The sequence below is a fragment of the Tessaracoccus coleopterorum genome, assembly GCF_011174705.1.
Taxonomy (GTDB): domain Bacteria; phylum Actinomycetota; class Actinomycetes; order Propionibacteriales; family Propionibacteriaceae; genus Arachnia; species Arachnia coleopterorum.
Map to the genome: position 1 here is coordinate 444,898 of NZ_JAANIJ010000001.1, position 54,983 is coordinate 499,880.

At 69.8% G+C, this 54,983-nt stretch carries 57 protein-coding genes, 1 tRNA gene and 19 pseudogenes (2 of these 77 only partly in view); 24 read left to right on the forward strand and 53 right to left on the reverse strand.

What is annotated here, in order from left to right; genetic code table 11:
• The 10 genes and pseudogenes from G7085_RS02805 to G7085_RS31895 all read left to right on the forward strand — a co-directional run.
• On the forward strand, window positions 1-138 hold the 3' portion of the coding sequence (locus tag G7085_RS02805; protein WP_197509894.1) for an ABC transporter substrate-binding protein. 1,161 nt of this gene lie to the left of the window's left edge; the window shows 138 of its 1,299 coding nt (coding positions 1,162-1,299); its start codon lies off the left edge, out of view; its stop codon occupies window positions 136-138.
• Window positions 135-1,040, forward strand: a complete 906-nt coding sequence (locus G7085_RS02810) for a carbohydrate ABC transporter permease (RefSeq protein ID WP_197509895.1) — start codon at window positions 135-137, stop codon at window positions 1,038-1,040. The genes G7085_RS02805 and G7085_RS02810 overlap by 4 nt, the downstream gene beginning before the upstream one ends.
• Window positions 1,040-1,693 carry a carbohydrate ABC transporter permease gene (locus tag G7085_RS02815; protein ID WP_197509896.1) on the forward strand — a complete coding sequence of 218 codons (654 nt, stop codon included), beginning with the start codon at window positions 1,040-1,042 and terminating at the stop codon, window positions 1,691-1,693. The genes G7085_RS02810 and G7085_RS02815 overlap by 1 nt, the downstream gene beginning before the upstream one ends.
• Complete coding sequence (locus G7085_RS02820; protein ID WP_197509897.1) at window positions 1,647-1,898, forward strand: ABC transporter permease family protein; 252 nt, start codon at window positions 1,647-1,649, stop codon at window positions 1,896-1,898. The genes G7085_RS02815 and G7085_RS02820 overlap by 47 nt, the downstream gene beginning before the upstream one ends.
• Window positions 1,899-1,941: 43 nt before the next feature.
• Window positions 1,942-2,310, forward strand: a pseudogene (locus G7085_RS29230) (alpha-amylase family glycosyl hydrolase); the annotation flags it as partial.
• Between the two features lie 92 nt (window positions 2,311-2,402).
• Window positions 2,403-2,900 (forward strand): annotated as a pseudogene (locus tag G7085_RS31885) (alpha-amylase family glycosyl hydrolase); the annotation flags it as partial.
• Between the two features lie 14 nt (window positions 2,901-2,914).
• On the forward strand, window positions 2,915-3,607 hold the full coding sequence (locus G7085_RS31890; protein WP_331716049.1) for an alpha-amylase family glycosyl hydrolase: 693 nt from the start codon (window positions 2,915-2,917) through the stop codon (window positions 3,605-3,607).
• 1,286 nt (window positions 3,608-4,893) lie between these two features.
• Window positions 4,894-5,049, forward strand: coding sequence for a hypothetical protein (locus G7085_RS02830; protein WP_197509898.1), 156 nt, complete (start codon window positions 4,894-4,896; stop codon window positions 5,047-5,049).
• An 11-nt stretch (window positions 5,050-5,060) separates the two neighbouring features.
• Window positions 5,061-5,636, forward strand: coding sequence for a class I SAM-dependent methyltransferase (locus G7085_RS02835; RefSeq protein WP_197509899.1), 576 nt, complete (start codon window positions 5,061-5,063; stop codon window positions 5,634-5,636).
• Window positions 5,637-5,792: 156 nt separating this feature from the next.
• Window positions 5,793-6,092 (forward strand): annotated as a pseudogene (locus tag G7085_RS31895) (dihydrofolate reductase family protein); the annotation flags it as partial.
• Between the two features lie 176 nt (window positions 6,093-6,268).
• Here the strand turns inward: G7085_RS31895 and G7085_RS31900 are convergent.
• Window positions 6,269-7,189 (reverse strand): MFS transporter, encoded by a 921-nt coding sequence (locus G7085_RS31900; protein WP_331715433.1) that lies wholly within the window; start codon window positions 7,187-7,189, stop codon window positions 6,269-6,271.
• Window positions 7,129-7,698, reverse strand: coding sequence for an MFS transporter (locus G7085_RS23595; protein WP_231979164.1), 570 nt, complete (start codon window positions 7,696-7,698; stop codon window positions 7,129-7,131). The genes G7085_RS31900 and G7085_RS23595 overlap by 61 nt, the downstream gene beginning before the upstream one ends.
• 529 nt (window positions 7,699-8,227) lie before the next feature.
• Between G7085_RS23595 and G7085_RS29240 the strand changes: the two are divergent.
• Both G7085_RS29240 and G7085_RS02855 read left to right on the forward strand, forming a co-directional pair.
• Window positions 8,228-8,320: pseudogene (locus tag G7085_RS29240) on the forward strand (TetR/AcrR family transcriptional regulator); the annotation flags it as partial.
• Window positions 8,321-8,405: 85 nt separating this feature from the next.
• Window positions 8,406-8,759, forward strand: a complete 354-nt coding sequence (locus G7085_RS02855; RefSeq protein ID WP_197509900.1) for a hypothetical protein — start codon at window positions 8,406-8,408, stop codon at window positions 8,757-8,759.
• A gap of 296 nt (window positions 8,760-9,055) precedes the next feature.
• Here G7085_RS02855 and coaE read toward each other — a convergent pair whose 3' ends face one another.
• The 5 genes and pseudogenes from coaE to G7085_RS31905 all read right to left on the reverse strand — a co-directional run.
• Window positions 9,056-9,655, reverse strand: coding sequence for a dephospho-CoA kinase (gene coaE, locus G7085_RS02860; RefSeq protein WP_197509901.1), 600 nt, complete (start codon window positions 9,653-9,655; stop codon window positions 9,056-9,058).
• 107 nt (window positions 9,656-9,762) lie between these two features.
• Window positions 9,763-10,188: a threonine/serine exporter family protein gene (locus G7085_RS02865; protein ID WP_197509902.1), complete on the reverse strand. Its 426-nt coding sequence runs from the start codon at window positions 10,186-10,188 to the stop codon at window positions 9,763-9,765.
• On the reverse strand, window positions 10,161-10,349 hold the full coding sequence (locus G7085_RS02870; protein ID WP_197509903.1) for a threonine/serine exporter family protein: 189 nt from the start codon (window positions 10,347-10,349) through the stop codon (window positions 10,161-10,163). The genes G7085_RS02865 and G7085_RS02870 overlap by 28 nt, the downstream gene beginning before the upstream one ends.
• 11 nt (window positions 10,350-10,360) lie before the next feature.
• Entirely contained in the window at window positions 10,361-10,744 is a 384-nt protein-coding gene (locus tag G7085_RS29245; protein ID WP_331715434.1) for a threonine/serine exporter family protein, read from the reverse strand.
• Window positions 10,738-11,475, reverse strand: a pseudogene (locus G7085_RS31905) (threonine/serine exporter family protein); the annotation flags it as partial. The gene G7085_RS29245 and the pseudogene G7085_RS31905, both read right to left, overlap by 7 nt.
• A gap of 68 nt (window positions 11,476-11,543) precedes the next feature.
• On the opposite strand from G7085_RS31905, the gene G7085_RS02880 reads away from it, so the two are divergent.
• From G7085_RS02880 to G7085_RS02890, 3 genes are all read left to right on the forward strand, one after another.
• Window positions 11,544-11,741: a hypothetical protein gene (locus tag G7085_RS02880; protein WP_197509905.1), complete on the forward strand. Its 198-nt coding sequence runs from the start codon at window positions 11,544-11,546 to the stop codon at window positions 11,739-11,741.
• 95 nt (window positions 11,742-11,836) lie between these two features.
• The gene (locus G7085_RS02885; RefSeq protein ID WP_197509906.1) at window positions 11,837-12,109 is read left to right on the forward strand and encodes a hypothetical protein; all 273 of its coding nucleotides are present in this window, start codon (window positions 11,837-11,839) and stop codon (window positions 12,107-12,109) included.
• Window positions 12,106-12,723, forward strand: a complete 618-nt coding sequence (locus tag G7085_RS02890) for a multicopper oxidase domain-containing protein (RefSeq protein ID WP_197509907.1) — start codon at window positions 12,106-12,108, stop codon at window positions 12,721-12,723. Before G7085_RS02885 ends, G7085_RS02890 begins: the two co-directional genes overlap by 4 nt.
• Before the next feature lie 11 nt (window positions 12,724-12,734).
• Here G7085_RS02890 and G7085_RS23605 read toward each other — a convergent pair whose 3' ends face one another.
• The 12 genes from G7085_RS23605 to G7085_RS02940 form a co-directional block, all read right to left on the reverse strand.
• Complete coding sequence (locus tag G7085_RS23605; RefSeq protein ID WP_231979165.1) at window positions 12,735-12,959, reverse strand: helix-turn-helix domain-containing protein; 225 nt, start codon at window positions 12,957-12,959, stop codon at window positions 12,735-12,737.
• Window positions 12,917-13,372, reverse strand: a complete 456-nt coding sequence (locus G7085_RS02895) for a response regulator (RefSeq protein ID WP_231979166.1) — start codon at window positions 13,370-13,372, stop codon at window positions 12,917-12,919. Before G7085_RS02895 ends, G7085_RS23605 begins: the two co-directional genes overlap by 43 nt.
• On the reverse strand, window positions 13,369-13,650 hold the full coding sequence (locus tag G7085_RS02900) for an ATP-binding protein (protein ID WP_197509908.1): 282 nt from the start codon (window positions 13,648-13,650) through the stop codon (window positions 13,369-13,371). The genes G7085_RS02895 and G7085_RS02900 overlap by 4 nt, the downstream gene beginning before the upstream one ends.
• On the reverse strand, window positions 13,557-14,861 hold the full coding sequence (locus G7085_RS31910) for a histidine kinase (RefSeq protein ID WP_197509909.1): 1,305 nt from the start codon (window positions 14,859-14,861) through the stop codon (window positions 13,557-13,559). Before G7085_RS31910 ends, G7085_RS02900 begins: the two co-directional genes overlap by 94 nt.
• On the reverse strand, window positions 14,789-15,451 hold the full coding sequence (locus G7085_RS02910) for a hypothetical protein (RefSeq protein WP_197509910.1): 663 nt from the start codon (window positions 15,449-15,451) through the stop codon (window positions 14,789-14,791). The genes G7085_RS31910 and G7085_RS02910 overlap by 73 nt, the downstream gene beginning before the upstream one ends.
• A 102-nt stretch (window positions 15,452-15,553) precedes the next feature.
• Window positions 15,554-16,174, reverse strand: a complete 621-nt coding sequence (locus G7085_RS02915; RefSeq protein ID WP_197509911.1) for a hemerythrin domain-containing protein — start codon at window positions 16,172-16,174, stop codon at window positions 15,554-15,556.
• A 133-nt stretch (window positions 16,175-16,307) separates the two neighbouring features.
• Entirely contained in the window at window positions 16,308-16,541 is a 234-nt protein-coding gene (locus G7085_RS02920) for a hypothetical protein (protein WP_197509912.1), read from the reverse strand.
• Window positions 16,514-16,891: a hypothetical protein gene (locus G7085_RS02925; RefSeq protein ID WP_197509913.1), complete on the reverse strand. Its 378-nt coding sequence runs from the start codon at window positions 16,889-16,891 to the stop codon at window positions 16,514-16,516. The genes G7085_RS02920 and G7085_RS02925 overlap by 28 nt, the downstream gene beginning before the upstream one ends.
• Complete coding sequence (locus G7085_RS02930; RefSeq protein WP_197513024.1) at window positions 16,891-17,046, reverse strand: hypothetical protein; 156 nt, start codon at window positions 17,044-17,046, stop codon at window positions 16,891-16,893. Before G7085_RS02930 ends, G7085_RS02925 begins: the two co-directional genes overlap by 1 nt.
• Window positions 17,028-17,216 (reverse strand): RNA polymerase sigma factor, encoded by a 189-nt coding sequence (locus G7085_RS33940; protein WP_408647167.1) that lies wholly within the window; start codon window positions 17,214-17,216, stop codon window positions 17,028-17,030. Before G7085_RS33940 ends, G7085_RS02930 begins: the two co-directional genes overlap by 19 nt.
• Complete coding sequence (locus G7085_RS23615) at window positions 17,192-17,602, reverse strand: RNA polymerase sigma factor (RefSeq protein ID WP_231979167.1); 411 nt, start codon at window positions 17,600-17,602, stop codon at window positions 17,192-17,194. The genes G7085_RS33940 and G7085_RS23615 overlap by 25 nt, the downstream gene beginning before the upstream one ends.
• A 74-nt stretch (window positions 17,603-17,676) precedes the next feature.
• Window positions 17,677-18,213, reverse strand: coding sequence for a DUF1697 domain-containing protein (locus tag G7085_RS02940; RefSeq protein ID WP_197509915.1), 537 nt, complete (start codon window positions 18,211-18,213; stop codon window positions 17,677-17,679).
• Window positions 18,214-18,535: 322 nt separating this feature from the next.
• Here G7085_RS02940 and G7085_RS02945 point away from each other — a divergent pair, with 322 nt between their 5' ends.
• A complete protein-coding gene (locus G7085_RS02945) occupies window positions 18,536-18,937 on the forward strand; it encodes a phosphoglycerate mutase family protein (RefSeq protein ID WP_331715913.1) in 402 nt (133 codons plus the stop codon).
• Window positions 18,934-19,134: a histidine phosphatase family protein gene (locus tag G7085_RS02950; RefSeq protein WP_197509917.1), complete on the forward strand. Its 201-nt coding sequence runs from the start codon at window positions 18,934-18,936 to the stop codon at window positions 19,132-19,134. The genes G7085_RS02945 and G7085_RS02950 overlap by 4 nt, the downstream gene beginning before the upstream one ends.
• A 428-nt stretch (window positions 19,135-19,562) precedes the next feature.
• Here G7085_RS02950 and G7085_RS02955 read toward each other — a convergent pair whose 3' ends face one another.
• The 7 genes from G7085_RS02955 to rpsA all read right to left on the reverse strand — a co-directional run bounded on the left by G7085_RS02955 (window position 19,563) and on the right by rpsA (window position 27,135).
• Window positions 19,563-20,231: an HNH endonuclease signature motif containing protein gene (locus tag G7085_RS02955; RefSeq protein WP_197509918.1), complete on the reverse strand. Its 669-nt coding sequence runs from the start codon at window positions 20,229-20,231 to the stop codon at window positions 19,563-19,565.
• A 193-nt stretch (window positions 20,232-20,424) separates the two neighbouring features.
• On the reverse strand, window positions 20,425-20,808 hold the full coding sequence (locus G7085_RS23620; protein ID WP_231979168.1) for a DUF222 domain-containing protein: 384 nt from the start codon (window positions 20,806-20,808) through the stop codon (window positions 20,425-20,427).
• The gene (locus G7085_RS02965) at window positions 20,802-21,092 is read right to left on the reverse strand and encodes a hypothetical protein (protein WP_197509919.1); all 291 of its coding nucleotides are present in this window, start codon (window positions 21,090-21,092) and stop codon (window positions 20,802-20,804) included. Before G7085_RS02965 ends, G7085_RS23620 begins: the two co-directional genes overlap by 7 nt.
• Before the next feature lie 1,185 nt (window positions 21,093-22,277).
• On the reverse strand, window positions 22,278-23,468 hold the full coding sequence (locus G7085_RS02970; RefSeq protein WP_197509920.1) for a hypothetical protein: 1,191 nt from the start codon (window positions 23,466-23,468) through the stop codon (window positions 22,278-22,280).
• A 36-nt stretch (window positions 23,469-23,504) separates the two neighbouring features.
• The gene (locus G7085_RS29260; protein ID WP_269451754.1) at window positions 23,505-23,627 is read right to left on the reverse strand and encodes a hypothetical protein; all 123 of its coding nucleotides are present in this window, start codon (window positions 23,625-23,627) and stop codon (window positions 23,505-23,507) included.
• A gap of 532 nt (window positions 23,628-24,159) precedes the next feature.
• Window positions 24,160-24,519 (reverse strand): hypothetical protein, encoded by a 360-nt coding sequence (locus G7085_RS02975; protein WP_197509921.1) that lies wholly within the window; start codon window positions 24,517-24,519, stop codon window positions 24,160-24,162.
• 1,107 nt (window positions 24,520-25,626) lie between these two features.
• Window positions 25,627-27,135 carry a 30S ribosomal protein S1 gene (gene rpsA / locus G7085_RS02980; RefSeq protein ID WP_456300387.1) on the reverse strand — a complete coding sequence of 503 codons (1,509 nt, stop codon included), beginning with the start codon at window positions 27,133-27,135 and terminating at the stop codon, window positions 25,627-25,629.
• A gap of 186 nt (window positions 27,136-27,321) precedes the next feature.
• Here rpsA and G7085_RS02985 point away from each other — a divergent pair, with 186 nt between their 5' ends.
• On the forward strand, window positions 27,322-28,071 hold the full coding sequence (locus G7085_RS02985; protein WP_197509922.1) for a class F sortase: 750 nt from the start codon (window positions 27,322-27,324) through the stop codon (window positions 28,069-28,071).
• A 7-nt stretch (window positions 28,072-28,078) separates the two neighbouring features.
• Here the strand turns inward: G7085_RS02985 and polA are convergent.
• A pseudogene (gene polA / locus G7085_RS02990) lies at window positions 28,079-30,799 on the reverse strand (DNA polymerase I).
• Here polA and G7085_RS02995 point away from each other — a divergent pair.
• On the forward strand, window positions 30,798-31,193 hold the full coding sequence (locus G7085_RS02995; RefSeq protein WP_197509923.1) for a PaaI family thioesterase: 396 nt from the start codon (window positions 30,798-30,800) through the stop codon (window positions 31,191-31,193). The pseudogene polA and the gene G7085_RS02995 overlap by 2 nt on opposite strands.
• 3 nt (window positions 31,194-31,196) lie before the next feature.
• Here G7085_RS02995 and G7085_RS03000 read toward each other — a convergent pair whose 3' ends face one another.
• Window positions 31,197-31,775 carry an ANTAR domain-containing response regulator gene (locus tag G7085_RS03000; RefSeq protein WP_197509924.1) on the reverse strand — a complete coding sequence of 193 codons (579 nt, stop codon included), beginning with the start codon at window positions 31,773-31,775 and terminating at the stop codon, window positions 31,197-31,199.
• A 134-nt stretch (window positions 31,776-31,909) separates the two neighbouring features.
• On the opposite strand from G7085_RS03000, the gene G7085_RS03005 reads away from it, so the two are divergent.
• A tRNA-Leu gene (locus tag G7085_RS03005) sits at window positions 31,910-31,991 on the forward strand.
• A 45-nt stretch (window positions 31,992-32,036) separates the two neighbouring features.
• Here G7085_RS03005 and pyk read toward each other — a convergent pair.
• From pyk to mraZ, 25 genes and pseudogenes are all read right to left on the reverse strand, one after another.
• Window positions 32,037-33,462: pseudogene (gene pyk, locus G7085_RS29265) on the reverse strand (pyruvate kinase).
• A gap of 61 nt (window positions 33,463-33,523) precedes the next feature.
• Window positions 33,524-34,439, reverse strand: a pseudogene (locus G7085_RS03015) (RluA family pseudouridine synthase).
• Window positions 34,436-34,813, reverse strand: a complete 378-nt coding sequence (locus G7085_RS03020; RefSeq protein WP_197509925.1) for a signal peptidase II — start codon at window positions 34,811-34,813, stop codon at window positions 34,436-34,438. The pseudogene G7085_RS03015 and the gene G7085_RS03020 overlap by 4 nt, the downstream one beginning before the upstream one ends.
• Window positions 34,789-34,941, reverse strand: coding sequence for a hypothetical protein (locus G7085_RS03025; RefSeq protein ID WP_197509926.1), 153 nt, complete (start codon window positions 34,939-34,941; stop codon window positions 34,789-34,791). The genes G7085_RS03020 and G7085_RS03025 overlap by 25 nt, the downstream gene beginning before the upstream one ends.
• Window positions 34,925-35,080: a TraR/DksA family transcriptional regulator gene (locus G7085_RS31915; RefSeq protein ID WP_331715435.1), complete on the reverse strand. Its 156-nt coding sequence runs from the start codon at window positions 35,078-35,080 to the stop codon at window positions 34,925-34,927. Before G7085_RS31915 ends, G7085_RS03025 begins: the two co-directional genes overlap by 17 nt.
• Window positions 35,081-35,178: 98 nt before the next feature.
• Window positions 35,179-36,462, reverse strand: coding sequence for a DivIVA domain-containing protein (locus tag G7085_RS31920; protein ID WP_331715436.1), 1,284 nt, complete (start codon window positions 36,460-36,462; stop codon window positions 35,179-35,181).
• Between the two features lie 114 nt (window positions 36,463-36,576).
• Window positions 36,577-37,034, reverse strand: a pseudogene (locus G7085_RS23640) (cell division protein SepF).
• A gap of 310 nt (window positions 37,035-37,344) precedes the next feature.
• Window positions 37,345-38,289 (reverse strand): annotated as a pseudogene (gene ftsZ / locus G7085_RS03045) (cell division protein FtsZ); the annotation flags it as partial.
• Between the two features lie 105 nt (window positions 38,290-38,394).
• A complete protein-coding gene (locus tag G7085_RS03050; protein ID WP_197509929.1) occupies window positions 38,395-39,120 on the reverse strand; it encodes an FtsQ-type POTRA domain-containing protein in 726 nt (241 codons plus the stop codon).
• Window positions 39,117-40,562, reverse strand: a pseudogene (murC, locus tag G7085_RS03055) (UDP-N-acetylmuramate--L-alanine ligase). Before murC ends, G7085_RS03050 begins: the two are co-directional and overlap by 4 nt.
• Window positions 40,563-41,651 (reverse strand): annotated as a pseudogene (gene murG / locus G7085_RS03060) (undecaprenyldiphospho-muramoylpentapeptide beta-N-acetylglucosaminyltransferase).
• Window positions 41,652-41,688: 37 nt separating this feature from the next.
• A complete protein-coding gene (locus G7085_RS29275; protein ID WP_331715437.1) occupies window positions 41,689-42,282 on the reverse strand; it encodes an FtsW/RodA/SpoVE family cell cycle protein in 594 nt (197 codons plus the stop codon).
• Between the two features lie 8 nt (window positions 42,283-42,290).
• Window positions 42,291-42,818 (reverse strand): annotated as a pseudogene (locus tag G7085_RS29280) (FtsW/RodA/SpoVE family cell cycle protein); the annotation flags it as partial.
• An 86-nt stretch (window positions 42,819-42,904) separates the two neighbouring features.
• Window positions 42,905-44,366, reverse strand: a pseudogene (gene murD / locus G7085_RS29285) (UDP-N-acetylmuramoyl-L-alanine--D-glutamate ligase).
• Window positions 44,348-45,451, reverse strand: a pseudogene (gene mraY / locus G7085_RS03080) (phospho-N-acetylmuramoyl-pentapeptide-transferase). Before mraY ends, murD begins: the two co-directional pseudogenes overlap by 19 nt.
• A pseudogene (locus tag G7085_RS03085) lies at window positions 45,411-46,838 on the reverse strand (UDP-N-acetylmuramoyl-tripeptide--D-alanyl-D-alanine ligase). The pseudogenes mraY and G7085_RS03085 overlap by 41 nt, the downstream one beginning before the upstream one ends.
• Window positions 46,839-48,014, reverse strand: a complete 1,176-nt coding sequence (locus G7085_RS03090) for a Mur ligase family protein (protein WP_197509931.1) — start codon at window positions 48,012-48,014, stop codon at window positions 46,839-46,841. It lies immediately after the preceding pseudogene.
• A gap of 2 nt (window positions 48,015-48,016) precedes the next feature.
• Window positions 48,017-48,313: a Mur ligase domain-containing protein gene (locus G7085_RS03095; RefSeq protein WP_197509932.1), complete on the reverse strand. Its 297-nt coding sequence runs from the start codon at window positions 48,311-48,313 to the stop codon at window positions 48,017-48,019.
• A gap of 125 nt (window positions 48,314-48,438) precedes the next feature.
• Window positions 48,439-48,783 carry a penicillin-binding transpeptidase domain-containing protein gene (locus tag G7085_RS33945; RefSeq protein ID WP_408647168.1) on the reverse strand — a complete coding sequence of 115 codons (345 nt, stop codon included), beginning with the start codon at window positions 48,781-48,783 and terminating at the stop codon, window positions 48,439-48,441.
• Window positions 48,714-49,910 carry a peptidoglycan D,D-transpeptidase FtsI family protein gene (locus tag G7085_RS03100; protein WP_408647028.1) on the reverse strand — a complete coding sequence of 399 codons (1,197 nt, stop codon included), beginning with the start codon at window positions 49,908-49,910 and terminating at the stop codon, window positions 48,714-48,716. Before G7085_RS03100 ends, G7085_RS33945 begins: the two co-directional genes overlap by 70 nt.
• Complete coding sequence (locus G7085_RS33950) at window positions 49,874-50,137, reverse strand: hypothetical protein (protein ID WP_231979173.1); 264 nt, start codon at window positions 50,135-50,137, stop codon at window positions 49,874-49,876. Before G7085_RS33950 ends, G7085_RS03100 begins: the two co-directional genes overlap by 37 nt.
• A gap of 317 nt (window positions 50,138-50,454) precedes the next feature.
• Window positions 50,455-50,598, reverse strand: coding sequence for a hypothetical protein (locus tag G7085_RS03105; RefSeq protein WP_197509933.1), 144 nt, complete (start codon window positions 50,596-50,598; stop codon window positions 50,455-50,457).
• Entirely contained in the window at window positions 50,586-50,882 is a 297-nt protein-coding gene (locus tag G7085_RS03110) for a hypothetical protein (protein ID WP_197509934.1), read from the reverse strand. Before G7085_RS03110 ends, G7085_RS03105 begins: the two co-directional genes overlap by 13 nt.
• A gap of 100 nt (window positions 50,883-50,982) precedes the next feature.
• Window positions 50,983-51,936: pseudogene (gene rsmH, locus G7085_RS03115) on the reverse strand (16S rRNA (cytosine(1402)-N(4))-methyltransferase RsmH).
• A 123-nt stretch (window positions 51,937-52,059) separates the two neighbouring features.
• A pseudogene (mraZ, locus tag G7085_RS03120) lies at window positions 52,060-52,494 on the reverse strand (division/cell wall cluster transcriptional repressor MraZ).
• A 242-nt stretch (window positions 52,495-52,736) separates the two neighbouring features.
• Here mraZ and G7085_RS03125 point away from each other — a divergent pair.
• The 4 genes and pseudogenes from G7085_RS03125 to G7085_RS03140 form a co-directional block, all read left to right on the forward strand.
• Window positions 52,737-53,630, forward strand: a pseudogene (locus G7085_RS03125) (AAA family ATPase).
• 5 nt (window positions 53,631-53,635) lie between these two features.
• Complete coding sequence (locus G7085_RS03130; protein ID WP_197509935.1) at window positions 53,636-53,839, forward strand: hypothetical protein; 204 nt, start codon at window positions 53,636-53,638, stop codon at window positions 53,837-53,839.
• Between the two features lie 118 nt (window positions 53,840-53,957).
• Window positions 53,958-54,857, forward strand: coding sequence for a DUF58 domain-containing protein (locus G7085_RS03135; protein ID WP_197509936.1), 900 nt, complete (start codon window positions 53,958-53,960; stop codon window positions 54,855-54,857).
• Window positions 54,854-54,983, forward strand: the beginning of a protein-coding gene (locus G7085_RS03140; RefSeq protein WP_197509937.1) for a hypothetical protein. Its footprint extends 212 nt past the window's final position; 130 of the gene's 342 nt are visible here — the first part of the coding sequence; the start codon lies at window positions 54,854-54,856; its stop codon lies beyond the right edge, outside the window. The genes G7085_RS03135 and G7085_RS03140 overlap by 4 nt, the downstream gene beginning before the upstream one ends.

Here is a 54,983-nt window from a genome sequence, read left to right on the forward strand (position 1 = left end):
CCCAAGACGATCCCGGTCTTCAACTACGCACAGGCGATGGCGCTCGGCTCCGACCGCTCCCAGATGCTGGCCACCATGGACGCCGACTGGGCCCGCCTGGCCTTCCGCGCCCCCGTCTCGAAGGAGGACGGACGATGAGCGCACAGACCACGTCCAGCACCGGCCAGAAGCTGCGGCACCGCCGCCGGCGCGTCGAGCCGATCTACTACGCCTTCCTCCTGCCTACCCTGCTCCTGTTCACCCTGGCCATCACCCTGCCCGGCGTGATCGGCATCTTCTTCAGCTTCACCGACTCCATCGGCATCGGTGAGTGGAGCTTCAACGGGTTGACGAACTACATCGCCGCCTTCGGAGACCCGGCGATCCTGCAGAGCTACCTGTTCACGTTCGGCTTCTCGCTCGCCACCGTGATCGTGGTCAACGTGGCCGCGTTCCTGCTCGCGGTCGGCCTCACCGCCCGGGTCCGGTTCAAGACGGCGCTCCGCACGATCTTCGTCATCCCCATGGTGATCTCGGGCATCATCATCGCCTACGTCTTCAACTTCCTGTTCTCCAACTCGCTGCCCTCCCTCGGCGCCTCGACGGGCATCGGGTGGTTGAGCTCCAGCCTGCTGGCCAACCCGGATCTGGCCTGGGTCGCGATCGTCATCGTGACCGCGTGGCAGGCCATCCCGGGCACGCTGCTGATCTACATCGCCGGCCTGCTGTCGGTGCCCGGCGACGTGTACGAGGCGGCCAGCATCGACGGCGCCTCCAAGGCCCAGCAGCTGGTGCGGGTCACCCTCCCGCTGGTGGCCGGTTACGTGGTGATCAACGTGATCCTCGGCTTCAAGGGTTTCCTCAACGCCTACGACATCATCGTCGGGCTCACCAACGGCGGCCCAGGCACCGCAACGAGGAGCGTCGCCATGACGATCATCGCCGGCTTCAACGGCGGCGATTACGCCTACCAGATGGCCAACGCGACCATCTTCTTCATCGTCGCCATCCTCATCTCCATCCTGCAGCTCTCGCTGACCCGCGGAAGGAACGCACTGTGATGACCGCCCCCACCACCACCCGCCGGCCGCGGATCCGCATGGAGCGCGTCAACTGGTCTGCCACCATCATCCTGCTCCTGTGCACCGTCACGGTGCTGCTGCCGCTGTATGTCACCATCTCGATGGCCTTCAAGACCACCGGCCAGGCCGTCGACGGCAACGCGTTCTCGCTGCCCGCCCCGTTCAGCATCGACGGCTTCGTCGAGGCGTGGACGCTCACGAAGTTCCCGGTGGGCGCTGGCATCTCGCTGCTGGTGACGGCCTGCACCGTCGTGCTGACGATTCTGCTCGCCGCGTTCGCCTCCTACGCCATCGTCCGCAACTGGGACCGACGGTTGTTCCGCTGGTCGTTCTTCTACCTGCTTGCCGCCATGTTCATCCCGTTCCCGGTGGTGGCGCTCCCCCAGATCCAGCTGACCGGCCGCGTCGGCCTCGACAACCCGTTCGGCGTGATCCTGCTCGCCACCATGTTCCAGCTCAGCTTCAGCGTGCTGCTGTTCACCGCGTTCCTGCGCTCCATCCCCTCGAGCTCGAGGAGAGCGCCCGCATGGACGGCGCGACGACATGGCAGACTTTCTGGAAGCTCATCTTCCCGCTGCTCGCCCCATGAGCGCAACCGTCGGCATCTTCGCCTTCCTGTACGCCTGGAATGACTTCATGATGCCGTCGCTGATCATCTCCGACCCGGCCCTGCAGACCCTCCCTGTGCGGCAGAACCTGTTCCAGAACCAGTTCAGCAACAACTACAACGTCGCCTTCGCCTCCTACCTGATGGCGATGGCACCGGCCATCATCGTCTACCTCTTCACTCAGCGATGGGTGATGGAGGGCGTCACCCAGGGCGCCGTCAAGGGCTGACCCGAACCACCTACCCGAGAAACAAGCGAGGAGTTCCACACACATGTCCAGCACCCTTCCCACCGCGGTCGACGCCGACTGGTGGCGCACCGCCGTCGTCTACCAGGTGTACCCGCGGAGCTTCTCCGACACCAACGGTGACGGGATCGGCGACATCCGCGGCGTCGCCGAGAAGGCCGACTACCTGGCGGGGCTCGGCGTCGACGCCGTCTGGCTCAGCCCGTTCTACCCCTCCGAGCTCGCGGACGGCGGCTACGACGTCGCCGACTACCGCAACGTCGATCCCCGGCTCGGCACCCTGGAGGACTTCGACGCGATGGTCGCGGCGCTGCACGCCCACGACATCCGCGTGATCGTCGATATCGTGCCCAACCACTCCTCCGACCAGCACGTGCTGTTCAAGGCGGCACTCGCCGCGGGCAAGGGGTCGCCGGAGCGCGAGCTGTACATCTTCCGCGACGGGCTCGGCGAGAACAACGAGCTTCCCCTGCCGACTGGAAGTCGGTGTTCGGCGGCCCCGCGTGGGAGCCCGTCGGTGACGGCCAGTGGTACTACCACTTCTTCGCCACCGAGCAGCCCGACTTCAACTGGGACCACCCGGCCGTGCACGCCGAGTTCCTGGAGACCCTCAGGTTCTGGTCCGACCGAGGGGTTGACGGCTACCGCATCGACGTCGCACACGGCCTCAGCAAGGACCTCCCCGAGGTGCTGCCCAGCCAGGCCGAGTTGGACGCGCTTCCCAACGACGACGGCACGCACCCGTTGTGGGACCGCGACGCCGTCCACGACATCTACGCGGAGTGGCGCCAGCTGTTCAACCGGTACGACCCGCCGCGGATCGCCGTCGCGGAGGCGTGGGTGGCCAACGCCGAGCGGCGCGCGAAGTACGCCAGCCAGGAGGGCCTCGGCCAGGCGTTCAACTTCGACCTGCTGGTGGCCGACTTCGACGCGGCCCAGTTCCGCGACATCGTGACGACCAACCTGGAGGAAAGCGAGGCGACCGGGTCGTCGTCGACGTGGGTGCTCTCCAACCACGACGTGGTGCGTCACGCCACCCGCTACGGCCTGGAGCCGCTCAACGGCCGGTTGGTCAAGCAGGGCTCCGCCTGGATCATCGACGGCGCCCCGCCGACCAGCTCGACCGCGAGGGCGGCTCCCGCAAGGCCCGCGCCGCCACGCTGTTCATGCTCGGGCTGCCCGGCAGCTGCTACATCTACCAGGGCGAGGAGCTTGGCCTGCACGAGGTGGGAGACATCGCCGACGCCGACCGCCAGGATCCGGCATTCTTCCGGGGCGCCGATCCCGAGGCGGACGGCCTGGGCCGCGACGGCTGCCGGGTGCCGCTCCCGTGGACCGGTGAGGGCAGCTCGTTCGGGTTCGGCAGCCAGGGCGCACACATCCCGCAGCCGGCCTGGTTCGCGCAGTACGCCGTCGACGTGGAGGAGGCCGACCCTGCCTCGTCGCTGCACCTGTACCGCTCCGCGCTGCACCTGCGCCGCGCGCTGCAGACCGAGGGTCCGCTCGAGTGGGTCGAGACCGGCCGCGACGACGTGCTCCGGTTCCGCCGCGACGGCGGCTGGGAGGTGGTGACCAACTTCGGCACCGGGCCGTTCGCGTTCGGTGAGGGCGAGGTGCTGCTGGCCAGCTCGCCCGTGAAGGACGGGGTGCTCCCGGGCGCCACCACCGTGTGGCTGCGCGTCCAGAACTGATGTGAGGGCGGGCCCCGGATCGCCGATCCGGGGCCCGCCCACATCGCCCGACGACCCGCAGACCAACCGGCCGGCACCCCGCGGGCGACTTTGCCGACCCCATCGCCGGTTGAGCCGGGCCGGCGGCGAGGAACGAGACGCCGCCCGTGTCGAAACCACCCCAACGAGTTGCAGGCACCCGACCATCGCTCCTACCCCAGGCTGTGCCTGGGTACCTGCACCGGGCCGGGAGGGATCGTCGGGGACGACCAGAAGCAGTCGGTTGAGCCGGGCCCGCGGCGAGGAACGAGTCGCCGCCCGTGTCGAAACCACCCCCAACGAGTTGCAGGCACTCAACCACAAGCAGGTCAGCTCTACTCAGGTCTCCGCACCGAGTCGGGAGGCATCGTCGGGGACGACCAGAAGCAGTCGGTTGAGCCGGGCCGGCGGCGAGGTACGAGCCGCCGCCCGTGTCGAAACCACTCCAGACGATGAGCAGGCACCCGACCACAGAAACCTGGGCTCTGCTCGGCCCGGGATCCCGCACCGAGTCGGGAGGCATCGTCGGGACGACCACCAGCAGTCGGTTGAGCCGGGCCGGCGGCGAGGAACGAGACGCCGCCCGTGTCGAAACCACCCCAACGAGTTGCAGGCACTCAACCACAAGCAGGTCAGCTCTACTCAGGTCTCCGCACCAAGTCGGGAGTAGTTTCGACACGGCCCGGCGCTCCGCGCGGGGCCGGCTCAACCGACTGCTGGGGCCGGGCCTCCTACTGTGGTCAGGTCTCCGCACCTAGTCGGGAGTGGTTTCGACACGGCCCGGCGCTCCGCGCGGGGCCGGCTCAACCGACTGCCGGGGCCGGGTTCCTAACTGTGGTCGGAATTCCGCACCGAGCCGGAAGGCATCGTCGGGGACGACCACCAGCAGTCGGTTGAGCCGGGCCCGCGGCGAGGAACGAGACGCCGCCCGTGTCGAAACCACCCCAGACGATGACCAGGCACCCGACCACAGACACCTGGGCTCTGCTCGGCCCGGGATCCCGCACCAAGTCGGGAGTGGTTTCGACACGGCCCGGCGCTCCGCGCGGGGGCCGGCTCAACCGACTACTGGGGCCGGGCCTCCTACTGTGGTCAGGTCTCCGCACCAAGTCGGGAGTGGTTTCGACGCGGCCCGGCCCGCGACCAGCCGCACATCCCCGACGCGGGGCACGGCTCCGCCCCACCCACAATCCGGCGCGCCTGGCCGGTCCCCGCAACCGTCCCGGCGCCGGCCACCTCCCTCACCGCCCGCGGGGTAGCGTGGCGCCATGACAGAAGCGCTGGCTCGTCGCGCCGCCGCGTTCCAGCACACCGGCGCCGAGTACCACCGGCTCCGCCCGCCCTACCCCGATGAGGTCGTCGACTGGGCGCTGGCACCCGACGCCCGCGACGTGCTCGACCTCGGGCCGGCACCGGCCGCCTGACCGACTCGCTGGTGGCCCGCGGGCTCTCCGTGGTCGCCGTCGACCCGTCCGCGTCGATGCTGGCCGTGTTGTCCGCCAACCATCCCGCGCTCACCGTCGTCCGGGCGTCCGCCGAGGACACGGGGCTTCCCGACCGTTCGTTCGACTCGATCTTCGTCGCCCAGGCCTGGCACTGGATCGACCCGGTGGCCGCGTCGGCCGAGGCCGCGCGCCTGCTCCGCCCCGGCGGCTACCTGACCATGATCTGGAACCGGCGCGTGCTCGAGGGGTGGCAGGCCGAGTTCGACGCCCTGCAGGAGGGTGTCCGCGGGATCGACCTGGTCGACGAGCACGACTCGGCCGCCCGGCCACCGTTCGGCAACCGCCGGGAGGTCACCGTCTTCTGGCAGCGGGAGGTACCCGCCGACGACTTCCTGCTCAGCTACACCACCCATTCGCCCTTCCTGCTGGCCGATCCGGCCGAGCAGGCCCGGCGAATGGGAGCGTGGCGCACGCTGCTGGCGGCCAACGCCGGCGACGCCGTCACCGAGCACTACGCGAGCGTCGCGTGGCGCTTCCAACTTCCGGAGGGAGACCGGGATGCGTGACGTTGTCTACTCGCTGTCGCTGTCTGTCGACGGCTACATCTACGGCCCCGACGGCGGCTTCGACTGGTCGGTGCCCGACGAGGGGTGTTCCAGGTCGCCATGGACGAGGTGCTCGGCGTGGACGTCCACCTCCTCGGCACGAGGCTGTACGAGTCGATGGTGTTCTGGGAGACGGCGGAGGCGGAGGCCACGCTCGACCCGCAGGAGATCGAGTTCGCGCGCTTCTGGAAGACGCTGCCGAAGGTGGTCTTCACCCATTCGCTCACCTCCGTCGAGGGCAACACGCGGATCGCGACCGGGTCGCTCGAGGAGGAGATCAACCGGCTCAGGGCCGAGCCCGGAGACGGCGTGATCGCGATCGGCGGGGCCGACCTCGCCGCGCAGGCGGCCGACCTCGGCCTGATCGACGAGTACCGGATGCGCCTCTACCCCGTGCTCGTCGGCGGGGAAGGCCCTACTTCGCCCACCACGGCCGCCGCGAGGATCTCACGCTGGTGGAGAACCGCGTCCTCGACCAGGTGGTGTACCTGCGCTACCGCGTCAGGCGCTGACGGGTCAGGCCCGGCGCAGCGTCACGGCGGCGAGCACCGCGGCGGCCACCATCAGGGCGATGCCGATGCCCGACGTGAGCGTCACGCCGGAGTCGAAGGCGGCCCGCGCCGACTCCAGCAGCTGCTGCGCCAGGTCGGCGGGAAGCTGGGTGGCGACGTCGGTCGCACCGCCGAGCGTCTCCCCGCGCTGAGCTGCTGCTCCGGGGTGAGCCCTGTGGGCAGGACGACGCCGCCGCGGTAGGTGGCGGTGAGCAGGCCGCCCAGCACCGCGGTGCCGAGCACCGACCCCACCTCGTAGGCCGTCTCGGAGATCGCCGAGGCCGCCCCTGCCTTCGTCGCGGGAACGCTGGAGAGGATCAGGTCGTTCGAGATGGTCTCGGCCATCCCGACGCCGGCGCCGAGGATGGCGAACGCGGCAAGCAGGCCGAGGTCGGATCCCGTCTGGCCGCTGGCCGTCACGAGCGCGTAGCCGACCGCGTTGAGCAGCAGGCCTGCGACCACGAGGTGGCCGGCCCGGAACCGCTTCGCGAGCCGGACGACGAGCAGACCGGCGACGATCGTCACGACGAGCCCGGGCAGCAGCACGAGGCCCGCCTCCACAGGGGAGCGGCCCGACACGAGCTGCAGGTGCTGCGACACGAAGAACAGGAACCCGACGAGCGAGAACACGCTCAGCAGGTTGGCGGCCACCGAGCCGCTGAACACCGGGTTGGTGAAGAGCCGCACGTCGAGCATCGGATTGGCGCGGCCGAGCTGACGGCGGACGAACCAGGTGCCTGCGAGCAGGGCGACGGCGACCGCGGCGACCACCGGAAGGCTGAAGCCGTAGATGGCGACCGACTTGATGCTCCACACCAGCGCCGTCATGGCGGTGAGGATGGCGAGGATGCTGAGCGGGTCGATCGGGCCGGGGTTGGGGTCGCGCGACTCGGGCAGCAGCTTCAGCCCGGCCACCAGCAGCGGCAGCAGCAGCGGACGGCGAGCAGGAACACCGAGCCCCACCAGAAGTGCTCGAGCAGGAAGCCGCCGACGATGGGGCCGAGGGCCGCGCCGCCGCTGAACCCCGCGGCCCAGACGGCGATCGCGGTGCGGCGCTCGGTCTGGTCGGTGAAGATGTTGCGGATCAGCGACAGGGTGGCGGGCATCAGCATGGCACCGAAGAACCCCATGGCGGCGCGGGCGGCGATCAGGGCACCGGCCGTCGGGACGAAGGCGGCGACGGCGGAGATGACGGCGAAACCGGTGGCGCCGATCAGCAGCAGGCGACGGCGGCCGAAGCGGTCGCCGAGGCTGCCCATCGGCACCAGGAGGCCCGCCAGCACGAGCGGGTAGATGTCGATGATCCAGAGGAGCTCCTCGCCGGTGGGCTTGAGCGCCTCGGAGATGGCGGGCACGGCGAAGGCGAGGACGGTGTTGTCGATCGCAACCAGGAGCACCGGCAGCATCAGGACGGCCAGCGCGAGCCAGCGCAGCCGCGCCGAGGTCGGGGCCTGGAGTTCGGTGATCGTCATGAGGTGGCTTCGTCTTCCTGGGTTTCGATGTCTGCATGTGGGTGTCTGAGGGGACGTGCCCGCCCCGCTCCCGGGTACCCGTGGGATCGCCCTTGGGCCCATGTCGTGGGCCCGTGCCGTGGGCTCGTGTCGTGGGCTCATGTCGTGGGCCCGTGTCGTGGGCCCGTGTCGTGGGCCCGTGCCGTGGGCCCGTGTCGTGGGCTCATGCCCGACGACCCTTCCGGAAAAATCGGCCAGTAGCCGATTCTGATCGGTCCCGCTGAAAACAACGGCCACCGACCCCTGCTCCCCCTCCCGGAGGCACTCGGAAAAATCGGCCAGTAGCCGATTCTGATCGGTCCCGCTGAAAACAACGGCCACCGACCCCCGCTCCCCCAAGGAGCCGAGCCGCCGTCAGGGAAGCCCGTCCGACCGAATAAGCTTAACCGTCTAGACGGTACAGTTTCAAACGCGGGCCGACGGTGCCGCCACCGTCATCCGCCTCCCGGGGCGTCGATCTCGCCCTGACCCGCTGCGATAGGCTCACCCCATGTCAGCCCGCGACCGCATCCTCGACACGTTCGAGGCCATCCTCACCGCCGAGGGCGAGCGCGGAGCCACGCTTGACGCCGTCGCCGCGAAGGCCGGCGTCTCCAAGGGCGGGCTGTTGTACCACTTCCGCAACCGGGAGGCCCTCGTAGACGGCCTCCTCGACCGGCTGCGCTCCCATGCCGACCGCGACCTGGCCGCCATGGCCGCCGCCCCGAGGGCCGTCGGCCTACTACCTGACCACTTCCGCCGTCACCGGCGGCCCGTTCGACCGGACGATAGTCGCCGCGTCGCGCCTCGGACTCGAGGCGCATCCGCGGGCCCGCGAGACGATCCAGGGCATCCAGAACGACTGGTACGCGCTGCTGCTCGCAGAGGTGGGCGACACAGGGATCGCGCGGGCGATCATGCTGATGGGCGACGGCCTCTACTACAACGCTGCGTTCGCGACGGCGTCGACGAGCGAAGCGACCGACCTCGGCGAACTCATCCGCGTGCTCGACATCCTCAAGAGAAGCGCGACGGCGAAGTAGCGTCAACGCGGCGACGTCGCGACCGTCGTCGGACGGCACCCTCCGACGGGGTAGTGGCCGATACTTCCGACGGGACCGACCAGAAACGGCCACTGGCCCATTTTCCAGAGACCCGCACCGCGCCACCCTCCGACGGGGTAGTGGCCGATACTTCCCACAGGACCGACCAGAAACGGCCACTGGCCCATTTTCCAGAGACCCGCACCGCGTCACCCTCCGACGAGGGTAGTGGCCGATACTTCCCACAGGACCGACCAGAAACGGCCACTGGCCCATTTTCCAGGCGGGCGTGGCGCCTACGAGTCCCCCGAGCGACCCGTCAACTCAGCCCACACCCGGTCGATCTGGGCCCACGTCTGCTCCTTCGGCCCCGAGTTGTCGATCACGTGCGTCGCCACCGCCAGCCGCCGCTCCCGGGTGGCCTGCGCACCGATCCGCGCCAGCGCCTCCTCACCGGTCAACGCGTTGCGCTTCTTCAACCGGGCGACCTGCGTCTCCACCGGAACGTCCGCCACGATGATGGTGTCGAAGCCCTTGTCGAGGCCGGTCTCCACGAGCAGCGGGATCACGGACACCACGACGGCTCCCTCCGGGGCCGCCGCCTCCAACTCCTCGGCCCGCCGTCGCACCAGCGGATGGACGATGGCGTTCAGCGCGGCCCGCGCCCCCGGGTCGGAGAACACCAGGTTCCCCAGCGCCTCCCGATTGAGCGACCCGTCCGTCAGCAGCATCCCGGCACCGAACCGTTCGACGATGGCCGCCAACCCGGCGGTGCCCGGCTCGACGACCTCCCGGGCCAGCAGGTCCGAGTCGACGATGACGGCGCCGAGGCGAGCCAACTCGTCGGCGACGAATGTCTTTCCCGCGGCGATCCCGCCCGTCAGAGCGACCCTCATGCGCAACTCCTGCCCTGCCACACCGGCTCCGCATTCCAGCTGACGGCGTGTCCGCCGGTCAGCGCGATCCTATCGACCCGCCGCGCCGCGCGTCCGCCGCAACGCACCTATTCCGGGGCCCCCGGCTCCGACGGCGTCGGGCCCGACGGCGGGGGTTGCCCATCCGCGGCCTCCGGACGACCCGTGCCTGCCCGACCCGACCGTCGCGGCAGCAGTCGCCGCACCGACAGCGTCGCCAGGCGACGCCCCCATGGCGGGTCGGGCCTTGTGAACGCCCACTCGGGGTCGGTGAGCATCCGCGCGCAGGCCAGGCCCGCCACCATGGCGATCAGCACCAGCACCGTCGAGACGCCGTTTTCCAGGGCGGAGACGACGTCGCGCTGATCGAAGTAGAGCAGCGTCCGCAGCGCCGACGACCCGGGGATCGCCACCAGCACCGTCGGCACCGTCATGACGATCTTCTCCATGTCGAGCAGCCGCCCGACGACGGCGCACGCGAGGCCCATCAGCACGCAGGCGGTGAAGGTGGCCACGTGCACGGGAGCCCCGCCTCCAGCATCAGGAGCCGCGGCACGTTGCCGAGGACGCCGATCAGGCCCGCCGCCACCGCCATCGCCAGCGGGGTGTTGAACATGATGGCCCACCCGAAAACGGCGAAGAAGCTCGCCGCGACCCATGCCGACCACAGCAGCATTCCCGGCCCGGTCAGGTCGGGACGGCGTCGGGCGAGATCCCCGTCGGGACGGCGACGATCCACACGCCGATCGTGATGGCGAGGATCACCGCGGTGGCGTAGCCGAGCCTCGGGATGCCGACGCCGAGGTCGATGCGGGCCACGTCGAGCCCGCCGGTCACGAGCGGGAAGCCCGGGATGAGGAAGATGGCCGCGCAGATGAAGCCGGCCGACAGCCGCGCGCTCGGGTCTCCGGTGATGAGCTCGATGAGGCTGGCCGCCCCGACATAGGTGGCGCAGGCGGTGGCGGCAGACACCAGCACCGTCGCCAGGTGGTTGATGTGCCAGCGCGTGAGCCGGGCCCGGACGGCGAACCCGAGGGCGCCCGCGGGATGACGGCGAGCGCCTCGTGCCACCAGCCGCCGCTGAGCAGGGTGACGGACGCGCAGGCGGCCGCCACCAGGATGACGACGAGCCAGGTGGGGTACTGCGGCGGGGTCGACTCGACGGCGTCGAGCCGCGCCTCCAGCTCGTCGGGCGTGATGGTCGAGCCGTTGAGCTCGCGGGAGAGCTGCTGGAGTTGCGCGATGCGGTGGGAGTTGACGCCGGGGCTGGTGATCTCGGCGACCTGGGTGCGGTAGATCCCACCGATTCCGACGGTGGCGACGATGTTGGTGAAGGTGACCTGCGCGGCGAAGGAGTCGAGGCCGAGCGCGAAGGCGGCGGAGCGCATCAGTTCACGCACCCGCAGCCCGCTGGTGCCCGAGCCGAGCATCTGGATCCCCGCTCGGACGACGAGTTCACTCAGGCGGATCAGCTCGCGCGGCTCGAGGTGCGCCTCGGCCGTCCCTGGGAGCGACTCGGATTCCATGGCTGACAACTTACTTCCTCGTCCCTCGCGACGACCAACCACCCCCGGGGGGGCGGGGAGCCGGAGGGCGGACGATCCCGCGCGCGACCTCCCAAAATCGACCAGTGGCCCATTCTGACCGGTCCGCTTCACAGGATCGACCACACCCCCCCCACCCGACCCCATCAAAATCGACCAGTGGCCCATTCTGACCGACCCGCCCCACCCCGGGACGAAAGCCCCACTCTGGCCCACCCGCCCCACCCCGGGAGGAAACCTCCCACCCATCCGGGACATCCGTCCCGTGACGCCCGGGACACCCACGGCCGACCCTGGAATCACTCGCACTCCCAGGAGCCCCAGCCATGTACAACGCAACCCCCGCCCCAGCGGGCACGTACCCGCCTCCCCGGGCCTCACCCCGGCCCGGCCTCGACCTTGCCCGTCACGACGGCGTGCAGCTCGTCGCGCTCGGCGCGGTCACCCTGGTCGGCGGCGGCTTCCTCGCCGCGATGTTCGCCGTGCAGGCGCAGGGCGGATCCGGCGACCCCTGGGGCCCCTGAACGACCTCACCGGCGCCGTAGGAAACCTCCTCCTCGCGCCGCTGGTCCCACGCCTCAGCCGCGGCGCCGCCCGGACGATCGGCTCCCGCGTCTTCGTGCGCGTCATCCAGGCGGCCACCCTCATCGGCGCCGCAGGCTCCATCCTCCTGGTGGCCCGGCGGCTGTCGTTCGAGGCATCGACGACGATCTCGCTCCTCATCGTCGTGCTGCAGATGGCGTGGATGATCTGGCTCTGCCGTGCCTGGCGCCGCGACCGCACCGTCCCGCCGATCGTCCACCGCTCCGGCACCGGCATCGCCGTCGGGTCGCGATCGACGGCCGCGACCTCAACGGCCCGGGCGACATCGTCGGAGAGTCCGTCCTCTTGACGGCGGGCGGCCGGGCCGACCTCGAGCTGACCATCCCCGACGGCGGCGCCCGCGTCGAGTTCGCCGGGGCGTCGCTCGCCCTCGGCTCCCCCGACGCACCCCGCACCAGGCCGCCGTCGCAACGGATCGACCTGCTCAGCTACGGCGAGCCCCTCCCGATGCCTGCCGACGTCGACCGCCCCGTCCGCACCTTCGAGTACCGCATCGGCCGCCGCTTCGGCCTGCTGGACGGGCGCCCCGGCTCGTGGTGGACCATCAACGGAGGCATCTACCCGGACGTGCCGATGTTCATGGTCCGTGAGGGTGAGCGGGTGCGGTTCGTCATCTCCAACGATTCGGGTGAGGTGCACCCCATGCACCTGCACGGCCACCACCTGCTGGTTGTCTCCCGCAACGGGGTCCGTTCGACGGGCTCACCGTGGGTGGTCGACTCGCTCAACGTCGAGGACGGCGACACGTACGAGGTGTCGCTGCTGGCCGACAACCCGGGCATCTGGATGGACCACTGCCACAACCTGCCGCACGCCGCGCAGGGCCTGGTGACGCACCTGTCCTCCATCGGCTACGAGACGCCGTTCCTGGTCGGCGGGATGCACGGCAACCGGCCGGAGTGAGTCGGAGGGGCTCACCCCAGCCCGGCCTGCCGCGCCTTCTCGATGGCCCCGGCCCGGTCGGCGGCCTGCAGCTTGACGAGGATCGTGGAGACGAGGTTCCGCACCGTCTTGTCGGCGATCCCGAGGTGGGCCGCGATCCTCGGGTTGTCCCAGCCGCGGGCCAGCAGCCCGAGCGCCTCGTGTTCCCGCGCCGTCAGCCCCGCGAACTGACGGCGCGCGTCCGCGCCCGCCACCATGGTCGCGAGGCGGGCCGCGAGGGAGGCGGAGAAGATGATGTCGCCGACGGCCACCGCGCGGATCGCGGCCAGGGTCGCCTCCGGCTCGGCCGTCTTCGTGACGAAGCCCGGGCCCCGGCCAGGACGGCGTCGGCGACGGTGGCGTCGTCCAGCATGGTGAGCATCAGCACCCGCGCGTCCGGGCGCGCCGCGATGATCTGCCGGGTGGCCTCGACGCCGTCGATCCCGGGCAGGTTGACGTCCATCACGACGACGTCGGGCACCAGTTCGGCGGCCAGCCGCACCGCCTCGGGCCCGTCGACGGCCTGCCCGACGACGCCGAGATCGGGGGTGAGGCGCAGCAGCCCGACGAGCCCCTCCCGGTAGAGGGGATGGTCGTCGACGACGAGCACCCGCACGGGCCGCCCGTTCATGACGACGCCCCGATGGGCAGCCGGGCCAGCACCCGCGCCCCGCCCCCCTCCCGTGCCGCGACGGTGCACGTGCCGCCGAGTTCGGTGGCCCGCTCCCGCATGCCCGTGATGCCGATGCCCGCGTGGAAGTCGGCGGCGGGGCCCACCCCGTCGTCGGTCACCTCGATCTCCAGGTGGCCGTCGGTCACCGCGAGCCGCACGAGACAGTGGTCGGCCGACGCGTGGCGGGCGGCGTTGTCGAGGGCGGCGGCGACGATCCGGTAGGCGGCCGCCTCCACCGGCGGGAGAGCGCGCCGCTCGCGACGCAGGCGGGCTCGACGTCGAACCCGACGCTCAGCGGTGCGGTCGTGGCGGCCCGCTCCTCCAGCGCCCGCAGCAGCCCTACCTCGTCGAGCACGGGTGGGCGCAGGTCGTAGGCGAGCCGTCGGACGGTCTCGGCAGCGTGGGTGGCGTCGTGCCCGATCCGGTCGAGCACCTCGGCCACCTCCGGCGCCTGCGTCACGGTGAGCAGCCGCACCGCCTGCACGCGCAGCGGGATGGCGGCCATCGCGGGGCCGACGTCGTCGTGCAGGGTGCGGCGCATCGCCCGGCGTTCCTCCTCCCGCGCCAGCACGAGCCTGGCCCGTGATTCGCGCAGTTCGGCGTCGAGCCGCTCCTGGTGCACGGCGGCGGCCACCTGGTCGCCGACGTTGCGCAGCAGGTCTCGTTCCGCCGGGGAGAACCGCCCGCCGCGGCCGCGGGTGGCGATCAGCAGGTCGCCGACCCTCGCGTCGGCGTGCCGCAGCTCCTGGGTGAGGATCCGCTCGGCGTCCTCGGGAGCGACCCCGCTCTCCGCGGGTGCGACGCCGTCGGCCAGCACCGCGATGTAGCCGACGCGGAAGGCGCTGCGCAGGTCGTCGGCGACGTCGCGCCAGGCGATCTGCCTGGCCGCGAGCAGCCCGGTGAGCCTGGCCAGCGCGGCATATGGATCGTCCCGGTCACCGTAGAGGGCGCGGCTCACCCACCGCTCGAGCATGATCCGGGCGGGAGTGACCAGTATCGCGACGGCGACGGCGCCCGCCACCGTCATCGCGGTGGTGGAGGGCCCGGCGAAGAGGCTGGTGAGGGTGGCGACGGTGAGCAGGTAGACGGTGACGCTGACGGTTACCAGCCCGGCGTACACCATGCTGCGGGCCAGCACGACGTCGAGATCGAACAGGCGGTGCCGGCTCATCGCGACGCCCATGCCGAACGCGAACGCCAGCCCGGGCAGCCCGATCAGTTCCCTCGGCAGGAGCACCTGGCCGGTGAGCACAGACGGGATCATCCACAGCCCCATCGCGAGGGTGAGCGACACCATCCCCGAGCCGCCGAGCCACAACACCTGTTGCCGCTCGACGACGTTGGTGCCCGTGCGCCGGGTGTGGGCCAGCCGGATCACCAGCAGCACTGCGGAGCAGCCCACCAGGATCGCGGTGAACCAGTTCTGCACGAGGACGGCCTGCCCCATCCAGCCGGGCGAGCCGTGCCCCGCACCGGCGACGGCCGCCGTCGCCAGGTATGCCAGCCCGGCCCCCAGGTGAGCAGCGTCCTCGCCGGGGCCCTGCCGAGGGCCGGGAGGAGCGGGGTCGGGGTCTGCAGCGCCCACGTGAGAAGCGCACCCCACCCGAGCGTGTAGACGAGGCCGACATTGAGCTCGAACAGCCAGCGCGCCGCCCCTCCGAAGGCCCACGACGGGGGCAGCCCCACCATCGTCACGACCGTGCTGCCCAACAGCGCGGAGGAGAAGGCGAGGTTGGACGCAACCGACGGGTCGCTGGGGCGGCGGGTCGTCGCGAAGGCGCTCAGCGCGAAGAGGACGGCGACGAACACGATGGTGCCGCCCGCCTCCCACAACTGCGCGGCAAGCAACCCGGCCTGGGGCACCCGTTCCAGCATGGTGACGGCGCCGTCGACGGTGAGCTCCACCCCGCCTCCGACGGTGGCCGCGTCGGTGACGAGCCCCGGTGGCAGGGCGCAGTCGGGGTGGACGGCGGGCACGACACCGTCGTCGCGGAACACCCCGATCGACGGCTGGAGCCAGGCGCATTCGGCGGGCACCGTCAGGCGGAGCCCGAGGTAGGTGACGGCGGCGCTGCCTGCCAGCAGCGTGACGGAGAGCGACTCCCAGTGGAGGGTCGCCCCGGGTGAGGGGCGGCGCTGTCAGCGTCCCGTGAGGAGTACACGGCGTTGCCGCTCGTACTGGCGTCTCCCGTAGTAGCGCCACACCAGCCGCACCGGGCCGGGCAGGTTCTTGCGCACCCACGTGGCGCCGCCGTCGGGTTGTGCGGCGATGATCGCCCCACCATCGGGAACATCTCGCCTCTGGGGTGGCGCCCGTCCGTGCCTGGCCGCGGCCTCCATGTGCTCCTGCTCGAGCACCTCCTCCATGACGGGCACGATGTTGGCCTCCTCGTCGGGCAGGTGCACGGCGAGGGCCTCGTTGATGCCGGCGAGCGCGGCGAGGACGGGGCGGGCGTCGGCCGCGCGTCCGCTGACTCCCCATGCGGGAAGGGAGGCGTCGAGGTCGTTGAGGTGCACGAGCATGGTGGCGTGCTGCTGCTTCATCCGCCCGACGTGCAGGGCGCATCCGGGGGCCCGGCCGGTGAGCTCGTCCCACAGGTTGGCGTCCTCGAACTCGTGGTGCGCATGGAGCGACCTGGAGAGCCCCGCGAGGTGGGTGGCAACGGCCGTGGCGTGCTGCGCATCACCCGCGGCCACACCACCCACCAACGCGGCCCCCTCACCGAACCCCGCCTTGTAGTAGCGATGGATCTCGGCCATTCCGCTGGCGTCACACGGCATCTCGTCCCCTGCTCTGCCGGGCGTCCGCCCGGCAGGGTCAAGGTAAATCAGGCGCGCCCGGATGAAAAGCCCCGGCCCGATCCCGCGGCGCGACGCGTCGTGCGGCGCCCGGTCAATGCTGCCGCAGTGCTGCCCAGCCCGCCTCATCGAGCTCCCGGGTCTGCCCGTCCGCGGTGGTGATGGTGGCGCCGGTGACGTCGTCCTGGTCGTGGCTCAGGTTCGGCCCGAAGTTGGAGATCGGCCACCAGGCCGCCCACCAGCCGTCGTGGACGGTGGCCGTCACGTCGCCGGAACGCTCGGTGTGGAGGACGAGGCCGGTCAGGTCTCCGGCGCGGCCGTAGGCCAACTGGTGGCCCTCGGCCTTGGGGCCCGACTCCCAGAGGCTCGTGTCGAGGGCCTGGCTGCCCTCCCCAGCACGGTGAACGAGTCGACGGCGGGCGCCTCCCCGATCCCGTCGGGCGAGACACCACCGGCGCCGCCGCGTTCGCTGAGCAGGCAGTGACCGTAGCTGCCGTCGTCCCCGATGACGACGGTCAGGTCCCAGCTGCCCCGACGCTCGACCAGCACGGCGCCGAGGTTGCCCTCAACCTGCGTCCCTTCCCGGAGGTACGCGACGCAGTCGGCTCCGATCGCCTCCGACTCGGTGGGGGTCAGCTCTGCCGGCAGGGCGGTCCAGTCGGCGTAGGCGCCCGGCATCAGCAGCGACCCTCCCGCGAGGGCGCCTGCGAGGATGGCGGCCAGCGCGATCCTCCGGGGGCCTTGCGCTGCGCGGGCTGCGGGCGGGTCACCGTCTGGGCGAGCTCTGCCCGCAGGGCCGCCGCGTACTGGTCGTTCATGGTCGTTCCGGACATGGCGTCACCTCTCGTGCGGATGGCTGCGGCCCCGGTCGGAGCCGCTGACGAAGGCGGTGCATGCGCGACTTCACGGCCGCGACACTGATCCCCAGCACCTCGGCCGCGTCGGCCATGGAATACCCCTCGAGCGCGACGAGGGTGATCAGCTGCTGGTCGGCCCAGGGCAGCCCCTCAACTGCGCGGCCAGCACCGGGTCGATGCCGTCGACGCTCGTGTCGAGATACGTTTCCGCCACGTCGCGGGCCTCCGCCGGCCGCGGAAGCCGGTCGAGCAGGGCCCGGTAGCGCCGTGAGGATCGGCTGAGGTTCCGCGTGGCGTGGGTGGCCGTGACCAGCAGCCACGGCAGCACCGAACCCTGCACCACGCGCACGGCGTCGCGTCGTCTCCACAGCTCCAGGAATGCCACCGCGACCGCATCCTCGGCGTCGGCCGTCCGGTCGACGAGCCGCAGCACGTGCCGGTACACCCGATCCCGATGGAGGTCGAAGATCAGGGCGAACGACTCACCGTCGCCGCCCCTGGCCTCGTCCCACAGCGTGTGTTCTGCCTTCATGCCCTGGAGTGTCCCCACCGCCGGGAAAGGTTTCGGGCCAATGGTGGCCAGGCCGTCGGGCGGCACCGCACCGCTCAGCACCACTTGTCGACGATGGCCTGGATGACGGCGGCGTTGCGGTTGGTGGCGGGCTCGAGCAGCCGTGCGGCGCCGAGCGGGTCGACGACGCCGTCCTGGTAGCCGGGCCACAGGAGCGCGTGGACGGCCCTGCCCCGCACCACCATGTTTCCCCGCTCCGACGACGTGGCCTCGACCCGGCTCTTCAGCTCCGGCGACGGCTCGTCCTTGAGCAGGTAGATGTAGTGGCGGGCCAGGCCCGGGTGCTGCTCGGCCAACCCCAGTGCGTCGTCGGCGATGGCCGAGAGCTCGGCGGACGTGAACACGATGGTGGGCACCTCGAAGCCGCGGTCGGCGGCGAACGCGGCCTCCAGGGTCGCCTCGATCTTCGGCCGGGATCGCATGCTGGAGGTGAGGCGCACGTTGCCGGTGTTGATGTGGGTCTGCACGTCGCTGAAGCCGGCGGCCTCGACGGTGCGGCGGATGTCGTCCTTGGGGAACTTCCGGTTCGCGCCGAGGTTGATGGCCCGCAGGAACGCAACATAGGTCGGCATCGCCCCATCATGCCGGACGGACCCACGGCCCGCTCCCGACGGGACGGACGCCGTCGGATACCGGTCTCCGACCGCGGCGGATACCGGGTGGGGCACCCGTCGGCCGGCGGGCGGGTGTCGGCGGAATCTTCCCTCCGGACTATGGCCACGAAAGGCGAACATCATTTAGTATTGCGCTCGAAAGCCGAACGTCATCAGGTTTTCACCATCGTCATCACGTCATCGTCATCAAAGGAGATGCCATGCCTGATCTCACCCGCCGTACCGCGATGGTCGCCCTGGGCGGGCGGCCCTCACGGGCGCACTGTCCGCCGGGTCGGCAATCCCGGCCAACGCCGCGCCGCGGCCCAACCGCACGGTCACCGTCTACCTCGTCCGCCACGGCCAGACGTGGATGAACTACACCGGTCGCGTCCAGGGCTGGTCGGATTCGCCCCTCACCGAGCAGGGAATCACCGTGGCCGCCCAGGTGGGCCGCAACCTCGCGGCCGAGATCGGCGGGTTCGATGCGGCGTACTGCGCCGACACCGTCCGCCACTACCAGACGGCCACCGGGATGCTGGGGCCGCCGGGTCGAGGCTCGAGCCGACGCGCCTCTTCGGCCTGCGGGAGGCCGCCTACGGTGGATGGGAGGGCGAGAAGCAGACCACCGCGCTGCCCGCCATGCTCAAGTACCTGCCCGACCCGACCAACCCGTTCGCCGCCACGCTCGAGCAGATCATGAACGCGTTCGTGCAGAGCAACCCGAAGCCCGACCTCAAGGCGGAGACGCACGCGGAGGTGGCCAAGCGCATGGGCGAGGCATTGACGGCGGCGGCGTCGGACAGGACCATGCCGAGGAAGCACGGCGGCAACATCCTCGCCGTCTCCAGCGGCATGTCCAGCGTCGCCCTGTTGGAGACCCTCGGCGTGACGGGCTAGGCGAGCTGCACAACGGCGCCGTCAACAAGCTCGTCTACGCCGACGGCGCGTGGACCGTGGAGTGGGTGAACAACACCGACTACGCACACTGACCCACAAGGCCGGGAGACGCATGGGCCCTCGTCGACCGCGGGAGACCGCGTCGGCGAGGGCCAACCTCACTCCCCACCCAGGGGCCTACCGATCGGGATCCGGGCACCTGAGGTCGATCCGGCCCTCGCTGGAAAGCCAGATGGACTCGTCGTCGGCCTCCGCCCACCGAGCCGACGCAGTTGTGCGTCCATCCCTGTCACGGGGCGCATCGGGCTCGCCGTCTTCCTCCGGGTGCCAGGGGTTCGGCTCCTGCCTGCGGATCGTTGGCGCTGACGCGTCGTCCTGTTCGGGATGCCAGGGGTTCGGCTCCCGCCGTGGAGTCGGCACCGACCGACTCACAGCGCCCACGTCGACGCCGGCATCGTCACACCCCTCGGGCGCCAGGGGTTCGGTTCCCACCGCGGAGTCGGCACCGACCGACCCACACCGCCACCGGCCTCGGCGCCGGCATCGTCGCACTCCTCGGGGCGCCACGGGTTCGGTTCCCACCGTGGAGTCGGCACCGACCTACGCACAGCGCCACCGGCCTCGACGCCGGCATCGTCACACTCCTCGGGATGCCAGGGTTCGGTTCCCGTTTCCTGGTCGGGGCAGACTCGTCCCTTGAGCGTCGGGTTCGTGTCTCGGGGTCTCTCGAGGCGCCACACGGCGGAGAGTTCCCGCACCTTCGGCTCCACCCTTTCGCAGTGGAGTGGGGGCAGGACCTTGCCGGGTACTTCGTGTCGTTTGTGGCGAAGTGGTCGGCGTTGCGGGTCGATCGTGACCGGTGGATACAGGACCGGGAGCCCGTCCTCGGGATCGATGACCAGCAGCCACTGATACTCCGGTGACTTGTTCGGATCGGGTTCGGCCACCCGGTGATGGAAGGAACACAACAGGGCAAGGTTGGTCAGCTTGGTGGCACCGCCTGCCCACCAGGGAACCGCGTGATGCGCATCACAGGCGGCGTAGCCGACGTCACAACCACGAAACACACATCCCTTGTCGCGCAGGTTCAACGCCATCCGCATCGGCTTCGGGATTGTCCGGTTCTCCCGCCCACATCCAAGGGCTGCGACACCGACCCCAACACCGCAGGCAGGATCCCCGCATCACAGGCCAGGGCCCGCACATTGGCCGGGGTGACCTGTTCACCGGTCGCGGTCAGGGTCGCGTGCCCGATCCCATCGACCAACGTGTCATACGACATGGTGACGATCACCCGCGGCCGGTCCCCACCATCATCGGGCAGGTCGCCGGTGGCGGCAGCGACCCCAGCAGTCGCTCCAACGCATCTGCCCGGCGCGCGGCCCTCGACGGCACCGGCCCACCCTTGTAGGAGGCGGCAGAGGGCATCAACGCATCCAGTTGCGTCAGCAGGGTCGCCCCGACCACGGGGGTGACTTTCCCTGCGATCCGCATCGATCCATGATGATCGGGCTCCACACTCAGGAACCGTTCCTGCGAGGCGATCCGATCTTCCCGGTCGAGGCGTTCGGCCTCCCGCTCCTCCGCAGCCTCCGGATCCAGCAGTTCCGCGACCCGGCGGGCCATCTCGGCCAGATCGACGGGGTCGAACTTGTCCGCATGCGCGATCAACAACTCCTGCGCCCGGACCACATCATCGACCCCAGCAGTGAGTGTCGCAGCACCCGCACGACCGCCTGCACCTGCGTCAACGACATGACCCCGTCCCGCAGCGCCTGCCCGATCACCGGGAACCGATCCGCGAGTTCCCCGGAGAGTCTGCACTGGGCCAGGGCCTCGCGGCGGGTGACCTTGTTCGTCTCATGGACATGGGTGACCGCGTTGAACGCGGCAGGTGGGGCACTCAGGCTGGCGCGATGCAGGAGGGAGAGGCGTAGGCCTGCGAGCTGGTCCATCATCTGCGCGATCGAGTCGGCAGCGTCGGCGCATTCCCGGTCGGGAGGTGATCGGCCCACGCGGCGATGTCCGCGGCGTGGGCTGAAAGGCCCATCACCCGCTCGACGACCACCACGTCCTCCATCCCCAAGCATAGCCCTAATCAAACGTGATTCAAGACCCTGGGTCTACTATTTTCATTCTTTTTGATTTCGGTTTATTCGGCGTCTCCGCTCGTCAGCGGCCTGTACTGCTCCGGGTTGGTGGGGTTTCCGACGTCGTTCAACGGTTTGTACGATTCCGTTATTCCGGTTCGGTATTCGATCACCGTTTGGGGTGGTTGGGGTCGGGTTGTCTGGAAAAATGGGCCAGTAGCCGATTCTGATCGGTCCGGCTGAAAATAGTGGCCACGACCCTGCCCCCTGTGCCCGCGAACCGAGCCCAGCAGCCCAGACGAGCCGCAACCGACCCGTCCGTATTGCTCCCGAGACGCCCACCGCGGACGAACCCGGCAGCCGACGCGTGCTGCAGCCGACCCGTCCGCGTTGACGCCTGGAATCCCAGCCACCCGCGAACGAAAGCCAGGGCAGTTACCTCCGACCCACCACGGCCCCGTCACCGTCCGCAAACCGTCTGACCGGGGAGCCCGACGCGCTGCTGGCCGACACTCAAAGGACGGTGGCCCATAGTTTCAGCCGCACCGATCAGAATGGGCTACTGGCCGATTTTTCCAGGTGGTCCACAAGCTGGTAAGCCGGCGGACGGCGACGCGGTCCGGCCAGGTCCGCCATGTCGATGCCAAGCACGCGGGCACCCGTCCCTCGGTCGACGCCAACCCGGTGTTCGTCGACGTCGTGGCCCCGAGCCCGTCGCCTGCCCGTCGGCCCGGTCACCTCGACCGCATCCGCCGTCGACCCCCGTCACCTCGACCGCCTCGCCAACATCGACCGTCTGGTCGACCCCACCACGGCCCCGTCACCGTCCGCAAACCGTCTGATCGGGACGCCCGACGCGCTGCTGGCCGGCACCCGGAGGACGGTGGCCCATAGTTTCAGCCGCACCGATCAGAATGGGCTACTGGCCGATTTTTCCAGAGGTGCCGCGGGCTGGTCGGCCTGTCCATCTTGCCGACGGCCCCTCCGGCCGCAGATCCCCAACCGCGGATTCCCCAACCGCGGATCCCCCAACCGCGGGCGGAGGGGTCCGTCCTATCCGGACGACGCGACAGCTTCGCCGAGGTCGACCCTTTCCAGGTCGACCTCTCCCCTGGCGAGCCTGCCCCGCGCCTTACCGGAGAGCCTGTCGTCCAAGCCCGCCTCAAGCAGCCCACGGATCCACGACCCGCATCGGCACATCACCATGTTCGCGCCGACGTCGTCGGCCGAGCGGGCCTCCTCGTAGGCCGCCACCGTCACCGGTCCCTGGATGCGCCCGGCCACCCGCTTGAGTGACTCGACGGCGTCGGCGCGCGTCGCGACGCGGCCCGGGCGCGACTCCGGGTCAAAGTCGAGCACCGCATCGGCCCACGGCCAACTGCCGTCGCGATTGGCGGCGTAACGCAGCAGGCTGCGGGCGCGCGCGTGGACGTGGCTCCATTCGCCGAGCCGGTTCCGCACGCTCGCGCCGCTGCCCATCCCCTCGCCCTTCGTCCAGTCGTCGAAGGCCGCGAAGCTGTAGCTGGGCAGGTCGGCGCGCAGGAACGCCATGACGGCGGCCCACAGTTCCTCGTCCGCGACGACAGGGCGGAGCCCTCCCCTGTCGCGGATCCTGTCGCCGAGCCCGGCAAGGACGAGCGCGGCGTTCCAGCTGCTGAACCGGATGGCGATTGTCTGCTTACCCGGCAGCCCCCTGTCGGTAGCCCACTGCGTGTAGTCGTCACCGGTGAGGGTCTCGGTCTGCGCACCCCATTCGGCGAGGGCCGCGATCAGCGTCTCCTCGGAGGTGCGGCCGGTGTCGGGCGGCCGCACGCGGGTCTCGTGAACGGCCAGCCGGTGCTCAAGCGCCTGACGCACCGTCTGTTCGTCAGTGTCGACCCATTCGGCGATCTCTGCGACGGTGAGCTCCGGGTAGGTGAGCGAGGTGCCGTAGACGCGGCGTGCGATCCTGCGTCGTCGACGGTCGGCGCTGGCCTTCTGCTCCCGCCGGAGTTCCCTCATGACGACGCCCTTGGAGGTGGCGATCTGCCGCACCCGCTCGCGGCTGATGCCGTGGAGGTCGCCCATGTCCTGCAACGTAAATCCGGCTCGGAGCCCGGCGATCATGATGTCGTCGCGGCGCTCGATGCGTGTGAGCCCCGGCAGGGCGTCGTACCAGTCGCGCCAGTCGTCGCGGTCCATGTCGTCGATGACGACCAGCGATGCGTCGGCGACCTCGTCAGGTGTTGATCTCTCCCCCAGCATGCAAGCAGGCTAATCAGTCCCACTGACAGTTCCGGCTCACGCCTCGGCGACGCCCTCCAGCGCCGCGGGCCGCCCCGTGGAGCGGGCCCATCCGAGCACGACGCCCGCAGTGATCACCACGGCCGGGAACTCCCACAGGTGGTCGATCATCGAGTGCACCCGAGGCACGTCCACGCCGCGATGGCCAGCGTCGCCGCCTCCCGGGTGCCCGGGCCGCCACCGCGATGCCACCGATCACGATCAACGCGAACAGCACGACACCGACGAGCCCCAGTTCAGCGCCCACCTGCAACACCAGGGAGTGCGCCATCCCCAGCGAAGGCTCCCGCTGCGCCAGCTCCGAGGCCTCGACGAAGGTGCCCGGCCCCGCACCGGTGACGGGGTGCGCACCGCTCCCCCACTGATGCAAACATGAGTTCCACTGGGGAGTTTTCAAGCCGCCACGCGAGCAGCCGGATCTTTGCCCGCGGCAGGCCGGGCACGACGACAACCGCACCAATACGATAGGCGGCGATAGCCCTGTCGAGCGTCTCGATCTCGAGCCGGGGTAGTCCCACAAGCTCAGGGTGGTCGAGTGTGTCCGAGTCCTGGTCGGCGATGGGGACAGCAATGCCGACCGGTCGGTACCCAGCATTGCGGTTGCGGCGCAAATCCCGGACGACCTCAAGGATCTCGCGGGCCGAGCCCACCACTACCGTCGGAGTGTGGGCCCCCCAACCGCCCGACGGTGGTGAAGGTACTGACGGCAGGCCCACCGGCTTACCAGCAACAGGAGGGTACCAAGAGGCAGGAGCACGATGAAGTACGTTCGCGAGAATTCCGCCTGCAGCAGGTAGGAGACGATGGCCACCGCACCGAACGTGTAGAGGCTGCCACTCATCACGCGACGGAACTCCTCGAGGCCGTGCCCGACGACACCACGGTCTCGCGAGCGGTGCACGTCCAGCGCGACCCACCACCCGATCCCGACGAAGAGAGACACCAGCGGGTAGCCGATCGGCGAGCCACCGACATGAACCTGGAGGTCCCCACCGAATCTCAGTAGCAGCACCGCCACCATCACAGCAGCGATCGTGGCCAGATCCGAGAGCCGCAACAGCAACTCGTACCTGACATACCAGCTCCGGCCTAGTGCAGGCAGGAGCGCGGGCTTCCGCGCCCTACTGGGTCCCGTGGCCGACCGGACCTCAGCGTCCACAGGCATCGTGGTTCCCTTTCCCCGCGTCTCTCTCAACTCAGGTCCTCGAAGTCCGACAGTTAGCGCGCAGCGCCCGGACTGGGCGTGCCGTCAGCTCCGCATGCAGCCGTTGACAGTCGAAGCTAGAGGTGCGACCGTGAGATTCTTGGTCGTCGCACTTGACCTTTCTCAGCACGAGGCCCAGCACGCCTAGTACCACCCGATCGAGCGACGCAGCCAGTTCAGAGCTCCGCACCACGCCGCCGCCAACGATGACCAGGGCGCCGCCGGTGATCCGGGCAAGCGCCCAGGAGAGGCGACCCCATGTGACAAGGAAGCCGCCGCGCGACATCGCTGGAGTTCCGACCACTGCGTGGACGAAGCACTGACCTTCGCGCGAACTCATGATTGGTGGACACCCCCAGCTCGGTGTTTTTTCACGGCCTTGGAAAGCCCGAAATTATCACAGGCCCCCGTGCAACACCCTCAGGGTAGGGTATGCCTCCGACAAGGCTGAAGTTGCGGCGAGTCATGTCTCATTCGCTGCTGACAAGGCTGTTTGATCGGCGTGTTGGCGACTCAACCTTGAGCTACGCGGAGGCTGAGCGTCGGGTCACGGTGCACGGGGATGCACGAAACGGGGTTAGCTGGCCGAAAGTTAGTACCTTTTCTGGATGCAGAAAAGCGATTCTCCTAGGTCGCTCACCGACGTTGGCGTTAGCGGTATCACCGGAGTGTGGCATGGTTCCTCTTAACGGTACCGGTGGTCCCCGATAGATTTCAGCGGCCGGGTCGGGTTCCGATGAGGCCACCACCCGCGGTCGTGGGCCGTCTCGGCGGTCCGGTTCTCTGGCTGGGTTGGGTGGGCGGGCGCGAGAAGTTTCGACACGTCAGGCGGTCGACTACGGCCACGCCGGGCGGCTCAACCGGCAGGAGCAAAGCTCCACCCGGAATCCACAGCTCAACCGGCTGGACTGTAGCTCATCCGGCGACACCGCCGGAACGCCGAAGCGGCGGCGCCGACCAGATGGTCGACGCCGCCGCAACGGATGAATCAGTTACCGGCGAGCTTGTCGCGCAGAGCCTGCAGCGACTCGTCGGACGCCAGCGAACCCTCAACGGGGTCTCGGTGGTGTACCCGGTGCCAGCCTCGACGGCGAGATCACGCTCGGTGGTCTCGGCCGACTCGACCTGACGCTTGTGGGCCTCCCACAGAGCCTGAGCCTCGGCGTACTGGGCCTCCCAAGCAGCGCGCTGCTCTTCGAAGCCTTCCTTCCACTCGTTGGTCTCCGGATCGAAGCCCTCGGGGTAGATGTAGTTGCCGGCCTCGTCGTAGGACGCCTGCATGCCGTACAGCAGCGGATCGAAGTCCTCGGCGCCGACGTCGACACCCTCGTTCGCCTGCTTCAGCGACAGGGAGACGCGACGACGATCGAGGTCGATGTCGATGACCTTGACCATGCGGTCGTCGCCGACAGCGACAACCTGCTCGGGGATCTCGACGTGACGCTCGGCGAGCTCGGACACGTGGACCAGGCCCTCGATGCCCTCACCGACACGGACGAACGCACCGAACGGCACCAGCTTGGTGACCTTACCGGGAACGATCTGGCCGATCTGGTGCAGACGGGCGAAGGTCTGCCACGGATCCTCCTGGGTGGCCTTCAGCGACAGGGACACGCGCTCGCGGTCCATGTCCACCTCGAGCACCTCGACGGTCACGGGCATGCCGACCTCGACAACCTCACCCGGGTGGTCGATGTGCTTCCAGCTGAGCTCGGAGACGTGCACGAGGCCGTCAACGCCGCCAAGGTCGACGAACGCGCCGAAGTTGACGATCGAGGACACGACACCCTTGCGGATCTGGCCCTTCTGCAGCTGGGTGAGGAACGTGTGACGCACCTCGGACTGGGTCTGCTCAAGCCACGCACGACGCGACAGGACCACGTTGTTGCGGTTCTTGTCGAGCTCGATGATCTTGGCCTCGAGCTCCATGCCCACGTAGGGCTGGAGGTCGCGGACGCGACGCATCTCGACGAGCGAGGCGGGAAGGAAGCCACGAAGGCCGATGTCGACGATGAGACCGCCCTTGACCACCTCGATGACCGAGCCGGTGACGACACCGTCCTCTTCCTTGATCTTCTCGATCGTGCCCCAGGCGCGCTCGTACTGAGCCCGCTTCTTGGACAGGATCAGACGGCCTTCCTTGTCTTCCTTCTGCTGGACAAGGGCCTCGATCTCGTCGCCCACCTGGACGACGTCGAAGGGATCGACATCGTGCTTGATGGAGAGTTCCTTCGAGGGGATGACGCCTTCGGTCTTGTAACCGATGTCGAGCAGGACCTCGTCCCGGTCGACCTTGACGACAGTGCCGGAGACGATGTCTCCGTCGTTAAAGTACTTGATGGTGGCATCAACCGCGGCCAGGAAGGCCTCCGGCGAGCCAAAGTCGTCGACTGCGACAGTCGAGGCCTCAATAGAGGAGGTCATGTAGTAGGGCTCCGAATAAAGCTGTGACGCACTCTGGCCCTTGAAAGCACTGCCTGCTCCGTCCGAGGCAACACAGGCCACAGCGCCCGACCAGACTACCCCGCAGGCGCAGTAGGAGCAACCCACGACCTGCTTTCCGGACAGACCGGTTGCCACACGCGCCCGCGAGCCACCTATTGTGGGCCCGTGAGTCATGCCGCGGAGCAGCCCCGCCCCAAGTCAACCAAGCCGATCATCGCCCTGGTCGTCGTCATCGCGATCGCCGTCGGCCTCCTCATCTGGGGCGTCACCAGCCGCGGCGGAGACACCCCGGACGCGGGCCCCACCACCACCCCGGTGGTCACCACCACCAACTCGGCCGTCGAGCCCGTCGCCCCGGCCCGACGGCGACACCGACACCCACCCGACGGCAACCCGAGCGTCGCCGGCTGCACCGCGGTCACCGAGGGCTTCGTGCCCGACAGGTTCACCATCGAGCGCTTCGACGCCGACGAGCGGGTCGTCGCGCTCAACCTCGACAAACAGGGCAACATCGCCGCCCCGCCGCTGAACGAGCCCCGGATGGCCGCCTGGTGGAGCGGCGGCCCGAAGCCGGGCGCCGACAAGGGCCGAGCCATCCTCACCATCCACACCTACCGGACGGGCAACGCGCTCGGCAACGAGTTCTTCCGCGACGGCCAATCCCACTTCCAGCCGGGCGACCTGCTGAAGCTCCACGGCCCCGACGGTCAGGTCCAGTGCTACGAGTACAGCGACGCGCAGAAGATCACCGTCGCCGACTACGCCGAGATCGCCGACACCTCCACGATGATGTACGACCCCGACGGCCCGCCCAGCCTCAGCATCATCATCTGCTGGGATTTCGAGAAGGCAACCGAGGTGTGGAACTCGCGGGTGTTCTTCAACTTCACCCCGGTTACCGTCATCGCCGACTGACGGCGCCTCAGTGGGCGGCCGACTCCCAGTTGCCGCCCACCCCGACGGACACGCTGAGCGGCACCCTGAGGCTGAAGGCGCCCTCCATCTCGCGCTCCACCAGCTCGGCGAGACGCTCCCGCTCCCCGCCGCCACCTCGAACACCAGTTCATCGTGCACCTGCAGCAGCACCCGGCTCGTCAGCCCTCGCGCTCGAGCGCGGCCCCGACGTTGATCATGGCCACCTTGATGACATCGGCCGCCGAGCCCTGGATCGGTGAGTTCAGCGCCGCCCGCTCCGCCATCTCCCGGCGCTGCCGGTTCGTGGTGGTGAGATCGGGCAGGTAGCGGCGCCGCCCGAGCATCGTCTCGGTGTAGCCGACGCGACGGGCCTGCTCGACGATGCCCGCCAGGTAGTCGTGCACCCCGCCGACCCGCTCGAAGTACGTCTCCATCAGGCCCTTCGCCTCGCCGACGGAGATCTTCAGCTGGTTCGACAGCCCGAACGCGCTCAGCCCGTAGGCGAGGCCGTAGTTCATCGCCTTGATCCGGGCCCGCATCTCGCCGGTGACGTCCTCAGGCTCCACGCCGAAGACGAGCGAGGCCATCTCGCCGTGGAAGTCGCGGCCCGACAGGAACGCCTCGATCAGCCCCTCGTCGCCGCTGGCGTGCGCCATGATCCGCATCTCGATCTGCGAGTAGTCGGCCGACATCAGCGACTCGTAACCCGCCCCGGCACGAACGCCGAGCGGATCTGCCTGCCCAGCGACGTGCGGATCGGGATGTTCTGCAGATTGGGATCGGTCGACGACAGCCGGCCCGTCGCCGCGATCGTCTGCACGTAGGTGGTGTGGATCCGGCCATCGGACGCCACCGCGGCCAGCAGGCCGTCGACGGTCTGCCGCAGCCGGATGGCGTCGCGGTGCGCGAGCAGGTGCTCCAGGAACGGGTGGCCCGTCTTCTCGAACAGCCCCTCGAGTGCTTCGGCGTCGGTGGTGTAGCCCGACTTCGTCTTGCGGGTCTTCGGCATCTGCAGATCCTCGAACAGGACGGCCTGCAGCTGCTTCGGGGAGCCGAGGTTCACCTCCTTGCCGATCACGTCGTAGGCGGCCTGCTGGGCCGCGGAGACGGCGCGGTCGAACTCCTCGCGGAGCCGCTCCAGCCGCTCCACGTCGACGGCGACGCCGACGCGCTCCATGCCCGCCAGCTGCCTCAGGAGGGGCAGCTCGACGTCGCGCATCAGGTCGGCCGCCCCCGCTCCACCAACTGCCCCACGAGGGCCTCAGCGAGGTCGTAGACGGCGCGGGCGCGCAGCAGCGCGGAGTCGGCCACCTCGTCGGGCTCGTCGTCGAAGGAGAACGCCGCCTGCGCGTCGTCGGCGGCCGCACCTCCGGCGGCCGACAGGTCGCGCTTCAGGTACCGCACAGACAGGTCGGCCAGGTCGTAGGTGCGCTGGTCGGGGCGCAGCAGGTAGGCGGCGAGCAGCGTGTCGAGCTCGACGCCCTGCAGGTTCCAGCCGCGGGCCCAGCAGCCGAGCATCGGGCCCTTCGCCTCGTGCACCACCTTCGCCCGCTCAGGGTCCGCGAGCCAGCCGGCCAGCGCCGCATCGTCGGCGGGCGTGAGGTCGGCGGTGTCGACGAAGGCACCCGCCCCGTCGGCGGAGGCGAAAGCGATGCCCGTCACATCCCCGGTGCCCGACCCCCAACGGCCGACGAACTCGACAGCCGTGCGGCCCGTGGCGTGGCCGTCGAGCCAGCCGGCCAGCTCGTCCGCGCCGAGGCGGGCCCCTCAACCTCGAAGCTCTCGGTGGCCACCTCCTCCGCGGGCGCCAACTCGAGGAGCCTCTCCCGCAGCACGCGGAACTCCAGCGCGTCGAACAGCGTGTGCACCCGCTCCCTGTCCCAGTCGTGGCGGAGCGACTCCTCCACGCTCAGGTCGACCTCCAGGTCGCGCACGAGCGCGTTCAGGCGCCGGTTGCGGAGCACATCGTCCAGGTGCGCCCGGAACGACTCGCCCGCCTTCCCAGGCACCTGCTCGGCCCGCGCGACGAGGTTCTCCAGCCCGTCGTACTGCCCGAGCCACTTGGCGGCCGTCTTGGGGCCGACGCCGGGCACGCCGGGCAGGTTGTCGCTGGTCTCCCCACCAGCGCCGCCACCTCCGGGTAGCGGGCCGGAGCAACCAGGTACTTCTCCTCGACGGCCTCAGGAGTCATCCGGGCCAGGTCGGAGACGCCCTTGCGCGGGTACAGCACCGTGACGCGCTCGTTGACGAGCTGCATGGCGTCGCGGTCGCCGCTGACGATGAACACGTCGTAGCCGTCGGCCGCCGCCTGCGTCGACAGGGTGGCGATGATGTCGTCGGCCTCGTAGCCGGGCTTCTCGACGTAGGCCACCTTGAGGGCGTCGAGCACCTCCTTGATGAGCTGCACCTGCCCCTTGAACTCGTCGGGCGACTTCGCCCGGTTCGCCTTGTACTCGGGGTACTCCTCCGTGCGGAACGACTCGCGCGCCACGTCGAACGCCACCGCGAGGTGGGTGGGCTGCTCGTCGCGGAGCACGTTGATGAGCATGGACGTGAAGCCGAACACCGCGTTGGTGTGCTGCCCGGTGCTGGTCGAGAAGTTCTCGACGGGGAGCGCGAAGAACGCGCGGTAGGCGACCGAGTGGCCGTCGATCAGGAGCAGTTTTCCAGGGGTGTTCACCCGGCCGAGCCTACCCAATGTGGCAGAGTGCGCGTCTATGGGAAACATGCCGCAGTGGGCCGACGAGATCGTCTCCCCGCTCGATACGAAGCTCGGGCTCGTGATGACGGAACTCACCGCGGAGCGCGTCGTCGGCTCCATTCCGGTGGACGGGAATCAGCAGCCGTTCGGGCTGCTCCACGGCGGCGCGACGGCGACCCTCGTCGAGACCCTCGCCTCGATGGGGGCCATGATGCACGGACACCCCGACCGGGCGGGGGTCGGGGTGGATCTCAACGTGACACATCTCAGGGCTTCGCGCAGCGGACGGGTGACCGGAACGGCCACGGCGGTCCACCTCGGACGCAGTGTGGTCACCTACCAGGTCGATGTGCGCGACGAGGAGGGCAGGCTTACGGCGACGGGTCGCCTCACCTGCAACATGATCACACTGCCGAAGTGAGAACTACTTCTTCTTGTGGCTGATGACGCCCTCTGCGACATCGCGCATCGACTTGCGCATGTCCATGGCCGTCTTCTGGATCCAGCGGAACGCCTCGGGCTCGGTGAGGCCGAGATCCTGCTGGAGGATGCCCTTGGCCTGATCGATGATCTTGCGGCTCTCGAAGCGGTCCTCGAGGGAGGCCAGTTCCTCCTCGATGGCGGTGATCTCCTGGAAGCGGCCCATCGCGATCTCGATCGCGGGGACGACATCGGAGGCACCGAACGGCTTCACGACGTAGGCCATGGCACCGGCGTCGCGGGCCCGCTCGACCAGATCACGCTGGCTGAACGCGGTCAGCATGACGATCGGCGCGATCCGCTCCTCGGCGATGATCTCAGCGGCGCTGATCCCATCCATCTTCGGCATCTTGACGTCCATGATGACGAGGTCGGGGACGAGCTCGCGGGCGAGCTTCACCGCCTCCTCGCCATCGCCGGCCTCGCCGACGACGTCGTATCCCTCTTCGGTCAGGAGCTCGACCAGGTCGAGTCGGATCAGCGCCTCATCTTCGGCGACGACCACAGTTGGTTTCTTGTTCATATCTTCAATGGCACTTTTCCCTCGCCACGGGAGGCGAGCTTCGCTGGTCAACCTGACGGAATACTACTCGCCCGGCACACGGAATGCCCACTGGGCGGCGGACCGGGGGTTATGGCTAGAATGTTCCACGCCCTGCCCGGGTGGCGGAACGGTATACGCGGACGGCTCAAACCCGTCTGGTCGAGAGACCTTAGGGGTTCGAATCCCTCCCGGGCACGAAGAAGGCCGGGAACCGCACGGTTCCCGGCCTTCCCCTTGGGCTCAGTGCTCTTCGAGCAGGTCCTTGACCTTGTGGACGCGCAGGTTGTTCGTCTTACCGGGCACGCCCATCGGGGAGCCGGAGACGACGACGATGCGCTCGCCGACCTCGATCATGCCCTTCTCACGCAGGTGGTGGTCGACGGCCTCGACCATCTCCTCCTGCAGCGAGAACTCGGGCGTGACCTGGGTGTCGACACCCACGTGAGGGTCAGCGTCTGACGCGTGGCCTTCTCGGGCGAGAACACCAGCATCGGGATCGGGGAACGCAGACGCGCCAGTCGGCGGCCGGTGTCACCCGACTTGGTGAACGCGACGAGGTAGCGGGCGCCGATGCGCTCGGCGACCTCGGCAGCGGCCTTGGCCAGGATGCCGCCCGTGGTGTGCGGGTCCCAGTCGATGGTGTGGATCTCGGCGTGGCCCTCGCGCTCGGTCTTCTCGACGATGCGGGCCATGGTGGCGACGGTCTCGACCGGGAAGTCACCGACCGAGGTCTCGCCCGAGAGCATGACCGCGTCGGCGCCGTCGAGGATGGCGTTGGCCACGTCGGAGGCCTCGGCGCGCGTCGGGCGCGGGTTCGAGATCATCGACTCGAGCATCTGCGTCGCGACGATGACGGGCTTGGCCCACTTGCGGGCGGCGCGCACGATGCGCTTCTGGACCAGCGGCACCTCTTCGAGGGCAGCTCGACGCCCAGGTCACCACGGGCGACCATGAACGCGTCGAAGGAGTCGATGATCTCCTGCAGGTTCGCGATCGCCTGCGGCTTCTCCAGCTTGGCGATGACGGGAAGGCGACGGCCCTCCTCGTCCATGATCTCGTGGACGCGCTTGATGTCGTCGGCGGAACGCACGAACGACAGGGCGATCATGTCGACGTCCTGGGCGAGCGCCCAGCGGAGGTCGGCCTCGTCCTTGTCGGAGAGGGCCGGGACGGAGACGGCGACGCCGGGCAGGTTGATGCCCTTGTTGTTGGAGACGGGGCCGGGAACGGTCACCTCGCACACCACATCGGTGTCGGTGACCTCGATGGCCCGCATGCCCACCTTGCCGTCGTCGATCAGGATGTGATCGCCGACCTTGACGTCGCCCGGCAGGCCCTTGTAGGTGGTGGAGCAACGCTCCTGGTCACCCATGATGTCGTCGATGGTGATGGTGAACCGGTCGCCACGCTCCAGCTGGATCTTCGCGTCATCGGCGAAGCGGCCGAGGCGGATCTTCGGGCCCTGGAGGTCGGCGAAGACGCCGACGGTCTTCCCGGTGATTTCCGAGGCGGCACGCACGTTGATGACGCGGTTGCCGTGCTCGTTGTAGTCGCCGTGGCTCATGTTGAGACGCGCGACATTCATGCCGGCGTTCAGGAGTTCGACGAGGCGGTCAACAGTCTCGGCCGACGGGCCGAGGGTACAAACAATCTTTGCTCTACGCACGGTGCATACCCTACCCGACCCTGTGTCCGGGCCCATGGGGGTCGGCACAGGGTGGACCGAATCAGCCCGCGTCGCGCACGATCCCGAGCGCGCGCTCCAGATCAGCGGGGTAGGACGACTCGAAGCTCACGTAGTCGCCCGTGGTGGGATGCGTGAACCCGAGCCCGACGGCGTGCAGCCACTGCCGCTCGAGGCCGAGCCGGGCCGACAGCTTCGGGTCGGCCCCGTACAGCGGGTCACCGACGCACGGGTGCCCGATGGCGGCCATGTGGACGCGGATCTGGTGGGTGCGGCCGGTCTCGAGGTGGATCGTGAGCAGCGTGGCGGCCCGGTGGGCCTCCAACGTGTCGTAGTGCGTCACCGACGCTCGGCCACCCTCGATGATCGCCATCTTCCAGTCGGCGCTCGGGTGCCGCGCGATGGGCGCCTCGATGGTGCCGACGAACGGATCGGGATGGCCCTGGACGAGCGCATGGTAGGTCTTGTCGACCACCCGGTCGCGGAACGCCTGCTTCAGCACCGAGTAGGCGACCTCCGACTTCGCGACCACCATCAGGCCGCTGGTGCCGACGTCGAGCCGGCTGACGACGCCCTGCCTCTCGGCGGCGCCGGACGTCGAGACCGCGATACCCGCCGCGGCGAGGTGCTCCGTCACCGAGGGCCCTCCCAGCCGACGCTCGGGTGCGCGGCGACGCCGACCGGCTTGTCGACCACCACGATGTCGGTGTCCTGGTAGACGATGCCGACGCCGTCGGCCAACCGGGGAGCCGCCGCCTGCGGTGCGCGTTCCTCGACGATCTCCAGCAGCTCACCGGCGGAGACGCGCTGCGACCCCTTCGCGACGGCGACGCCGCCGAGCAGCACGGAGCCGGAGTCGATGTAGTCGTCGATCTTCGAACGGCTGTAGCCCGAGACCCGCGCGGCCGCCGAGTCGATGCGCTCCCCGCCAACGCGTCGGGGACGATGAAGAGACTCACGCGCCGTCTGCCTGCTTCCGGTCGTGGATGAACGTCATGATGATCATGATCACCGCCGCGAACGTGATGCACATGTCTGCCACGTTGAAGATCGCGTTGAAGTACGGCAGCTGGAACATGTCGACGACGTGCCCGTGCAGCGCGCGGGGCGGTTGGAAGATCCGGTCGATCAGGTTGCCCGTGACGCCCGCCGTCAGGAGGCCGAGCACGATGGCGTGCCACAGCCGCGTGATGCGGGTCAGCGCGTAGAGGCAGCCGATCAGTGCCACGATCGCGAACACGGTGAAGACGATCGTGAACCCCGACCCGAGCCCGAAGGCCGCGCCAGGGTTACGGATCAGGTTCAGTTTCAGGAGCGGGCCGAGGAGTTCCACGGGTTCTCCGGGGTCAGGTAGGTGACCGACGCCCACTTCACGAGTTGGTCGAGGCCGACCCCCAGCAGCGCGATGCCCCGGCGATCAGCCCGACTCCGCGGTACCTGACGCTCAGCGCCGTTCCTCACGCTGCTTGCAGGTCACGCACAGCGTGGCCCGTGGGAACACCTGGAGACGGCCCTTGCCGATGGGCTGGCCGCACACCTCGCAGTAACCGTAGCCGCCCTCGTCGAACCGGGTGATCGCGAGGCGCAGCTGCTCGGCCATCTCGCGCACGTTGGCGGCGAGCGAAACCTCCTGGTCGCGCTCGAAGTTGCTGGAACCGACATCGGCCGGATCGCGCCCGGCGCCGTCGGTGCCGCCCTTCAGCAGAGACTCCAGTTCGGCCTCGGTCGCCGCGATGCGGCGCTCGATGCGCAGGAGCTCGTCCTGGAGCTCCGCGCGCTGTTCCTCAACCTCTTCGGCGGTCCAGGGATCCTCGCCTTCGAGGACGGGGAGAACCACCGGATCAGGTGCGGTGGCCTTCTTCGACGTCGACATGTGCTTATCTCTTTCTCGGGTTCGGCACGGGTTCGATTGTGCGGGAAGGCTACACCACAAACCGCCCAACGCAAGAGGCCGACACCCTTTGGTGTCGGCCTCGAGCAGCAATCGGGATGACTAGGCGTTTTCGCCGTTCGCCAGCGCGTCGAGGCGCGGGGTCTCCGAGCGGTTGGCCGCGAGCTCCGGCACGTCGAGCGGCTCGGGCGGTCGTCGCGCACCGAGGCGAGGAGACGCTGCAGCGTGCCCGTGAGGTTGCTGCGGTAGGACGACTCGAATGTGCGCAGGGAGTCAACCTTGCCGGTCAGCTCAATCTGCTCGGCCTCGAGATCGGCGAACAGCTCGGTGCGACGGTCGCTGGCCTGCTGGTCGACCGAGGCGGCGCGGGCGTCGGCCTCCTGGGTCACCCTGGCCGCGTGGGCCTCGGCCTCGCGGGTCGCCTGCTCGGCGTTGACCCGGGCCTCCGACTCGATGCGGTCGGCCTTGGTGCGGGCGTCGGTCTTGATCTCGTTGGCGCGCTGCTCGGCCTCGGAGAGCTTGCGGCCGGCCTCGGCCTGCGCCTCACTGACCAGGGTGGTGGCCTGGTCGGCCGCCATCTGGAGCATGCGGGTGACGGCGGGGGCGGCGTCGGCGCTCGCGGTGACGACGAGCTGCTCGGTGCCGGTGGAGGCGGCCACCTCGGTGAGGCGCTCGGAGCGGGCGCGGTCGAACTCGCTGCGGACCTGCTCGAGCTGGTTGCGCAGCGCATCGTTCTCGGCGGAGAGCTCCCGCGCGCGGGTCTCGGAGGCCTTCAGCACGGCGCTGGAGTCGCCGGCCTGGCTGAGGACGCCGTTGAGGCGCTCGACCTCGGAGCGCAGCTGCGCGATCTCGCGTTCCTTCGCCTCGACGGCGCCGGAGAGCTCGGAGTCGTCGCTGACGGCTGGCTGCACGGCGGTGCTCTGCACGGACTCGAGCTCGCGGTGGAGGCGCTCGCGCTCCTTGTCGAACTCGTCGAACGTCAGCTCTACCTTGTCGATGAACGTGTCGACGTCGCCGACCTGGTATCCGGATTCACCGCGCCGCGTCATGCGGAAGCGGATCTGACGGACCTCATCAAGGGTCAAGCTCATGTTTGCTCTCCAAGATCTGAAAAGTACCGACCGGGCGGCCGTTTCCCCCAAACATTAGCCCAGACCGGTTGGACGGGCTAAAACTTCCACGACGGCTTGAGGGTTACCGCGTGGTCAGCTCTGGTTGAAAAATCCTCCGGAAACGATGCGTTCCTTGTCCTCGGGCCCCACCACCAGGTTCTGGGGCAGAGCAGGAACACCTTCGAGCTGACGCGCTCGATGTTGCCGCGGAGCCCGAAGATCAGGCCGGCGGCGAAGTCGACGAGGCGCTTGTCCTCGCCGTCTTCCATGTCCGAGAGGTTCATGATGACGGGATGCCGTCGCGGAAGTTCTCACCGATCACACGCGCCTCGTTGTACGAGCGGGGACGGACCGAGACGATGCGGCTCAAGTCGGCCACCTCCTTCTCCACGACGGGGTCAGCTGTGTCGGGGGCGTCGGGCGGGCAGCGGCGCGACCTTGCTGAGCTCGCGGCTCGGCTCGTCGCCCTCGACGTAGAAGTCGCTCGTCTGCTCACCGTCGGCGTCGTAGTGCTCTTCGGTGTCGTAGCGCCCGTCCTCGACGAGCCCCATCCATGCTGCAAGCTTGCGAACGCCCACGGGTGCCTCCTTGATTGGTATCCATCGAAGGCTATCGCGCGACCGGCCACAGCCGTACGCGCGACGCCCCGACGCGCCGAGATCACTTCATGAAGTCGGGGACGTCCAGGTCGTCGTCATCGAAGGTCTGCGGGGCCGGCCGCGGCGCCTGCGCCTGCGGGCGCTGCCCGGGCATCGGGTTGGCGGTGGGCACCTGCAGGTTCGAGGTGTTGTTCGTCGGCCGCGGCTGCTGCACCTGCGGGCGCGGATCCGGCTGGCGGAGCGCGCCGCGCTTCTGCGGGCTGCCACCGTCGAAGCCGGCGGCGATGACCGTGACGCGCACCTCGTCGCCCAGCGCATCGTCGATGACGGTGCCGAAGATGATGTTGGCCTCGTCGTGCGCGGCCTCCTCGATGAGCTCGGCGGCGGCCGAGACCTCGAACAGGCCGAGATCGGAGCCGCCCGCGATCGACAGGAGCACGCCGTGCGCGCCGTCGATGCTGGCCTCGAGCAGCGGCGAGGAGATCGCCATCTCGGCGGCGGCGCGGGCGCGGTCCTCACCGCGGGCCGAGCCGATGCCCATGAGGGCCGAGCCGGCCTGGCTCATGATCGACTTCACGTCGGCGAAGTCGAGGTTGATGAGGCCGGGGTGGTGATCAGGTCGGTGATGCCCGAGACGCCCTGCATGAGCACCTGGTCGGCCTGCTTGAAGGCCTCCAGGATCGCGACCTGATGGTCGGTCATCTGCAGGAGCTTGTCGTTGGGGATGACGATGAGGGTGTCGACCTCTTCGCGCAGCGACTCGATGCCGGTCTCGGCCTGGGTCGAGCGGCGGCGGCCCTCGAAGGAGAAGGGCGGGTGACGACGCCGATGGTCAGCGCGCCGAGCGAGCGGGCGATCTTCGCGACGATGGGGCGGCGCCGGTGCCGGTGCCACCACCCTCACCAGCGGTGACGAAGACCATGTCGGCGCCCTTGAGCGCCTCCTCGATCTCGTCGGAGTGGTCCTCCGCGGCCTGACGACCCTTCGCCGGGTCGGCACCTGCGCCGAGGCCGCGGGTCAGTTCGCGTCCGATGTCGAGCTTCACGTCTGCGTCGCTCATCAGCAACGCCTGCGCATCGGTGTTCACCGCGATGAACTCGACGCCGCGGAGACCCGCTTCGATCATGCGGTTGACGGCGTTGACGCCGCCACCGCCGACTCCGACGACCTTGATCACCGCGAGGTAGTTCTGAGATGCGCTAGCCATGGCCGCAAGGCTATGTGAGCCATCGGGCCCAGGTCCAACGGCGCGGCCGAAACGCCACCGATTCACCTCAAGTTGTACTTCAGGGTTGCGGGACCCCTTGAGGGTCTACTTTCTGGTGATGGGGTTGCGCGGGGCGGAGACGTCGTAGACCTCGGCCTCCACCGACAGCAGGGCCGCCAGCACCTCGCCCTTGAGTTCCGACTCCTCGGCGCTGCCCCACACCACCTCGCGGTCGCCCGTGAGGTCGAAGCCGATGCGGTCGACGGCCGTCGCGCTGAACGACCTGATCTGTCCGTCCACCGCAGGGGCAGGTGGTCGACCACGGTCGCGATGTCCCTGCGCAGCCGTTCGTCGGGCTTCTTCGCCTTGACCTGGACGATCCCTCGGAGCCCTCGGGGCTCGTGTTGAACACGACGCCGTCGCGGTCGACCCATTCGACGGAGTCCTTGCCCTGCAACTGGTACACCAGCGTGCGCTCGGTGATGTTGATGACGATGGTGTCGGGAGCGCGCGGGCCACGTGGACCTCCAGCACCGGCGCGAGGGCCGCGACGCGCGCCGCGATGGCGTCGGTGTCCACCGGGAGCAGGGGCTCACCCATGGGCACGGCGGCCGCCTGCCTCACCTGCTCCACCGTCAGGAGGTGCGTGCCGTCGATCTCCACCGAGTCGGTGGAAAACAGCGACGAGAACCCGAGCAGGTACACCAGCAGCGCGGCAAGGGCGACCACGCCGCCGGCGATGCCGCCGATCATCCAACGGCGGCGCCGCGCCGAGTCGCGCCGGTCCTGCAGTGCCCGCGCGAAGGCGCCGGGTGCGAGCGGCTGGCTCACAACGCCGCGTCCGGGCGCTCCTTGAGGAGCGTGGCCAGCAGCGGGCCGACGATCGTGACGTCGCCGCAGCCGAGCGTGATGATGAGGTCACCCGGGCGGGCCATGTCGTTCAGCGCGGCGGGCAGGTCGTACTTCTCCTTGACGTAGACGACCTCCCTGGCGCCGTGCCGGATCGCGGAGTCGACCACCAGCTCGCCGGTCACGCCGGGGATCGGATCCTCGCGGGCGCCGCAGATGTCGTTGATGACCGCCACGTCCGACAGCGTCATGACCTCGCCGAACTCCTCCACGAAGTCGAGGGTGCGGGTGTAGAGGTGCGGCTGGAAGCAGGCGATCAGCCGGCCGGGGAGGCCTGTGGCCTCGTTGCCGGCAGCCGTGGCCCTGCGCGCAGCCGTCAGCGCGGCGCGGATCTCGGTCGGGTGGTGGGCGTAGTCGTCGTAGACGCGGATGCCGGCGGTGTCGGTGATCAGCTGGAAGCGGCGCAGGGTCCCCTCGAAGCGGCCGAGGGCCTCGACGGCCCGGTCGTGGGTGAGGCCGAGCAGCCGGCCGACCGCGTAGGCGGCGCAGGCGTTGGCGAGGTTGTGGTTGCCTGGCACCTGCAGCACGATCGGGCCCGACTCGTCACCGTAGGTGAGGGTGGCCTGCGCTCCCCCGGTCGCCGTGGCGACGGCGTCGGTGAAGCGCACATCGGCGTCCTCGGCCTCGCCGTAGCGCACGACGTGGTGCCCGGCCGCGGTCAGTTCGTCGGCGAGCGCACGGGAGCCGTGGTCGTCGACGTTGATGACGGTGTGACGCACGTGCGGCTGCGTGGCGAACGCGCGGAAGCCCTGCGCGTAGGCCTCGGGGTGCCCCAGTTGACCAGGTGGTCGGCCTCGATGTTGGTGATCACCGCGATCTCGGTGGGGTACTGCAGGAACGACGCGTCCGACTCGTCGGCCTCGACGACGAACGCCTCGCCGGAGCCGATCGCCGAGGAGACGCCGCTGGTCGACAGCGGGCCGCCGATCACGTAGGTCGGGTCCTCCCCGCCTCGCTGAGCATGACCGCCGTCATGGCGGTGGTGGTGGTCTTGCCGTGGGTGCCCGCGATGGAGACCCCCCGCTTGCCGAGCATCAGGGCCGCCAGGGCCGCGGAACGGTGCCAGACGCGCAGGCCGCGGGCGCGGGCCTCCATCAGCTCGACGTTGTTCTCCCGGATGGCCGAGGAGATCACGACGGTGCGGGCGTCGCCGAGCTGCGCGGCGTCGTGCCCGACGTAGGTGGTGACGCCGGCGCGGGCGAGCGAACGCAGCGCCGTCGAATCGGACTGGTCGGAGCCGGAGGTCGACACGCCGAGCTCGGCGTAGAGCCGCGCGATGCCGCTCATGCCGGAGCCGCCGGCCGCGATGAAGTGGATGGGCCGACCTGGTCGACGGGGACTACCTCAACGGGTTCGAGCAGCATTCATTTCCCTTTCCTGGCGGCCGCGAGAACCGCGTCCGCAAGCTCTTCGGCCGCGTCCGACGGGTACATGCCCCGCGCGGTGGCCGACATCCGGGTGAGCAGGTCGGGGTCCCCGACCGCTTCCCCGATGAGCGCGACAAGTCTATCCGCGGTGAGCTGGGCGTCCTCCACGAGCCACCCCGCCCGGCCGCGACGAGCCCGGCGGCGTTGCGCCCTGTTCCCCGTTGCCCCACGGCAGCGGCACGAAGATCACGGGCAGGCCGCTGACCGCGGTCTCCATGACGGTGCCCGCGCCGGCGCGACCGAGCATCAGGTCGGCCGCCGCGTAGGCGGTGGCCATGTCGGAGACGAACGCGACGGGCACGTAGCGGGCGCCGCCCTCATGGGTGACGACGACGTCGCGCGCCCCGTCGAAGTTCTTCGGCCCGAGCACGTGCAGGATCTGCACCCCGGCGGCGAGGATGGCGTCGCGGGCCGCCTCGACGGCGCCGTTGATGCTGACCGCGCCCTGTGAGCCGCCGCTGACCAGCAGCGTGGGGCGGTCGGGGTCGAGCCCGAACCCGGCCCGGGCCTCCGCGGCGGTGACGGTGGGCCGCGTGATCGAGGCGCGCATCGGCATCCCGACCACCCGGGAGTGGCGCAGCACGGTCTCGGGGAAGGTGGTGCCGGTGAACGCGGCGAACCGCGCGCCCACCTTGTTGGCGATGCCCGGCAGCTTGTTTGCCTCGTGCACCACCACCGGCACACCCATGGTGCGGGCCGCGAGGTAGGCGGGGATCGACACGTAGCCGCCGAAGCCGACCAGCACGTCGGCCCCGACTCGCGCAGCACGCGGCGGGCCTGGCGCACGGAACGGGTCAGCGTCACGGGGAGCTTCAGGAGGTCGAGGTTCAGCGTGCGCGGCAGCGGCACCGGGTCGATCAGTTCGAGCCGCAGCCCCGCCTCGGGGATCACGCGCGTCTCGAGCCCCTTCGCGGTGCCGATGCACACGATGTCGGCCTCACCGCGCGCCAGGATGGCGTTCGCGGTGGCGATCAACGGCGAGGTGTGGCCTGCGGTGCCACCGCCCGCGAGCGCGACGCTGGTCATGAACTTCAGTCCTCCTTGGTGGCCGCCATGACGCTCGTCATCCGCGGCCGCGACTTCTTCCTGCGGGCCTCGAGGTGGGCGCGCGCAGTGGGGGTGTCGCGTGCGAGGGCCAACAGTACCCCCGTCGCGATGAGCGAGGCCAGCAGCGCGGAGCCGCCGTAGGAGACGAACGGGAGGGCACGCCGAGCACAGGCAGGAGGTGCATCACGACGAAGATGTTGATGATGGCCTGCGTCAGGAACCAGCCCGTGATGCCGGCGGCCACCACCTTGTTGAACATCCTGTCCGACCGCATCGCGACGGCCAGCCCGGCCCAGCCGAGCATCCCGAACAGGCCGATCACGAGCAGCACGCCGAACAGGCCGAGCTCCTCGCCGATCACGGCGAAGATGTAGTCGGTGTGCGCGCCGTTCTTGAGGCCGCCGTACTTCTGCCTGCTCGCCCCCAGCCCGAGACCCCACCAACCGCCGCTCGCCAACGCGTACAGCGCCGACATCGGCTGCGAGGAGAGGTCGGTGTTGCTCTGCGGGTCGAGGAAGATCGCGATGCGGTCCATCCGGTTGCCGGAGCCGTAGACCAGCAGCGCCACGAGGACGGCGGCAGCGGTGCCGAGCGGCACGAGGATGCGCATGGGGTGCCGATGAACCACATGATCAGCACGATGATGAGCCCGATGATCAGCCCGGTGCCGAGGTCGCGGCCCGCGAGGATCAGCACGAGGATGATGCCGCCGAGCGGGATCAGCGGCACCAGCAGCTGCATGGGTTCGTGCAGGCGGCCCCGCTTGTTGTGGAACACGGTGCCGCACCACACGATGAGCGCCAGCTTCGCGAACTCCGAGGGCTGGAACTGGATGGGGCCCAGCGATACCCAGTTGAGGTTGCCGCCGCCGGAGACGCCCAGTCCGGGCACCAGCACCAGCGTCAGAAGCGCGACGGCGAGCGCCCATCCGGGCCAGCCGAGCCTGCGGAGCGTCTCCGGCCTGACGCGGCTGAACAGGGCGCCGAGGATCAGGCCCAGCCCGAGGAACACCAACTGGCGGATCACGTAGTAGTACGGGTCCTTGCCCGCATGCATGGCCATGGCCGACGAGGCGGACAGCACCATCAGGGTGCCGAGCCCGACGAGCACGGCGACGCTCGAGGCGATGAAGTAGTAGGGAGCCATCGCCGAACCGGTGAGGTTCCTGACCTGGGTCCAGAAGGTGGGCCGCGCCGGGAGGTCGCGTCGGTTGACATGGGCCTCTCCCTCTCCTACCCCGCCAGGTACTTCGTGACCGCCGCCGCGAAGTCGTCGCCGCGGGCGGCGTAGCCGTCCCACATGTCGAGGCTCGCGCAGCCCGGGAGAGCAGCACCGTGTCCCCCGGTCGTGCCATAGCGCCCGCGAGGGCGACGGCCTCTTCCATCACCCCAGTGTCGGTGTTGTCGAGCACCCGGACGGGCACATCGGGCGCGTGTCGGGCAAGCGTCTCGGCGATCATCTCCCGGTCGACGCCGATCACGACGGCGCCGCGCAGCTTGTCGCGGTGGCGCTCGATCAGCGTGTCGAACGTGGTGCCCTTCGCCTGGCCGCCCGCGATCCACACGAACGAGTCGTAGGCGAGCATCGCCGAGTTTGCGGCGTGCGGGTTGGTGGCCTTGGAGTCGTCGACCCAGACGACGCCGTCGGCCTCGGCCACCTTCTGGATGCGGTGACCGGCGAGCTGGAGCCGCTGCAGGCCGGAGGCCACCGACTGCGGCGCGACGCCGTAGCTGCGCACCAGGGCGGCTGCCGCGACGGCGTTGGCCACGTTGTGCGGGGCGAAGGGCTGCACGTCGGAGACCTTCGCCAGCGGGAGGGCATTGCGGTCGCGCTGCGGGATGAAGGCGCGGTCGACGATCATGTCATCGACAACCCCCAGCATCGAGATGGCGGGGATGCCGGTGGTGAAGCCGATGGCGCGGGCGCCCTCCTCGACGTCGGCCTCCTCGACCATCTTCTCGGTGAGGGCTCGTCCACGTTGTAGACGCAGGAGTTGGTGACGCCGCCGTAGATCTTCGCCTTGTCCGCGAAGTAGCCGTCCTGCGAGCCCCAGCCCTCGTACCACTCGAGGTGGTCCTGGTGGAGGTTCAGCACGACGGCCGAATGCAGGTGCACGTTGTTCATCCAGTGCAGCTGGAAACTGGAGAGCTCCACGGCGAACACGTCGTAGTCGACGTCATCGAGGATCGCCTCGATGATGGGCGGCCGATGTTGCCCACCGCCGCGGCCTTGCGGCCGTCGGCGATCAGCATCGACTCGACCATCTGCGTGGTGGTGGTCTTGCCGTTGGTGCCGGTGATACCGAGCCACGGGATCACGCGGTCGGGCTGCATCATGCGCCACGCGAGCTCCGTCTCGCCCCACACCGGGATGCCCTCCGCCGCCGCCTGCCTGAGCAGCGGCGCGCTCGGCCGCCAGCCCGGCGAGGTGACGACCAGGTCGGTGCCCGGGGAAGCTGCGCGGTGGCGCCCTTCCCGATCCGGACGGTGACGTCGAGATGCTCGAGCAGCAGCGCCTTGTCGGCGTAGGCCTCCGACTCGTCGAGCACGGTGATCCTCGCCCGAGCGACATCAGGCCGTCGGCGGCCGCGAAGCCGGAGACGCCGAGCCCGGCCACGACGACGTTGGCCGAGGGCCAGTCGGAGAGCCGGTTCGCGGTGGGCATCCAGTCCCTGGTCACTGTCCCGCCACCCACTCCCCGTAGAAGATTCCCAGCCCGAGCGCGACGCACAGCCCGCAGATGATCCAGAAGCGGATCACCACCGTGACCTCGGCCCAGCCCTTCAGCTCGAAGTGGTGGTGGATCGGCGACATCAGGAAGATGCGCTTGCCCCGGGTGGCCTTGAAGTAGGTGACCTGCATGGCCACCGAGCCGACCTCGATCACGAACAGGAGGCCGAGGATGACGAGCAGCACCTCGGTGCGGGTCATCACCGAGAGGCCGGCGAGCGCTGCGCCGATGGCCATCGAACCGGTGTCGCCCATGAAGATCTTGGCCGGCTTGGCGTTCCACCACAGGAAGCCGAAGCAGGCGCCCGCGAACGCGACGGCGACCATCGCCAGGTCGTGCGGATCCCGGACGTCGTAACAGCGGGGCCCGCGGTGGAGAGGCGGCCGCACCACTGGTTGTACTGCCAGATGTTGACCAGCGTGTAGGCCGCGAACACCAGGGTGGCGCTGCCTGCGGCGAGGCCGTCGAGGCCGTCGGTGAGGTTGACCGCGTTGCTCCAGGCCGACACGAGGAACACGATGAAGACCACCGCGAGGAGGATCGGCAGGTACAACCAGTTGATGTCGCGCAGGAAGGAGATGGCCGGTGAGGCGGGCGTGACGCCCCGCTCGTCGGGGAAGTACAGGGCCACCAGCGCGAACGCCACGCCGATGAGCACCTGGCCGATCAGCTTGCCGCGGGGCTCAGCCCGAGGCTGCGTTCCTTGGAGATCTTGGACCAGTCGTCCAGGAAGCCGAGGGTACCCATCGCCACCGCGAGGCAGATCAGCAGCACGCCCGAGAGCGACGGCAACTGCCAGCGGATCAGGTGCGTGATGAAGTACGAGGCGACGACGGCGCCGATGATCACGAGGCCACCCATCGTGGGGTGCCGCGCTTGACGTAGTGCGCGGTCGGCCCGTCCTCGCGGATGAACTGCCCGTACTGCCGCTTCGTCAGGAACTTGATGAGCGCGGGTGTGCCCACCAGTGTGAACACCAGCGACAGCCCGCCGCGAGCAGGATGTTGATCACGAGATTTCTCCGTCCCCTGCGGCCAGGTCGGTCGCAACTCTCTCCAGTCCGACGCCGCGTGAACCCTTGATCAGGACGACGTCGCCGGGGCCAAGGGTAAGCGAAGTGGCCACCTGATCCCAGGTCGCAACGCGGGCCGACACGGTTTCCGAGGCGGCTCCGGCCACGATGTCGTCGGCGAACTGACCCACCGCGACGACCTCCGCCACGCCGAGCCCGGCGGCAAGGGCGCCCAGGTCGCGGTGCAGTTCGGCCGAGTCGGGCCGAGCTCCAGCATGTCGCCGAGCACCGCGATCAGCCGCGCCTCCGGGTGCCGCGCCCGGCCGAGGCCACGATCTCGGAGGCGGTGCGCAGCCCGGCGGCCATCGAGTCGGGTTGGCGTTGTAGGCGTCGTTGAGGACGAGCACATCGTCGGCGAGCCGGACGGGTTCCATCCGCCAGCGGGAACGCGACGTCGCCGAGGACAGCGCGGAGGCGACCACGCCCAGCTCGATCCCGGCGGCGAGCGCGGCGGCCGCGGCCGCCAGCGCGTTGGACACCTGGTGGCGGCCGAGCACCCCGAGCGACACGGGCGCGGAACGCTCCCCGTCGACATCGGAGACGACCAGCGTGAAGGAGGGTGGCTGAGCTCGTCCAGGGTGACGTCGCGCGCCGAGACCCGCAGCTCCCCACCCGTCGGCTCCCCTCTCCGAACCAGGCGATCCGGGCCCGTGTCGCCGCCGCCATGCCCGCGACGAGCGCGTCGTCGGCGTTGAGCACCGCCCAGCCGGTGGGCGCGAGGTCGGCGACGATCTCGGACTTCGCCTTCGCGGTGGTCTCCATCCCGCCGAACTCGCCGACATGGGCGCGGCCGATGTTGAGGCACACACCGATGTCGAGCCCGACGAGCGAGGTGAGCCAGGAGATGTGGCCGATCCCGCGGGCCCCCATCTCGGAGATCAGGTAGGCGGTGTCGTCGCCGACGCGGCAGGCCGTCAGCGGCACACCGATCTCGTTGTTCTGCGACCCGACCGGCGCCACGGTTGCCCCTGCGGCCTCGAACACCTGGGCCATCAGGTCCTTGGTGCTCGTCTTGCCCGAGCTGCCCGTCACCCCGATGCTCAGCATGCCGCGCACCCGGGCCTCGGCCACCACGCCGCGGGCGAGCCAGCTGAGCGCGTCGACGGAGTCGGCGGCGAGGATGTGCGGGGCGTCGGCGCCGGTGTGGTGCATGGCGATCACGCCCGCCGCGCCCGCCTCGACGGCGGCGGCCGCGTAGTCGTGGCCGTCGACCCGCTCGCCGGGGATCGCGACGAACAGCGCCCCCGGGTGACCGCACGGTTGTCGATGACCACGTCGGGGCCGACCTCCGCGTCGTCGCCGAACAGCTCCACCGCGGCGGGCTGCATCAGGGTGATGAGCTCACTGGTCCTACGCACGCGCATCTATCCCACTCCTTCTTCCGTGAGGCGGCGCCACGCGAGCTCCGCCTCCAGGGCGTCGTCGAAGTCGACCGTGCGGTCGGCGAGAATCTGTCCGCGCTCGTGCCCCTTGCCGAGGATGGCGACGATCGCGTCGGGCGTCGCGCGGCGCATCGCCTCCGCGATCGCGGCCCTGCGGCCGGCCACCTCGATCACCTCGGCGCCCTCGACGCCGACGGTGCCCGCGAGGGTCTGGGCGCGGATGGCGGCCGGGTCCTCGGTGCGGGGGTTGTCGTCGGTGATGATCGCGAGCCTGCTGCCGCGGGCGGCCGCGGCCCCCATGTCGGGTCGCTTCTCCGGGTCGCGGTCGCCGCCACAGCCGAGCACCGCGATGACGGGCCGGCCCGGCCAGCGAGGCGAGGGCCGCCTCGACGGCCTGCGGGTGTGCGCGAAGTCGACGACCACCAGCGGGGCGTCCCCGCCGAGGTCGACGCGCTGCATCCGGCCCGGCACCTGCGCCGTCGCGAGACCCGCGAGGGCGGCGTCGGCGGGCACGCCCACCGCCTCGAGCATCGCGAACGCGACGGCGGCGTCGATCATGTTGTACGCGCCGGGGAGGCTGAGGCGGATCTCCAGCTCCTCCCCGCCGCGCCCGATCACGGCCCGGCCCCCGAAGGCGCCGTCGGCCACGTAGTCGCCCAGGAGGTAGTCGACGCCCTCCATGGTGCCGACGGTGATCAGCCGCGACTGCTCGTGGGTCAGAACCCGCGCCGCGAGTTCCTGCCCGTGCAGGTCGTCAACCCAGATCACGCTGACCGCGGAGCGACCCGGCTCGAACAGGCGGGCCTTCGCCTCGAAGTACTCCTCCACCGTCTTGTGGAAGTCGAGGTGGTCGCGGCCGAGATTGAGGAAACCGACGACGTCGAAGCCGATCGCGTCGACACGGCCGAGCGCCATCGCGTGCGAGCTGACCTCGAGGGCCACCGCCCGGGCGCCGCGCTGCGCCATGACGCCGAGCAGCGCCTGCAGGTCGGGCGACTCGGGTGTGGTGACGGTCGACCTGGCCGACCGCAACTCCTCGCGGCCGAGCCGGAACCCGATGGTGCCGATCGTGCCGGTCGACACACCCGCCGCCATCAACCCACCCTGCAGGAGGGCGACGGTGGTGGTCTTGCCGTTGGTGCCGGTGACGCCGAGCATCGTCATGGCGCGGGCGGGCTCCCGAAGAGCCGGGCCGACACCGTCGCCATGGCCTCCCGCGCGTCGAGCGCGGCGACCACGGGGACCAGCGACGGACCGATCAGGTCGCGGCCCTCGTCGTCGGTGAGGATCGCGACGGCCCCGGCATCGATCGCGGAGGCCGCGAACGAGGCACCGTGGGCCCGGCTGCCCGGCAGCGCGACGTAGAGCCAGCCCGGCTCCACGGCCCGGGAGTCGAGCGTGATGCCGGAGACGGGTTCGCGGCTGTCGGTGTCGCCGACGAGGCCGAGCCCGGCCACCAGCGAAGCCAGGGTCGCGGGGGCAGGTTGGCGGGTCTGAGCGGGGTAACCATCACTCGAACGTTAGCGGCAGATCCGGCGCCTCGGTCGTCGAGGGGCGACGTTGTAGCGCGGAAGCGCGAGCTTCAGCACGTCGTTGACGACCGGTAGCGCCAGCTGACTACCGAGGTTGCCGTTGGTCGGCTGGTCGAAGACCACGTAGACGAGAATCTTCGGGTCCTCCGCCGGGCGGCACCCACGTACGAGGCGGTGTAGCCGTTGTAGCACTTGCACTTGGGATCGAAACGCTGCGCGGTGCCCGACTTGCCGATGGTGCGGTAACCGTCGATCGCGCGGTCCTTCTTGAGCGTGACCACCGACTCCATCATCTCGACGACCGCCTGCGAGGCCTCCTCCGAGATCACGCGGCGCGACGTGGGCTGCGGCAGTTCGACGGCGGTGCCGTCGGCCTTCGTGCCCGACGCGATGATGGTGGGCTGGTGGTACGTGCCCCGTTGACGACGGCGGCCACGGCCGCGGCCATCTGGATGGCGTTGACGCTGAGGCCCTGGCCGAAGGAGATCTGGTCGCGCGTGTAGTCGGCCATGTCGGGCTTCGGCACGGACCCGGCGCTCTCGCCCGGGAGCCCGAGGCCGGACTTCGACCCGAGCCCGAAGTTCGTCAGGTATCCGCTCAGGTCGGCCTTGTCCATCTCGCGGGTCAGCATGATGGTGCCGATGTTGGACGAGTTCGCGATGATGCCGCGGGCTGTCAGGTTGATGGTGCCGTGGTCGAACGAGTCGCCGACCGAGCCGTCTCCCGAGGCGATGCGCGGCGGCACGACCACCTTCGTGTCCGGTGTGACGAGCCCCTGGTCGGCCAGCGCGCCCATGGTGAGCACCTTCTGCACCGAGCCCGGCTCGTAGGCCTCCGTCACGGCCCGGTTGCCCAGGTCGTCGCTGTCGGCGCGGCCCGGGTTCGCGGCGTCGAAGCTGGGCCCGTTGGCCAGCGCGAGCACCTCGCCGGTGTCGACGTTCAGCACGACGAGCTTGCCCGTCTTCGCGCCCGACTTCTTGAGGCCCTCGGCCAGCGCCTGCTCGCCCATCCACTGCAGGTCGGAGTCGATGGTGGTGACGTAGGAGTCGCCGTCGACGGCGGGCTCCATCTCGGAGGTGCCGAGCGGGATGCGACCGTAGGTCGACGAGTCGTAGACCTGCTTGCCCGGGGTGCCGGTGAGCTTGTCGTCGAGCACGTACTCCAGGCCGGAGGCGCCCTCACCGTCGCCGTTGACCCAGCCGATCACGTTGGACGCGACGGTGCGGTTGGGGTAGGTGCGCACCGGGTCGCTCGTGGCGTAGACACCCCACCAGGGGCGTTTGCCGTCACCGTCGAAGCCGAGCTTGAGGTCCTTCTTGAGCTCGATGTAGGTGTTGGCAGGCACCCGCCGCATGATGATCTCGTAGCGGGAGTCCTTCTTCGCGATCTGGTCGAGGTAGGTCTGCTTCTTGCCTCCGAGATGCTTGACGAGCAGCTCGGCGACGGCCTCGGGGGCCGCCTTGGCCTCCTCCTGCTTCCTCTTGCTCATCTCGTAGCGCTCATCGGCGCCGTTGCTGCGCACGATCTCGGGTCGATGGAGATCAGCATGGCCGGCTCGGTGGCAGCGAGCACGACACCGTTGCGGTCGGTGATGGTGCCGCGCGCGGCGGGCAGGTCGAGCGTCGACTGCATCTTCTCTGCGGCCTGCGAGGCGTAGGCCTTCGAGTCGATCCCCTGCAGTTGGACGGCGCGCACGCCCGCGGTGCCGAGCAGCAGCGCCACGATCACCATGAACACGCGGATCCGCACCGAGGTGCGCCCACGGGGAGCCGGATGGAGCGCTTGTGCCTGCGTGGGCCGGCCGCGGCGGGACGCGCCACCGGACGCGGCCCGGAGGACGCGGTGCGCGGCCGGGCGGCCTGCTGGCGTGGCGGTTGTGCCCGCTGCGGGCTTCTGGGCCGGGCGCGCCTGGCCCGCGGTGCGGGCCGGGAGCCGGACGCGCCGCCCTTGCCCTGGCGGGAACCCGACGAGGAGCGGGCGGTGGAGCCTGAGGAGGAACGGGGCTTCGGGTCTGCCCCTGCCTCGCGGTGGGGCGTGGCTTCGGGAACCTTCGGGCCTGTCCTTCGTCACGGCTGCCCCTGCCCGGTCGCTCCCGCCGCGGAGAGATCGTTGGGCGACCCGTCGGCCGCGGCGGGTGCCTCGGGCCTGGCCTGCTTGACGGGCGGCGTGTCGGGCAGCGGCTCGGGCCGCGTCCCCGTCAGGAACGGCATCTCGTCGCCCTCGACCGGGTGGGCTCACCGGTGACGGAGCCGTCGGCCAGGTTGATGAACGCCGGGTACGGGTTGGGCGCCATGCCAAGGCTCGTGGCGCGCAGCGCGAGCGCGTTGGCGCTCGAGACGCGCTGCAGCTCGGAGGTGAGCGAGGCCGACTTGTAGCCGAGCTCCTTCGCCTCCCTGCGCAGCGTGGTGAGTTCGCGCGACTGGGCACCAACGGAGGTCGACACGACCATCACCCCGCCGAGCCCGATCGCGATCAGCGCGACCAGGATGGTCACGAAACCCAGCGTCGAGACCGAGTGGGCCGGGGCCTGGACCAGGTGGAGGTGTGCCGCCTTCCTGGTCGGCCCGGTCTCCGGGTGAGGACTGGCGCCGCGCTCATGAGGCCTCCCTGATCCGTTCGGCAACCCGCAGCCGGGCCGAGGCGGCCCGAGGGTTGATGGCGATCTCGTCTTCGTCGGGCCGCTCGGCCCCACGCGTCAGCAGCCGGAGTTCGGCCTTGAGGGACTCGGGCACGACGGGCATCCCGCGCGGGGCGCGGTCGGCGGCCCCCTTCGCGAACGTCTGCTTCACGAGCCTGTCCTCCAGCGAGTGGTAGCTGAGCACCGCGACGCGCCCGCCGACGGCGAGGGCGTCGACCGCGGAGGGAGGACGCCCTTGAGCGCCTCCAGTTCGCGGTTGACCTCGATGCGCAGCGCCTGGAAGGTGCGCTTGGCGGGTGGCCCCGGTGTGGCGGGCGGCCGCGGGATGGCCCCGAGATCACCTCGACGAGACGCCCGGAGGTGTCGAACGGTGCCTCTGCGCGGGCCGTGACGATGGCGCGGGCGATGCGGTCTGCGAAGCGCTCCTCGCCGTACCACTTGAGGATGTTCGTGAGCTCCCGGACGGGGTAGGTGTTGAGCACGTCGGCGGCGGTCGGCCCTCCGTGGGGTTCATCCGCATGTCGAGCGGGGCGTCGGTCCGGTAGGCGAAGCCGCGGTCGGTGCGGTCGATCTGCAGTGACGAGAGGCCGAGGTCGAGGAGGATGGCCTGCACCGAGTCGATCCCGAGGTCGTCGAGCACATCGGGCAGTTCGTCGTAGACGGCGTGCACGAGGGTGGCGCGCTCCAGCAGCGGGCCGAGCCGCTCCGCGGCGACCTGGTGGGCGTCGGGGTCGCGGTCGATCCCGATCAGTCGGGCCTCGGGACAGGCCTCGAGCATGGCGATGGAGTGCCCGGCCAGGCCGAGGGTGCCGTCGACGAAGATGGCGCCCGGTCGGGAGAGGGCCGGGCGTAGCAGATCGACGATCCGGTCACGCATGACCGGATCGTGGACGTCCGCAAATCCCTGCATCACTGCTGCTCGACCCTCATCCTCGTTCGTCACCGGGGCTCCCCCAGAGATGCCCGTCCGGACCGGTCCTGGCTTCGGGGAAGTGAAGTCAGGGCCTCGCCGGCCGGGTATCACCGGTTGGAGTCACAGACCCGTCAGGGCGGTGAACTCGTTGTCCATCTCCGAGAAGCTGTCTTCGCTTCCCTCGGAGTACTGCTGCCACGCCTCGGCGTCCCAGATCTCGGCGCGGTCGCCCGCCCGATCACCACGACGTCACGATCCAGACCTGCGTAGGCGCGGAGGTTCGGGGAATGGTCACCCGGCCCTGCTTGTCTGGAACCTCATCGCTGGCCCCTGCCATCAGCATGCGCTGATAGTTGCGGACCTCTCTGACCGTGCTCGGGCGCTGAGAAGGGAGGTCATCTTCGCCTCGAACGTCGCACGGGGATATACGGCCAGCGCCCGGTCCTGGGTCCGTGTCACCACGAGACCCGCTGCGAGCGCGTCGCGGAACTTGGCCGGAAGGATCAGGCGGCCCTTCTCGTCCAACTTCGGCTGGTACGTCCCAGGAACATCGATCAGGCACCTCCCTTCCCTATCGGCACCCACTTTGCTCCACTGGCCGCCACATTACCCCACTTTCCTCCCCAGACGTGCCATTTCTCTCCCCATTCCTGAGGTGTGCCCGTGCTTGTAGGCTTGTCCTCGCCGATCGGGCCAGCTGGACCGACCGCGAACGACCACGAGGAGTCCAGGTGAACCAAGCCGCCACCCCTTCCCTTCCGGAGGTGTCCCAGCTCGCCAACAAGATCTCGGCCGAGATGGGCCGGGTCATCGTCGGTAAGCCGGCGCAGATCCGGATGGCGGTGACCGTGCTGCTGGCAGAGGGCCACCTGCTGATCGAGGACGTGCCCGGCGTCGGGAAGACGGTGCTCGCGAAGGCACTCGGCCGCGCCATCGCGGGCGACGTGCGCCGCATCCAGTTCACGCCCGACCTGCTCCCGAGCGACGTCACCGGCGTGTCGGTGTTCAACCAGTCGACCCGCGAGTTCGAGTTCAAGCGCGGCGGCATCTTCGCCCACATCGTGCTGGGCGACGAGATCAACCGCGCCTCCCCAAGACCCAGTCGGCGCTGCTGGAGGCGATGGCAGAGAGCCAGGTGTCCGTCGACGGGCACACCTACAAGCTGAACCGGCCGTTCATGGTGATCGCCACCCAGAACCCCATCGAGATGGAGGGCACCTATCCCCTCCCGAGGCGCAGCGCGACCGCTTCATGGCACGCATCACCATGGGATACCCGGCCCGCCAGTCCGAGGTCGCCATGCTCACCGCGCAGGCGGGCGGCGACCAGTTGGCCAGCGTCACCCCCGTGACAGACGCGGCCACCGTCGCCGCGGCGGTCGAGGCCATCCGGGCCGTCTACGTCGCGCCCGTGATCAACGACTACATCGTCTCCATCGTCGAGGCCACCAGGAACCACCCCGACCTGCGGCTGGGCGCGAGCCCCCGCGCATCGCTGCACCTGATGCGCGCCTCCCGCGTGGTGGCGGCGCTGGCCGGCCGTGACTACGTCATCCCGAGGACGTGTCCTCGCTCGCCGTCGAGGTGCTCGCACACCGCGTGCTACCGACGGTCGAGGCCCAGGTCGCCCGGCGCGACGCCGCGGGGTCATCACAGCCATCCTGCAGTCGGTGCCGACCCGGAACGGGGTAGGCAACTTGTTGGGTGGCGCACGGCTGACCAGCCGCGGGCTCGCGCTCCTCATCATCGGCGGCCTGGCGTCGGTGGGCGCCTCCGCGATCGGCGAACCCGACGTCCTCTGGCTGACCCTGACGCTCGCGCTGCTGCCGTTGGCGGCCATGGTCTACCTGCTGGCCGCTCCCCGCGCCTCAGCCACAAGCGCACCGTCGAGCCTCCGCTGATGCCGATCGGAGAGACGGCCCGCGTGGTACTGCGGGTCGCCAACGAGGCCCCGTCCAGTCGAGCGCGCTGAAGATCACCGACGCCGCCGCGCCACAGGTGGGTGGAGGGGCATCGTTCGTGATCGCCCGAGGCTTCGGGCGTTGGCACCAGGGAGTCGGCTACAGCGTGCAGGCCGAGTCGCGCGGGCGGTTCCGCATCGGCCCCGTCACCGCGCGTGCCACCGACCCGTTCGGGCTGTGCCGTCGCTCCATCACCTCGGACGGGCCGGACACCCAACTCCGCGTCACCCCACGCGTCTGGCCGCTCGATGAACTGCCCGGCGGATCCGGCCTCGGCGCCGCGGGAGACGCCACCCCGCAGAGGATCGGGCAGGCGGGCACCGACGACGTGCTCGTGCGCGAACACCGCCACGGCGACGACATGCGCCGCGTGCACTGGAAGCTGTCGGCCAAGAAGGACGACCTGATGGTGCGCCTCGAGGAACACCCGTGGGATCCGTCGAGCACGCTGGTGGTCGACACCAGGCTGTCGGCCCACGGCGACCACGGGCCGCGCGGGTCGCTCGAATGGGCCGTCTCCGCCGTCACCTCCGTGGCCATGCTGCTGCTCAGGGGCCGCTACCGGCTGTCGATCGTCGCGCCGTCGGGCACCGTCTACGATTCGGGTCACTCCGCGGGCATCCTCGCGCGCCAGTCGATGGTCGAGGCCATGACCGACCTCGCCTCCTCCGAGCACCGCCGGCTCGGCGAGACGTTCACCGACCCGGAGGCCATGTCGTCGGCCGCCTCGATCGTCGCGGTGACCGGCATCCTCACCGTCGAGGACGCGGCCGCGCTGGCCGCCGCGGGCACGAGGGCCCGCAGCATCGTCGCGCTCGTGCCGGACGCCGACGCGTGGGCCACGCCGTCGGCCGAACACGAGGACGCCTGCCTGCTGCTCGCCAACCACGGCTGGACCGTTGCCCGCTACTGCCCCGATGAGACCGTCCCGCAGGCATGGGGACGGATCCGGTCATGAGGTTCTCCTACCATCCGCTCAACCCCGTGATGATCGCGGTGGCCGTCTGGCTGTCGCTCGCGCCGCTCGACGCCCTGGTCGATCCGGGCGCCTACAGCCTCCAATCCCTCCCACTGCTGGTCGCCT

Coding starts and splice junctions, on each gene's coding strand:
- G7085_RS02870 (WP_197509903.1), bottom strand. CDS start 10,349: ATGCTGCTGTGGTCGGCATGGGTCGCGGCGAGCTTCTTCGCCGTTTTC.
- G7085_RS02930 (WP_197513024.1), bottom strand. CDS start 17,046: ATGTCCGGAACGACCATGAACGACCAGTACGCGGCGGCCCTGCGGGCA.
- G7085_RS02880 (WP_197509905.1), top strand. CDS start 11,544: ATGTACAACGCAACCCCCGCCCCAGCGGGCACGTACCCGCCTCCCCGG.
- G7085_RS02925 (WP_197509913.1), bottom strand. CDS start 16,891: ATGCCGGGCGCCTACGCCGACTGGACCGCCCTGCCGGCAGAGCTGACC.
- G7085_RS02820 (WP_197509897.1), top strand. CDS start 1,647: ATGAGCGCAACCGTCGGCATCTTCGCCTTCCTGTACGCCTGGAATGAC.
- G7085_RS31920 (WP_331715436.1), bottom strand. CDS start 36,462: ATGAGCTTGACCCTTGATGAGGTCCGTCAGATCCGCTTCCGCATGACG.
- coaE (WP_197509901.1), bottom strand. CDS start 9,655: ATGAGGGTCGCTCTGACGGGCGGGATCGCCGCGGGAAAGACATTCGTC.
- G7085_RS02915 (WP_197509911.1), bottom strand. CDS start 16,174: ATGGCCGAGATCCATCGCTACTACAAGGCGGGGTTCGGTGAGGGGGCC.
- G7085_RS23615 (WP_231979167.1), bottom strand. CDS start 17,602: ATGAAGGCAGAACACACGCTGTGGGACGAGGCCAGGGGCGGCGACGGT.
- G7085_RS29275 (WP_331715437.1), bottom strand. CDS start 42,282: ATGCGCATCCTCGTGCCGCTCGGCACCGCTGCCGCCGTCCTCGTGGCG.
- G7085_RS02810 (WP_197509895.1), top strand. CDS start 135: ATGAGCGCACAGACCACGTCCAGCACCGGCCAGAAGCTGCGGCACCGC.
- G7085_RS03105 (WP_197509933.1), bottom strand. CDS start 50,598: ATGCCGTTCCTGACGGGGACGCGGCCCGAGCCGCTGCCCGACACGCCG.
- G7085_RS02830 (WP_197509898.1), top strand. CDS start 4,894: ATGACAGAAGCGCTGGCTCGTCGCGCCGCCGCGTTCCAGCACACCGGC.
- G7085_RS03000 (WP_197509924.1), bottom strand. CDS start 31,775: ATGAACAAGAAACCAACTGTGGTCGTCGCCGAAGATGAGGCGCTGATC.
- G7085_RS02950 (WP_197509917.1), top strand. CDS start 18,934: ATGAACGCGTTCGTGCAGAGCAACCCGAAGCCCGACCTCAAGGCGGAG.
- G7085_RS02955 (WP_197509918.1), bottom strand. CDS start 20,231: ATGGCGTTGAACCTGCGCGACAAGGGATGTGTGTTTCGTGGTTGTGAC.
- G7085_RS02940 (WP_197509915.1), bottom strand. CDS start 18,213: ATGCCGACCTATGTTGCGTTCCTGCGGGCCATCAACCTCGGCGCGAAC.
- G7085_RS31910 (WP_197509909.1), bottom strand. CDS start 14,861: ATGGGGCAGGCCGTCCTCGTGCAGAACTGGTTCACCGCGATCCTGGTG.
- G7085_RS23605 (WP_231979165.1), bottom strand. CDS start 12,959: ATGGTGGCGGGCGCGGACGCGCGCCGTCAGTTCGCGGGGCTGACGGCG.
- G7085_RS02815 (WP_197509896.1), top strand. CDS start 1,040: ATGACCGCCCCCACCACCACCCGCCGGCCGCGGATCCGCATGGAGCGC.
- G7085_RS02970 (WP_197509920.1), bottom strand. CDS start 23,468: ATGCTGGGGGAGAGATCAACACCTGACGAGGTCGCCGACGCATCGCTG.
- G7085_RS23595 (WP_231979164.1), bottom strand. CDS start 7,698: ATGACGATCACCGAACTCCAGGCCCCGACCTCGGCGCGGCTGCGCTGG.
- G7085_RS02855 (WP_197509900.1), top strand. CDS start 8,406: ATGCCGACCGCGACCTGGCCGCCATGGCCGCCGCCCCGAGGGCCGTCG.
- G7085_RS02895 (WP_231979166.1), bottom strand. CDS start 13,372: ATGAACGGGCGGCCCGTGCGGGTGCTCGTCGTCGACGACCATCCCCTC.
- rpsA (WP_456300387.1), bottom strand. CDS start 27,135: ATGACCTCCTCTATTGAGGCCTCGACTGTCGCAGTCGACGACTTTGGC.
- G7085_RS02995 (WP_197509923.1), top strand. CDS start 30,798: ATGCCGCAGTGGGCCGACGAGATCGTCTCCCCGCTCGATACGAAGCTC.
- G7085_RS02965 (WP_197509919.1), bottom strand. CDS start 21,092: ATGATGGACCAGCTCGCAGGCCTACGCCTCTCCCTCCTGCATCGCGCC.
- G7085_RS31915 (WP_331715435.1), bottom strand. CDS start 35,080: ATGGCCGAGCAGCTGCGCCTCGCGATCACCCGGTTCGACGAGGGCGGC.
- G7085_RS03090 (WP_197509931.1), bottom strand. CDS start 48,014: ATGCTCGGCGTCACCGGCACCAACGGCAAGACCACCACCGTCGCCCTC.